The sequence below is a fragment of the Histidinibacterium aquaticum genome (genome assembly GCF_008710275.1).
Classification (GTDB): Bacteria; Pseudomonadota; Alphaproteobacteria; order Rhodobacterales; family Rhodobacteraceae; genus Oceanicola; species Oceanicola aquaticus.
Map to the genome: position 1 here is coordinate 55403 of NZ_VYQE01000001.1, position 55750 is coordinate 111152.

The window sequence follows — 55750 nt, forward strand, 5'->3', positions numbered from 1 at the left end:
GTCGAGTAGCATCCCACGAGACCGTGGCGGCCGGAGGGAACGCCGTTCCAGTGCGCACCCATCGTGTGGGCACAATCCTCGATCACCCGCACCCCCGCAGTCCGACAGATGTCCATAAGCCGATCCATGTCGCAGATGTGGCCGCGCATGTGGCTGAGGAGCAGAACCGAGGCCTGTCCGATCTTGGTCTCGAGAACGTCGAGATCGATCACGAGGTCTTCGGTCACTTCGACGTAGACGGGCACGGCGCCCACCGCCGCGATGGCGCCGGGCACGGGCGCGAGGGTGAACGCGTTGGTCAGGACCGGGTCGCCCGGCCCCACGCCGATCGCCCGCAGCGCAGTGGTCATGGCCGCGCCGCCGGAGGCGAGCGCCAGGCAGTAGCGTGCCCCGACCGCCTCGGCGAAGTCCCGCTCCAGCAGCGCCGTCTCCCCGGGGTCTCCCGGGACCGTGTTGTACCGGTGAAGCCGGCCGCTGCGCATGACCTCCACCGCGGCGGCGATTCCCTCTTCGGGGATCGGTTCCTGCTGCGTGAAACTGCCGGTGAAGCGCTCTGTCATGGCGACTTGATGGGGGTGGCTGGCCGCGCGGTCAATGGCAGCGCCTAGAGCGCGAGCGCCTCGACCGTTCCCGGAAGCTCGTCGAAATGAGCGATGGTGGCTTCCGGCAGAAGGGCGTTCACGCGATCTCCGGAGGGGCCGAAGGCGACGAGGATCGAAGGCACGCCCGCGGCCGCGGCGGTCTTGCGATCGGTCTCGGTATCGCCGACGAGGCAACTCCGGCCGGGGTCGCCCCCCAACCTCCGAACGCAGTCCGAAAAGGGACGCGGGTCCGGTTTGCGGACGGGAAGCGTGTCCGCACCGACGAGAGCCCCGAAGGCGTCGCGAATTCCGAGCGCGTCGAGGAGGTCGATAGCGAGGCCCTCCGGCTTGTTGGTGCAGATCCCCACGGCGTAGCCCTGCCCCTTCAGTCGCTCGACGGCGTCCATCGCCCCCGGATAGAGCTGCGTCTCGACACAGATCGCCTCTCCGTAGGCATCAAGGAGACGTGGATACTGGCGGTCGATCTCCTCCTCGCCATGCGAACCGGTCCGTTCGAATCCCAGCGTCAGCATCGCCCGACCGCCCCGGAACGCGGTTTCCGCATCGGCGTGCGGGTCGAGCACGTCCCCGAGACCGAGGTCCCGGAAACAGCTGTTCGCCGCGGCGATGAGATCGCGGCTGGTATCGGCGAGAGTGCCGTCGAGATCGAAGATGACGCTGCGCATGGCGGGGCTGTAATCCGTGGACAAAGATTGTGAAAGGGCGGGCGCTTGCTACCGGGAAGGCGTCCGGTAGAAGAAGCGCGATTAACCAAAGGGGCAAACATGGGCACGTCACTGATCCTGCTCGCGGCAGGGAAAGGCACAAGGATGAACTCCGACCTGCCCAAGGTGCTTCACGAAGTTGCGGGAGCCCCCCTGCTCGCCCATGCCCTGAGGTCCGGCCAGGCCCTTGATCCCGAACGGATCGTCGTGGTCGCTGGGCACGGGTCCGAAAGCGTCCGCGTGTCCGTCGAGGACTGGGCCCCCGAGGCGACCGTCGTCGTCCAGGAAGAGCAGCTCGGGACGGGCCATGCCGTGGCGCAGGCGCGCGACGCGCTGCGCGGCGCCGAGGGCGATGCCGTGGTCCTCTACGGCGACACGCCCTTCATCAGACCCGAAACACTGCAGGCCATGGCCGAGGCGCGAGCGACACACGACATCGTCGTACTCGGGTTCGAGGCGCGCGATCCCGGCCGCTACGGACGCCTTGTCACAGAGGGCGACGACCTAATCCGGATCGTGGAATTCAAGGATGCCTCGGAGGAGGAACGCGCCCTAAACCTCTGTAATTCCGGCCTTCTCTGCGCCAAGGCAGATCTGCTGCTGGAACTGGTCGGCGAGCTTTCGAACGAGAATGCCTCCGGTGAATACTACCTGACCGACGTCCCGGCCCTGGCCCGAGAGCGCGGCCTGAGCGCGACGGTCGTCCGGTGCGACGAGGCGGAGACCATGGGTGTGAACAGCCGCGCCGATCTCGCCGCCGCCGAAGTCGCCTATCAGGACCGCGCCCGGCAGGACGCGCTCGAGACGGGCGTCACCCTGACCGATCCCGCGACGGTTCATCTGGCCTTCGACACCGTGATCGGGCGCGACACCGTGATCGAGCCCAACGTGGTCTTCGGCCCCGGCGTGACGGTCGAGTCCGGCGCTCGAATCCGGGCCTTCTCCCATCTCGAAGGTTGCCACGTCAGCCGCGGCGCCGTCATCGGCCCCTATGCACGACTTCGTCCCGGCGCCGAACTCGGAGAAGATGTGCGCGTTGGCAATTTCGTGGAGGTGAAGAACGCCGTGATCGGGGAAGGCGCGAAGGTCCCTCACCTGAGCTACATCGGCGACGCGGACATCGGTCGGAGATCGAACATCGGTGCAGGATCCATCACCTGCAACTACGACGGCGTCTTCAAGCACCGGACACGTGTCGGAGAGGGCGTGTTCGTCGGCTCCAACACGATGCTCGTCGCCCCTGTTACGCTCGGGGACCAGAGCATGACCGCGTCGGGCTCCGTCATCACCCGCGACGTCGCCCCCGGCGACCTCGCCATCGCGCGGGCGCGGCAGGACGCCAAGCCCGGCTTCGCTCAGCGCTTTTTCGAACGCCTGCGGGCGAAGAAAGCCAGCCAGAAAGGATAGAGAGATGTGCGGAATCGTCGGTATCCTCGGAGGCCATGAGGCCGCACCGCGGCTGGTGGAGGCCCTGAGCCGCCTGGAATATCGCGGCTACGACAGCGCGGGGATCGCCACCCTGCACGAGGGCCGGCTCGATCGCCGCCGCGCCGTCGGCAAGCTGGTCAATCTCTCCGACCGACTGGTCCACGAACCGCTCTACGGGCGCGCCGGGATCGGCCACACCCGCTGGGCCACCCACGGCGCCCCGACCGAGCGCAACGCGCACCCGCACCGTGCCGGACGCGTCGCCGTCGTTCACAACGGAATCATCGAGAATTTCAGGGAGTTGCGCGACGAACTTCAGGCCGCGGGCATCGCGCACGAGACCGAGACCGACACTGAGACGGTCGCCCTGCTCGCCGAGCGCTACCTGAACGAGGGCCTCTCCCCCCGCGATGCCGCCGAGCAGACCATCGCGCGGCTCGAGGGTGCCTACGCCCTCTGTTTCCTCTTCGAGGGCGAAGATGACCTCCTCGTTGCGGCGAGGAAAGGCTCGCCCCTGGCGATCGGCCACGGCGACGGCGAGGTCTTCGTCGGCTCCGACGCCATCGCGCTGGCCCCCATGACCGACCGGATCACCTATCTCGACGAGGGCGACCACGCCATCATCTCGCGCACCTCGGTCGAAATCCGGGACGAGGCCGGGCAGATCGCGAACCGTCCGGTCAAGATCGTGCATCTCGACGCGGCCAAGATCGACAAAGGCGGCTACAAGCACTTCATGGCCAAGGAGATCGCCGAGCAGCCGAATGTCATCACCGACACGCTCGATGCCTACCTGACGGAGACCGGGATCGCCCTGCCCCCGCCCGGCCTCGATCTCCGCAAGGTCGATCGGCTGACTCTGGTGGCCTGCGGCACGGCCTTCTACGCCTGCATGACGGCGAAGTACTGGTTCGAGACACTCGCCCGGCTCCCGGTCGACGTCGATGTCGCCTCCGAGTTCCGCTACCGCGAACCGCCCGTCTCCCCGGAGAGCGTGGCCCTCTTCGTCTCGCAGTCCGGGGAGACCGCCGACACGCTCGCCGCCCTGCGCTATTGCTCGGGCAAGGCCGCCTCCATCGGCGCCGTCGTCAACGTCGTCGAGAGCTCGATCGCGCGGGAGAGCGACCACGTGCTGCCGCTCTATGCCGGGCCCGAGATCGGCGTCGCCTCGACCAAGGCCTTCTCCTGCCAGCTGACCGTCCTCCTGATCCTGGCGCTGAAAGCGGCGCATGATCGCGGACATCTGTCCGACGAGGGGCTCGCGGAGAAGATCGCGCAGCTCCGCACGCTGCCCGGCCTGATGAACCAGGCGCTGACCATCGAGGAGCCTGCCTCGGCGCTCTCCCGTCGCCTCTCCGAAGCACGGGACGTGCTCTTCCTCGGGCGCGGCCAGATGTTCCCGCTCGCCCATGAGGGCGCCCTGAAGATGAAGGAAATCAGCTACATCCACGCCGAAGCTTACGCGTCGGGCGAGCTGAAGCACGGCCCCATCGCCCTCGTCGACGAGCATGTCCCGGTGATCGTCATGGCCCCGCGGGACCACCTCTACGACAAGACCGTCAGCAACATGCAGGAGGTCATGGCGCGCGGCGGCAAGGTGCTCCTAATCTCGGACAAGTCTGGCATCCGGCAGGCCGGCGACGGGCTCTGGGCCTCGCTGACCCTGCCCGAGATCGATCCCCTGCTTGCGCCGATCCTCTACGCGATCCCGGCGCAATTGCTCGCCTATCATACAGCCGTCGCGAAGGGGACCGATGTCGACCAGCCCCGCAATCTCGCGAAGTCCGTGACGGTCGAGTGATCAGGACCGGAAGACGGTCAGCTCCACGATCTCGGTGAGCGGTGCGCCGATCAGGCGCATCGCGGCCAGGCTGATCTGGCTTCCCGATCCCGCCTCGCCGCCCGAGGGGCGCAGCTCGATGTTGACCGACTCGCCCTGGTACTCGACCCGCCCCATGACCGTTTCCTGCACGAGAGGCGTCTTGAGCCAGATGCCCGGATCGGAGGCCGACCCCAGGGTGGCGAGCGTCGTCCCGAGACCGGCCCCTTCCGAGGCCGGCGCCGCGAGCGCCTCCGCCCGGTCCTCTTCGCTCGTGGTGTCGAAGTCCTCGACGGTCGTCGCGGCCGCCGGCGGAGGCGGCGGCGGATCGGGATCCAGCGTCTCGGGCTCGGCCGACGCCGAGGGCCCCTCGGTGGGCGCCGACATCGCCGTGGGCTGGAGGCTTTCTTGCAAGGAAGGGCTCTCGCAGGCGGCGAACGTCAGGGGGCCAAGAAGCAGGAGATATCTCATGCGGCCGAGGCTAGGCCCGCGACGCCTGTGGCGCAAGCGCTTGCGCCAAACCCCGCCCAACCATAGATTCAAGACATGAACGCGCCCCTCGTCGATCCCTTCCAGCGGGCCATCCGCTATCTTCGGCTTTCGGTCACCGATCGCTGCGACTTCCGCTGCGTGTACTGCATGTCCGAGAACATGACCTTCCTGCCGAAGAAGGAACTGCTCACGCTCGAGGAGCTCGACCGGCTGTGTTCGGCCTTCGTCCGGCTGGGCGTGGAGAAGCTCCGGATCACCGGGGGAGAGCCGCTGGTGCGCCGGGACATCATGACCTTCTTCCAGGGGATGTCGCGTCACCTCGAGAGCGGCGCCCTCCGCGAGCTCACCCTCACGACGAACGGCTCCCAGCTCGAGCGGTTCGCGGGGGCCCTCGCCGCAGCGGGCGTGCGGCGCGTCAACGTCTCGCTCGATACGCTGGACGAGGAGAAATTCGCCCGCGTCACACGCTGGGGCCGCCTGCCACAGGTGCTCCGGGGGCTCGACGCCGCCCAGGCCGCGGGCCTCCGGGTCAAGCTGAATGCCGTTGCGCTGAAAGGGTTCAACGAGGACGAGCTGCTCACCCTGACCGAGTACTGCGCCGAGCGCGGCATGGACCTGACCTGGATCGAGGTCATGCCGATGGGCGACATCGGCAACGAGGACCGGCTCGGACAATACTGGTCCCTGCGCGACCTGCGCGCGGATCTCGCCCGGCACTACACGGTGACCGACCTGCCCGACGACACCGGCGGCCCGGCCCGCTACGTCCGGCTGGAGGAAACTGGCCAGCGCATCGGCTTCATCACGCCGCTCAGCCACAACTTCTGCGAAAGCTGCAACCGCGTGCGCGTGACCTGCACCGGCGAGATCTACACCTGCCTGGGTCAGGAAGGGAAATCCGACCTGCGCGCGCCCCTCCGCGGGTCCGAGGGCGACGGCCCGCTCGAGGAGGCGATCCGCGCGGCCATCGCGCTCAAGCCCAAGGGGCACGACTTCGATTATTCCCGTCAGTCGGTCGACGGGCGCGTCTCGCGCCACATGAGCCACACCGGCGGCTGATCCCCCCGACTCTTCTGGGCGAAAATATCCCGGGGAGTCCGCGGCGCAGCCGCGGACGGGGCAGAGCCCCGCGCCGCCCGGGCATCGCCGGAGGCGATCCCGGGCAAACAACGAGCGGCCCGAAGGGCCGCACCGCATGCCTCAGAAGGGAACGTCGTCCGCCTGTGCGGCCGGGACGACGAAGCGCGCGACGACCTTCTTCGCGCCGGCCTTGTCGAACTCGATCTCGAGCTTGTCGCCTTCCAGCCCCATGACCTCGCCGTAGCCGAACTTCTGGTGAAAGACGCGATCCCCGACCGAGTAGGCCGAGACAGCCTCGAGGTCGATCGTCATGGTCCGGCTCTCCTTCGGCTGCGCCATGGGCCGCTGCTGCGCCCTGGACTGCATCCGTTTCCAGCCGGGAGAGTTGTAGACATCCGCCCGCGAGGCCTTCTCGTGCAGGTTCGAGCCCGCCATCCCCTGCAGCACAGGTGAGGCCGCGGCCATCCCTGCCGCGCCGTAGCCGCCGCCGTAGAGGCCGGGCGGGGTCAGGACCTCCACATGCGCCTCCGGGAGTTCGTCGATGAACCGCGAGGGCAGCGCGGACTGCCACTGCCCGTAGACCCGCCGGTTCGCGGCAAAGGAGATGGTGCAGAGCATTTCCGCCCGGGTGATCCCGACGTAGGCCAGCCGCCGCTCTTCCTCGAGTCCCTTGAGGCCGCTCTCGTCCATCGACCGCTGCGAGGGAAAGAGCCCGTCCTCCCACCCCGGGAGGAAGACCGCCGGGAACTCCAGGCCCTTCGCCGCGTGCAGCGTCATGATCGAGACCTTCGCGCCTTGCTCCTCGCTGCCATTGTCCATGATGAGCGCCACGTGCTCGAGGAAGCCCTGCAGGTTCTCGAATTCTTCGAGCGCCTTCACGAGCTCCTTGAGGTTCTCAAGCCGCCCGGGCGCCTCCGGCGTCTTGTCGTTCTGCCACATGGCCGTGTAGCCGGACTCGTCGAGGATCATCTCCGCGAGCTCGACGTGGGTATCTGCCTCGGCGGTCACCTGCCCGTGCCAGCGGTCCAGGGACTGGACCAGGATGCCGAGCTCCTTGAGACCCTTCCCCTTCAGAAGCCCGTTCTCCACGCAGAGCCGCGCGCCCTCCACGAGGCTCACGCCATTGTCGCGGGCCGCGCGCTGGATGGTCTGGATCGCCTTGTCGCCGAGGCCCCGCTTGGGCGTGTTCACGATCCGCTCGAACGCGAGATCGTCGTCCGGCGAGACGGCGAGCCGGAAGTAGGCCATGGCGTCGCGAATCTCCATCCGCTCGTAGAAGCGCGGACCGCCGATGACGCGGTACGGCAACCCGATGGTCAGGAACCGGTCCTCGAAGGCGCGCATCTGGTGCGATGCGCGCACGAGGATCGCCATGTCGTCCAGGCTCATCGGATCGAGGCCGCGGGTGCCACCCTGCATCGCCTCGATCTCCTCGCCGATCCAGCGGGCCTCCTCCTCGCCGTCCCAATGGCCGATGAGCCGGACCTTCTCGCCGTCCTCGCCCGCCGTGTAGAGCGTCTTGCCCAGCCGTCCCTTGTTGGCGGCGATCACCCCGCTGGCAGCGGCGAGGATATGGCCGGTCGAGCGGTAGTTCTGTTCCAGGCGGACGACCACCGCCCCGGGAAAATCCTTCTCGAATCGGAGGATGTTGCCCACCTCGGCGCCGCGCCAGCCGTAGATCGACTGGTCGTCGTCGCCCACGCAGCAGATGTTCTTGTGCCCAGCCAGAAGCCGCAGCCAGAGGTACTGGGCGACGTTGGTATCCTGGTACTCGTCGACGAGGATGTACTTGAACCAGCGCTGGTAGCGGGCGAGCACGTCCTCGTATTTCTGAAAGATGGTGACCATGTGCAGCAGCAAGTCGCCGAAATCCACGGCGTTCAGCTCTCGCAGGCGGGCCTGGTACTCGGCGTAGAGGCCTTGCGCGCGCCCGTCGAAGGCCGAGGCCTCCGCCGCCGGGACCTTGTCCGGCGTCCAGGCGCGGTTCTTCCAGTTGTCGATGATCCCCGAGAGCATCCGGGGCGGCCAGCGTTTCTCGTCGATGTTCGCGGCGACGATCAGCTGCTTGAGCAGACGCTGCTGATCGTCGGTGTCGAGAATCGTGAAGTTGGACTTCAGCCCGACCAGCTCCGCATGTCGGCGCAGGAGCTTCACGCAGATCGCGTGGAAGGTGCCGAGCCAGGGCATCCCCTCGACCGTCTGCCCGAGCATGCGTCCGATCCTGGACTTCATCTCGCGCGCGGCCTTGTTGGTGAAGGTCACCGAGAGAATCTCGTCCGGGCGCGCCTTGCCCTGCGCCAGCAGGTGCACGATCCGCGCGGTCAGGGCCTTGGTCTTGCCGGTCCCCGCGCCCGCCAGCATCAGGACCGGCCCCTCCAGTGTCTCCGCCGCCTCGCGCTGAGCCGGGTTGAGATCGTCGAGGTAAGGGGTCGGACGTGCGGCCGCGGCCCGCTGGGAAAGCGGAACGGCGCCCTCGAAGGCGTCTTCTTCGCTGAAACTGCTCATGCAGGGACAGTACCGGAAAGCCGTCCCCGAGGAAAGCGCCCGTTCCCGGTCTGTTCGCTCAGCTCTCCGTTAGATCGAAGCGCTCTCCACCGTTTCGTCGAAGCCTTCCAGAAAGCCGATCAAATCCCGAATGACCGCGTCCCTGTCCGGCCCACCCGGCCCATCCAGCCCGACGACCTCGGTGAGTCGCTGCACCTCCCGGGCGAGCGCCGGCGACAGATCCTCCGGCGTGGCGTATCCCATGCCCCAGCCGTCGAAGACGCGTGTGGCGGCCGGCACGGCGTCGACCATGGCTACCTCCCAATGGCGCCAGTCCGCGAGAATTCGGTTGAACCGGCCGAGGACTGCCGGCTTCGGCCCCTCCAGAACCTGGAAGAAACGGCCGGCGTGATAGATCAGCAGCCCCCCGACGCCGAGCGGAGTGTTGTTGCGACGCGAGCTGCTCAGGATGTCGTCCAGGTGATCGATCCCGAACCTCGGATGCGCGAGGCTCACGTAAATGAGACGGTAGATCATGACCGGTACTTCGTTCTGACAAACCACGGCGCGAGTATTGCATCTCCGGTCTAATCGTCCGGTTAATTCCGCGGTGTGTCCTTTCACATCGCGCCCTGCTCCGACGCCGAGGTGAGACCGAGATCCCACAGCACTGCAGTGCTTCCCGGAGAGGCAGATGCCCGAAAACTGGCCGGTCCCAGCCCTGTCAGGCACCGGCGAACCGTTTACCTCCGCCGCGACGGGCCCTAAGACTTTCTGCACATGCGAAGACAAGGAGGCCGCCGGATGCCCGACTTCAAGAAGATCCTCGTCGCGAACCGCGGAGAGATCGCGATCCGCGTCATGCGGGCGGCCAACGAGATGGGCAAGCGGACGGTCGCGGTCTACGCGGAGGAGGACAAGCTCAGCCTTCACCGGTTCAAGTCCGACGAGGCCTACCGGATCGGCGAGGGCCTCGGCCCCGTGCAGGCCTACCTTTCCATCGAGGAGATCATTCGCGTCGCCAAGGAATGCGGCGCCGACGCGATCCACCCCGGCTACGGCCTGCTGAGCGAGAACCCCGCCTTCGTCGATGCCTGCGTCGAGGCCGGCATCACCTTCATCGGCCCGCGGGCCGAGACCATGCGCCAGCTCGGCGACAAGGCGAGCGCTCGCCGCGTGGCGATCGAGGCCGGCGTCCCGGTCATTCCCGCGACCGAGGTTCTCGGCGACGACATGAAGGCCATCCGCAAGGAGGCCGAGGAAATCGGCTACCCTCTGATGCTCAAGGCCTCCTGGGGCGGCGGCGGACGCGGCATGCGGCCGATCAACTCCGAGAAGGAGCTCGAGGAGAAGGTCCGGGAGGGCCGGCGCGAGGCGGAAGCCGCCTTTGGCAACGGCGAGGGCTATCTCGAGAAGATGATCACCCGCGCCCGGCACGTCGAGGTCCAGATCCTCGGCGACAAGGAGGGCAATATCTACCACCTCTGGGAGCGCGACTGTTCGGTCCAGCGCCGAAACCAGAAGGTCGTGGAGAGGGCCCCTGCCCCCTACCTCTCGAGCGCCCAGCGCGAGCAGCTCTGCAACCTTGGCCGCAAGATCTGCGCGCACGTGAACTACGAGTGCGCCGGCACGGTCGAGTTCCTGATGGATATGGACACCGGCGAGTTCTACTTCATCGAGGTGAACCCCCGTGTGCAGGTCGAACACACCGTCACCGAAGAGGTGACAGGCATCGACATCGTCCGGGCGCAGATCCTCATCGCCGAGGGCAAGAGCCTGGTCGAGGCCACCGGCTGCGCCTCGCAGTATGACGTGAGCCTAGAGGGCCACGCGCTGCAATGCCGCGTGACGACCGAAGACCCGATGAACAACTTCATCCCCGACTACGGGCGAATTCAGACCTATCGCTCGGCGACGGGCATGGGGATTCGCCTCGACGGGGGCACGGCCTATTCCGGCGCCGTCATCACCCGCTACTACGACTCGCTGCTGACCAAGGTCACCGCCTGGGCGCCGACGCCAGAGGCCGCGATCCGCCGGATGGACCGCGCCCTGCGCGAGTTCCGGATCCGCGGGATCAGCACGAACATCGACTTCGTCGTGAACCTGCTGCAGCACCCGACCTTCCTGAACAACGAATACACCACCAAGTTCATCGACACGACGCCCGAGCTCTTCGACTTCAAGGGCCGCAAGGACCGGGCCACCAAGATCCTCACCTACATCGCCGACATCACGGTGAACGGGCATCCAGAAACGGAAGGCCGCGTAAGACCGCCCGCGGACATCAAGGAACCCGTCGCCCCGCGCCCCGACGGCAAGGAGCCGCCCGCCGGTACCCGGCAGATCCTCGAGCGAGAGGGTCCGAAGGGCGTCGCCGACTGGATGCTCGACCAGAAGAAGCTGCTGATCACGGACACGACCATGCGCGACGGTCACCAGTCCTTGCTGGCGACGCGGATGCGTTCGATCGACATGGTGCGGGTCGCCCCGGCCTACGCGAGCTCCATGTCCGACCTCTTTTCGGTCGAATGCTGGGGCGGCGCGACTTTCGACGTGGCCTACCGCTTCCTGCAGGAATGCCCCTGGCAGCGCCTGCGCGACATCCGCGCAAAGATGCCCAATATCCTGACGCAGATGCTGCTCCGCGCCTCGAACGGCGTGGGCTACACGAACTACCCCGACAACGTCGTGGAGTACTTCGTCAAGCAGGCGGCCGAGTCGGGCGTCGACGTCTTCCGCGTCTTCGACAGCCTGAACTGGGTCGAGAACATGCGCGTCGCGATGGACGCCGTGATCGAGAGCGGCAAGATCTGCGAAGGCACGATCTGCTACACCGGCGACCTCTTCGACCCGGACCGGTCCAAGTACCACCTGCAGTACTACGTCGACATGGCCCGCCAGCTCGAGGCTGCGGGGGCCCATGTCCTCGGCCTCAAGGACATGGCCGGGCTGCTCAAGCCTGCGCAGGCGACCGCCCTCGTCTCGGCGCTGAAGCAGGAGGTGAGCCTGCCGATCCACTTCCACACCCACGACACCTCGGGCGCCGCGATCTCGACGATCATGGCCGCACAGGCCGCGGGCGTGGATTGCGTGGACGCCGCGATGGACGCCCTTTCCGGCAACACCAGCCAGCCGACGCTGGGCTCCATCGTCGAGGCGCTGCGCTTCCAGGAGCGGGACACGGGGCTCGACATCGCCGCGATCCGCGAGATCAGCAACTACTGGGAGCAGGTCCGCGGCCATTATACCGCCTTCGAGAGCGGCCTGCAGGCACCCGCCTCCGAGGTCTACCTGCACGAGATGCCGGGCGGCCAGTTCACCAACCTTAAGGCCCAGGCCCGCAGCATGGGACTCGAGGAGAAGTGGCACGAGGTGGCCAAGACCTATGCCGACGTGAACATGATGTTCGGCGATATCGTGAAGGTGACGCCCTCTTCCAAGGTGGTCGGCGACATGGCCCTGATGATGGTCAGCCAGGGCCTGACCCGCGCCGACGTGGAGGATCCGAACCGCGACATCTCGTTCCCGGACTCGGTCATCGACATGATGAAGGGCAACTTGGGCCATCCGCCCGGCGGCTGGCCGGAGGGCATCCAGAAGAAGATCCTGAAGGGCGAGAAGCCGCTGAAGGACCGGCCCGGCAAGCACCTCAAGCCCGAGGACATCGAGGGCGCCCGGGCCAGGGCGGCGGAGGAGACCGGCGTCGAGATCGACGACGAGGATCTCGGCGGCTACCTCATGTATCCCAAGGTCTTCACCGACTACGCCAAGCGCCACGAGACCTACGGGCCGGTTCGCACCCTGCCCACCTCGACCTTCTTCTACGGCATGGAGCCGGGCGACGAGATCTCGGCCGAGATCGATCCCGGCAAGACGCTGGAAATCCGCCTGTCGGCCCTCGGCGAAACCAACGAGGAGGGCGAGGTCCGCGTCTTCTTCGAGCTCAACGGCCAGCCCCGGACAATCCGCGTGCCGAACCGCAAGGTCGCCGGGACGAGCGCCCAGCGCCCGAAGGCCGATCAGGGCAACCCCGCGCACCTGGGCGCCCCGATGCCGGGGGTCGTGGCCTCCGTCGCCGTGTCTGCGGGCAGCGAGGTCAAGGAGGGCGACCTGCTCCTGACGATCGAGGCCATGAAGATGGAGACGGGCCTCCATGCGGAACGGAGCGGCAAGGTCGCCGCGGTCCACGTGTCCGCCGGCGCCCAGATCGACGCGAAGGATCTGCTGGTCGAGTTCGAGTAAAGGCCTGCGGCGTCACATCGACAGGCGCCGCTGCCCCCCGTCCCACTTGAGCCCGGACCGCGGGACGAGCTTCTCGCGGATCGCATGATCGAGCTGCCGGTCGCTGGCCAGCTTCAGCCAGGCGTGGATCGGCACGAGCGTCCAGAGCCCGAACCCGTCGACCAGCACGAAGGTGTCTTCCCGCTCGTCCCAGACCACGTTCTCCGGGTGCAGGTCCCGGACGACGACCCGCAACTCGTAGAGCCGGGAAATGAAGTCGTTGAGCTTGTCGAGGGCCGCCGCGTCGAACCGGCCGTCGCGCATCAGGGCCCCGAGCGTGGGCGCGAGACCGTCCGGTCCGTCGATCCGCTCGCAGAGCTGACCCACCCCGGAACTGGTCATCACGAGCCCGAGCGCCTCGACGAGAGGCAGCCGCCCGGCCTGCCCGCTCGCGCGGCGCCCGGTCCGGTAGACCATGTCGATCTCCTGCAGGAAGACGTCCGAAAAGTCTGGCTTGCGCAGCCGGTCGTAGCGGGACCGCGCCGCCTCGTGCTGGCGGCGCGCGAGATTGATCACCTTGATGAGCAGGCCGGAGTCCTGCGGGTGGGCGTAAATGTCCCGTACGGCTCCCCGCGCGACGGGTTCCAGTCCGGTTAGATCGATCATCGTGACACGGCTCCCTCGGCACCAAGGCCACAATGTAACAGGTCGATGACGGAACGGGTCCCCCCAGCGGGACCGCAGACGGATTTATTTCGCCCGTCTCGGTACCGGGTCGGGTTCGGCCGCGTTTGGAGGCTCAGGTGATCGCCCTTCCGATCACGCCTACGAAAACAGGCGCACCATGACCGAACTCCTGTCCGACCCCGCCGTCTGGGCCTCCTTCGCGACGCTCACGATCCTCGAGATCGTTCTCGGCGTGGACAACGTCATCTTCATCTCCATCGCCTCGTCCCGCCTGCCGGAGGCCCAGCGCCCCCGGGCGCGCATCATCGGCCTCGCGGGCGCGCTGGTGCTGCGCGTCCTCCTGCTCTTTTCCATCGCCTGGATCGTCGGGCTGAGCGCGCCCTTCGCGACGCTCTTCGGCTTCGAGGTCTCCTGGCGCGACCTCATCCTGCTCGCCGGGGGGCTGTTCCTCATCTACAAGGCCTCGACCGAGATCTTCGAGGAGGTCGAAGGCGACGCGCACGAGACCACGCCGCAGGCCGTGGCCAAGGCGACCTTCACCAGCATCATCCTGCAGATCATGCTGCTCGATCTCGTGTTTTCCATCGACAGCGTCATTACCGCGGTCGGCATCGCCGACCACATCGAGGTCATGGTGGCCGCGGTCGTCGTCGCGATCGGCGTGATGATGATCGCGGCCAATCCCATCGCGACGTTCGTGGAGGCGCATCCCTCCACGAAGATGCTCGCGCTGGCCTTTCTCGTCATGGTGGGCATGGCCCTCGTTGCCGACGGCTTCCACGTCCACGTCGAGCGCGGCTTCATCTACGCGGCGATGGTCTTCGCCGGCGCGGTGGAGGTCCTGAACCTCTGGCGGCAGAAACGGAGGGCCCGTCACGCCGAAGTCCTGCCGGAGTGATGGAGGCGGGATCCGACGCCACGGAAAGCCGAAATTTCCTCTTGCAGCCCCCCGCCGTCCTTTGTATCTCCCGCCTCACCGAACGGACGCGGGTGTAGCTCAGGGGTAGAGCATTACCTTGCCAAGGTAAGGGTCGTGAGTTCGAATCTCATCACCCGCTCCAGTTCGGCCTTTCCCAGACATTCTTGACGGGTGCGAGCTTCCAGGCTGCCGCGACCTGCCTGTCGTCAGGCCGCCGCGCTCTGGCCTTCGGTCACGAGCGCCAGCGCCTCCTCGACGACCTCCGGCCCGGCTGCCTTGGCCACGGCATTCTCGCTCAGGTGGCGACGCCAGGCCCGGGCACCGGGGAGGCCGGCAAAGAGGCCCAGCATGTGGCGGGTGATCTGGTGGAGCCGGGCGCCCTTTTCCAGCTCGCTCTCGATGTAGGGCAGCATCGCACCCACGACCTCCGCCCTGTCCCGAACCGGCCCCTCGCCGAAGATCCGCTGGTCCGCGAGCCTCAGGATGTTTCCCGGATCGTGGTAGGCGGCCCGGCCGATCATCACGCCGTCGAAGCCCTCGGCGAGGAACGCCTCCGCGGCATCGAGCGAGGTGATTCCACCGTTGATCGACAGCGACAGCTCCGGGAAGGCCTCGCGCATCTCGCTCACCAGACCGTAGTCCAGCGGCGGCACATCACGGTTTTCCTTGGGTGAAAGCCCCTGCAGCCAGGCCTTGCGCGCGTGGACGGTCACCCGCCGGACGCCGGCCTCACGAACGCGGTCCAGAAACCTCGGGAGGGCGTCGCGCGGCTCCTGATCGTCCACGCCGATCCGGCACTTCACCGTCACCTCGCGCGGCTGGGCGGCGATCATGGCCGCGCAGCACTCTGCCACCCGTTCGGGGCTCTTCATGAGGACCGCGCCGAAGGTGCCCGACTGCACCCGGTCGCTGGGGCAGCCGCAGTTGAGGTCGATCTCGTCGTAGCCCGCCTCGGCCCCCAGCCGCGCGGCCTCCGCCAGTTCCTGAGGATCGGAGCCGCCGAGTTGCAGAGAGACCGGATGCTCTTCCGGCGAATGCTCGAGCAGGTGCAGCGCCCCGCCGCGGACGAGCGCGGGCGCGGTCACCATCTCGGTGTAAAGCAGCGCGTCGCGGCTCAGCTGCCGGTGAAAGTACCGGCAGTGGCGGTCGGTCCAGTCCATCATGGGTGCCACGCTCAGCCGCTGGGCCGGGTAGTCTTGACGGGTCTCGGACATGTTCGGCACTTCGCGTCTTCTCGGTCGGTGGGCTGGGGTCGCGACACACCAGATAGCGACTTCGCGCCGGAGTTTCAGCCCCAAAGGGAGTCGGAAGACCCGCGGCGGCGGTCCGGCACAGAGCACATTTCCGACCTTATTGGTCGGATACCCTTGCAGATCCCGACAAATCGACTAGGGAATAAGGGAGTCAGCGATGAGTTCACCATGTCCCGATCCGCGACTACCGGTTCCTGTCGCCTCTCCGTCGAGCAAGTCTCCTCGGGCTACGGCGGCACGACCATCGTACAGGACGTCTCGCTTGACGTTCCGGGCGGGGCGCTGACGATCCTCGTCGGTCCGAACGGCTGCGGAAAATCCACTCTTCTCAAGACGATGGCGCGCGTTCTGCCCACCTCCAGGGGCCGTATCCTGCTCGACGGGCGTCCGGTTCACGAGACGCCGACGCGCGAGGTGGCGCGGCGGCTGGCGCTCCTGCCACAAGGGCCCGTGGCCCCCGAGGGTCTTCGCGTGCGCGAGCTGGTGGCGCAGGGACGCTACCCGCACCAGTCGCTCATGCGGCAATGGTCGCGCGAGGACGCCCGGGCGGTGGAGCAGGCCATGGAGGCTGCGGACGTCGCCCAATTCGCCGACCGCCCGGTCTCGGACCTCTCCGGCGGGCAACGCCAGCGCTGCTGGATCGCCATGGTGCTGGCGCAGGAGACCGACATTATCCTTCTGGACGAGCCCACGACCTTTCTCGATCTCAAGGTACAGGTGGAGCTCTTGCAGCTTCTCCGCCGCATCGCTCACGAGGAGGGGCGCACGCTCGTCATCGTCCTGCACGAGCTCAACGTGGCTGCCGCCTTTGCCGACCTTCTCGTCATGATGAAAGGCGGGAGGCTCGTCGCGCAGGGCCCGGTCGGGACGGCCTTCACCTCCGAGGCGCTTCGGCAGGTCTTCGGCCTCGAGGCGAATGTCGTCCCGGACCCGGTGAGCGGCCGCCCGGTCTGCGTGCCCGTGGTCTCCGCCGGCTTCGCTCTCGCAGCGCAATGACCACCGGCGTTCTACCTCGGCACCGGTCCCTGGTCTGGGCCGGACCGGCGGCGGGGATCGCCCTGCTGCTCCTGGCCTTCGGCTGGCACATCTCCGTGGGCGCCAAGACGATCCCGCTGCCGACGGTGGCGGAGGCCCTTGTCGCCTACGATTCCTCCGTCTTCGACCACGTGGTGATCGTCGACCTCCGCCTGCCGCGGGCGGTCTTCGCCGTCCTGGTCGGAGCGGCGCTCTCCGTCGCGGGCGCGCTGATGCAGGGCGTGACGCGGAACCCGCTGGCCGAACCGGGCCTCCTCGGGCTGCTCATCGGCGCCTCCTTCGCGGTGGTGATCGTCGTCGGCGTCTTCGACCTCGCCTCGCCTGCCCTGATGCCGCTGGTGGCGGCGCTGGGTGCACTCGTCGCCGCGGTCGCCGTCTGGGGCATCGCCACCGCGGCGCCCGGCGGCGCAACGCCGCTCACGCTGGTTCTGGCGGGCGCCGCCGTCACCGCCTTCCTCGGGGCGCTGGTCACCGTGGCGAACCTGCTGGACGAGCAGACCTTCGAGGAACTCCGCGTCTGGCTGACCGGCTCGCTCGCGGGCCGCCGGATCGAGGTCATGTGGTGGGCCCTGCCCTGGCTCGCCTCGGGCCTCGCGGTGGCTCTCGCCACGGCCCGGCAGGTCACGGCGCTCGCCATGGGCGAGGAGACCGCCGTGGGCCTCGGCATGAACGTCGGCCGGCTCAAGGCGCTGGTGCTCTTCGCCGTCATCGCGCTCACGGCTTCGGCGGTCGCCATCGCCGGGCCGATGGGGTTCGTCGGCTTGGTCGTGCCCCACGCGGTGCGGCTCTTCGTCGGGCAGGACTACCGGCTGGTCGTGCCGTGGTCGGCCATCGCGGGCGCGGGATACCTGCTGCTGGTCGACATTGCCGCCCGCATGGCCCTGGCGCCGGTCGAGATTTCGACGGGCCTCGTCACCGCGCTCCTCGGCGCGCCGATCTTCGTCTGGCTGGTGAGGGCGCGGCTGTGAGCGCGGGGACCCTCACGCGGCTCGACGGGCCGATCACCTTCACGCTTCCGGTCCGGGCGCTCGCCCTGCTGGGGGTGATGACCGCTAGCGTCATCTTGCTCCTGGTCCTGAGCCTGATGACGGGCAGCTACCCCCTCGACGTCCCCGGCGTGCTCTCGACTCTCTTCGGCGCGGCGCCCTCGGAGACGGCGGAGACCGTCGTCTGGCAGTTCCGCTTTCCACGCACCCTCGCGGCCTTCTGCGCGGGCGCGCTGCTGGCTCTCTCCGGCGCGACGCTCCAAAACGTCACCCGAAACCCGCTGGCTGACCCCTCGCTCGTGGGCGTGAGCCAGGGCGCGGGCCTCGCGGTCGTCGCCGCGATCGTCGCGTTTCCGGAGCTGCCGCAGGTGCTGCGCCCCGCCCTCGCCTTCGCCGGGGCTCTCGCCGTGGCCGCGTTGATCCAGTGGATCGCGATGCGCCGAACGAGCGGCGCCACGATGCGCTTCATCCTGACCGGCATCGGCGTGGCAGCCTTCATATCGGCGGCGACCTCGGCGCTGCTGACCTACGGCCAGCTCGACCGGGCCATGTCCGCGCTGGGCTGGCTCGCGGGATCGGTCCACGCCGCCGGGTGGAGCGATGTGGCGGTCCTTGCCCTGGCGCTCGCGGCGCTTGTCCCGGCGCTCTTCGCCGCCTCGCGGCCCATGGCGGCGATGCGGCTCGGGCCCGAGATGGCTGCGGGCCTCGGCGTGCGGGTGGTCCGGGCGCGCGTCGCGCTCATCACGCTCGCCGTGGCGCTCGCGGCCGCGGCGGTGGCGATGGTGGGGCCGCTTGGCTTCGTGGGCCTTGTCGCGCCGCACATGGCGCACCGCCTGGCCCGGTCCGGCGTGGGCCTGCATCTCGCGCATTCGGCGATGACCGGCGCGGTGCTCGTCGGTGCCGCCGACCTCGCCGGACGGGCCCTCTTTGCCCCGGTGCAGATCCCCGCGGGGCTCGTCACCGCCGTCATCGGCGTCCCTGTCTTCGTCTGGCTGATCCTGCGGACGCAGGGGCGCAGTCAGCTCTAGGCCCTAGGCCGAACCGGAGGTCCGGCGTCTCGAGACCCCCTCCCGCAGGGCGGCGACGATGCTCGACAGGCAGAACATGACGGCCACGACGCAGACGATGGTCGGACCGGTGGGCGTGTCGAAACTGTAAGAGAGCCTCAGCCCGCCCCATGCCGCGGCGACGCCGACGACGGAGGCAAGCCCGGCCATGATCTCCGGCGTGCGGGAGAACGGCCTCGCGGTGGCTGCCGGAATGATCAGGAGCGCCGTGATGAGCAGCACGCCGACCACCTTGATCGCCACGGCGACCACGATGGCGAGCGACAGGGTCAGCACAAGCTGCTCGCGCCGCGGGTCGATGCCGGCGGCCCGGGCGAGGTCGGGATTGAGGGTCGAGACCAGAAGGGCCGACCAGCGCCAGCCCACCAGCGCCAGAACCAGCGCGGCCCCGCCCCAGATCACGGCGAGATCGCCGCGAGAGACGGCGAGAATGTCGCCGAAGAGGTAAGCCATGATGTCGATCCGCACGTTCGTGAGGAACGACACGGCCACGAGGCCGAAGGCCAGCGCGGAATGCGCCATGACGCCCAGCAGCGTGTCCATCGCGTAGCCGCGTCCCGAGAGCAGGGCGACGACCGTGGCCATGACGAGCGCGACGACCATGGCCCCGGCGAAGACGGGAAGGGAGAGCGCGAGCGACAGGGCGACCCCGAGGATCGCCGCATGGGCGGTCGCGTCCCCGAAATAGGCCATCCTCCGCCAGACCACGAAGCACCCCAGGGGGGCCGCCGCGAGCGCGGTCCCGACCCCGGCGAGCGTGGCCCGGACCATGAAGTCGTCAAGCATCGGCCGCGGCCTTTCGGGTCTGCTCGGTTGGCCCGTCGTGCGAATGACCGTGGGCGGGACCGTGGTGATGGTCGTGGTGGTGCCGGTAGAGCGCGAGCGCGCCCTTCGTGCCCTCTCCGAAGAGCGCCCGGTAGACCGGCGCTTCTGCCACGACCTCCGGGGTGCCCTCGCAGCAGATGTGGCCGTTGAGGCAGATCACCCGGTCCGAGGCGCTCATCACCACGTGCAGATCGTGGCTGACCATCAGCACGGCACAGCCGGTTTCCTTCCGGACCTCCTCGATCCGGCGGTAGAAGGCGGCCGCCCCGGGCTGATCCAGCCCGGCCGTCGCCTCGTCGAGGATCAGCAGGTCCGGGCTCTCGAGGATCGCCCGGGCCAGCAGGACCCGCTGGAACTGTCCGCCGGAGAGCGCCGACATTTGCAGCCGCCCGACGCCGGGCACGCCCGCGTGGTCCAGCGCCACTTGCGCCGTCTCGCGGGAGACGCGGCGCGGCAGACCGAGGAAGCGCCGGACCGTCATCGGCAAGGTCGCGTCGAGCGAGAGCTTCTGCGGCACGTAGCCCACCCGAAGGCCCGGCGCGCGCCGGACGCTGCCTGTACTCGGGCGAACCCCGCCGATCAGCGCATGCAGCAGCGTCGACTTGCCAGAGCCGTTGGGCCCGACCACCGTCACGATCTCTCCCCGGTCGATCCGGAAATCGACGGAGTCCAGCACCCTGTTGGCCCCGAAGCTCACGCTGAGGCCCTTCATCTCGACCAGTGGCGTCAAGCCGTCACCCCTTGCGTACAATCCGGGCAGAGCCCCTCGGCCTCGCGCACGGTGCGCTCGATCACGAAACCCGCCGCGGCGGCAGCGCGGGACAGCTCCCCCGCCCCCGGGTCGATCTCGGCCTCAACGACACGCTCGCAGGAGCGGCAGATCAGGAAGGCCGGCGCGTGCTGTTCGGAGAGGTGCGTGCAGGCGATGAAGGCGTTGCGCCGCTCGATACGGTGGGCGAAGCCGTGCGACACAAGGAAATCGAGCGCGCGGTAGGCGATGGGCGGCTGCGATCCCAGCCCCTCCTCGCGCAGCCGGTCGAGCACCTCGTAGGCCCCCATCGCCCGATGCCCTTCCAGCAGGATCTCGAGCACGCGGCGGCGCACCTTGGTGAACTGCAGCTTGTTCTCGGCGCAGTGCCGCTCGGCCGCGGCGACGCCGTCGGCGATGCAGCTGTGGTGATCGTGGGGCTCGAAGGCGTGGCTGGTCATGGCGCGTCCGGTCGATCCAGGTCTTGCCCTGTTATAATATTGCATGTAGTTCTGCTCGTCGACTGTTACATAATCACAGGAACTCGACATGTCCATCCGCCTGGCCGCCTCCCCGATCCTCGCAGGCCTCCTTGCCTCCACCGCCGCCCTGGCGGAGGTGCCGAGCGTCGCCACGGACATTCCGCCGGTCCACTCGCTCGTGGCGCGCGTGATGGGCGACCTGGGAGACCCCGGCCTCATCGTGCAGCCCGGCTCCTCGCCGCACGGCTATTCCATGCGGCCCTCGGAAGCCCGCAGCGTGCAGGATGCCGAGGCGATCTTCTGGATCGGCCCGGAGCTGACGCCCTGGATGGACGAGGCTCTCAAGACGCTCGCGCCCGAAGCCGAAGTGATCGAGCTGCTCGAGGTGGACGGCACGCAGGCTCTCGAGTTCCGGGAGGGCGCCACCTTCGCGGACCACGATCACGCGGATCACGAGGACGACCACGACGCCGAGGAGGCAGGCGGGGAAGACGCGCACGAGGGAGAAGAAGATCACGGGCACGAGGGGATCGACCCCCACGCCTGGCTCGACCCGGAGAACGGCAAGGTCTGGCTCGACAGCATCGCCACGACGCTGGGCGAGCTCGACCCGGAAAACGCGGCGACCTACGAGGCGAACGCCGAGAGCGGCAAGGTGGAGATCGACGCGGCGGCGGCCCAGGCGCGCGAGCTGCTCGCCCCGCTCTCGGACCTCCAGTTCGTCGTTTTCCACGACGCGTACCACTACTACGAGTCCCGCTTCGACCTCTCCGCCGCGGGCGCCATCGAGCTGAGCGACGCCACCGACCCCTCCCCCGCCCGCATCGAGGACGTCCGCGACACTGTCCGCGAGCTCGGCGTTTCCTGCGTCTTCTCGGAGCCCCAGTTCAACCAGAGCCTCATCGGCACCGTGACGGAAGGCACCGAGGCACGGCGCGGAATCATCGACCCCCTGGGAACCGAGATCGCACTGGGCGTCGACTTCTATCCCGAACTGATCGTGAAGATCGCCGAGGAAATCGCCTCCTGCGCGGAGTGATGGCGCCGGCACCGTCTTGCGGCAAGAAGCGGCAAGACGATGCCGTCGCGGCGAGCGATGGGCGGGCGAAAGTCGGTCCGGGCGGCAACGATGCCCTTTCCGGTCAAACCGCGTATATCAATTTCCCCCGATGATTGCAGAGCCGTGTGCCATGAGCTCATTAAGCCTACATCCGACCGGGAACTTCAGCGAGATGGTCAGAGCCCTGGCCACAAAGGCAATCTTGACTAAAGGTAAACTTCGACATATCAAAAGATGGCTGCCCAGAATTACCGGGCTGCTCGAAAGCATTAAATTCTTATTACTACCAGAATAGTCTAACTACAGTTCCGGGGGGCGTCCTAGTTTGCCACTAGGGCGAATGTAGAAATGACGCATAGTCCTACTCTGTTGTTCATCGGGGATTCGTTCTTTTTCACACCAAGGTTGCTTCAAGGCGTCCGGTCAGAGCTTCCCGGACTCGAGGCTGTGCTGGTCGGGGACCTGTCCGACGCCATGCTCAAGGTCGAAGAGCAGGGCGCGTCCTCGATCGCGGCGGTCATCTTCCAGAGCTCGCTCACGAGGGGGCTGCTGTCGGATGGCGAGCGCTTAGCGCTGCTTGTCGACCGTCTCCCAGTTGCCTTCTGCTACGGAAAGATGAGCGAAGCCCGCTACGTCATGGCCGAACTGCTCCGCCAGAAACGGCTGAGGGACGTATCGATCATCCCGCTCTCCATCCCTGTCGACGTCTGGATCGCGACGCTTCGCAGCATGCTCTGCGGCAGCATGTTCCTGCCCTCGGAATTGGCTGCGGAGGCGGCGGCGATGCCTTTCGCCGAGGCCCGCCGGGGCCGCGTGCTGGAAACCACGGCGACGCCTCCCGCCGCGGAGGGGCAGCGGCCGTCAGAGCGCAATCCCGGACAGGCTGTGCTGGACAAGCTGACGGCGCGGGAGAGCGAAGTCCTGACGCTCGTCTCGCGCGGCCTCAACAACAAGCTCGTGGCGCGCGAACTTGGCCTCTCGGAGCATACGATCAAGCTGCACATGCACCACATCCTGCGAAAACTCGGCGTATCGAACCGGACGGGCGCGAGCATGTGGTACTTCGCGCAGTCCAAGTAGCGCCGCGGTTCGGGCTTTCCCTCCGACCGTGTTCGCGGGCCCAGGAAACGCGGGGCGTCGGCCGGATCGGCGACTGGCAATGAACCCCGGCCAGGGCCCCGCGACCCGAACGCTGTTGCACTCTTGCCATCCTGCCCGAATTTTGATCCCTGCCCTCCGAAACTTTCCGCCAAGGATGTTCGTTGCTCGGCTCGTACGCCGGACTCGGCTTGGAGGTCGGATCGGCATTTCTAGCCTCGTGGGACCCCAAAACCTCATATGACTGCGCACTCCGATGACCAGCCGAGCGCCGCGCTCCGGCGTTATTTCGACCGCACGACCGTACCCCTCGCCCTATCGGGAACGGAGGGCGACGTTCCGCTGATGCTCGTAAACGACGGCTTCTGCAGCCTGACGGGCTACGACGCAGAGGACGTGGCCGGGCGGAACTGCCGCCTGCTGCAGGGCCCGGAGACCACGCCGGAGTCCAAGCAGCAGCTGCACGACTTCATCCATGACGACAGCGTCCTGTCCGGCCGCTTCGAGGTCCTGAACTACCGCAAGGACGGAAGCACCTTCGTGAACCTCGTCTTCATGACGCGGCTGCGCGACAAGACGAACGCCACCCGCTTCATTCTGGCCTCCCAGTTCGATATGACTCGCGCGCGCCGGTCCCACCTGCAGGCCAACGACACGGAGCTCTCCCGGAACATGGCCGACATGCAGGCGACGGCGCACGAATTCGGGCTTGCCATGGCCGGATCGGCAGAACTCATCTCCGACTCCATCGCCACGATCGCGAGGCTGTCGATGGACGAGGAAGATTGATGAACGATGAAAGCGACCGGCCCGCCGAGCGGCGGGCCGCGGCGGACGAAGTGGACGCCTCCCGGCTGTGCATCGTCGGCATCGGGGCCTCTGCGGGCGGGCTCGAGGCGATCAGCGACATGCTGGCCATGGCCGACCCCGACAGCAATCTCGCCTATGTGGTGATCCAGCACCTAGACCCCGATCACGAAAGCCTGCTGGCCGAGATCCTCAGCCGCAAGACCAGGCTCGAGGTTCACCAGTCGGCGGGCGGCGAGACCGTGGAACGCGGCCGTGTCTACATCATCCCGCCGGGCCACGGCATGACGATCGTGGACGGACGGCTCCGGCTGACGGAGTTCGCCCAGCCCCGCGGCCTGCGGCGCCCCGTCGACGACTTCTTCGAGAGCCTCGCGGAGGACCAGGGCCGCTACGCCGCTTGCGTCATCCTCTCAGGCACCGGCGCGGACGGCAGCGCGGGCCTGCGGGCGATCAAGGAGAACGAGGGGCTCTGCATCATCCAGGACCCGGCCTCCGCGCGCTACGACGGCATGCCCCAAGCGGCGCAGGCCACCGGCCTGGTGGATTTCATCCGCTCACCGACCGAGATCTTCGACTGCCTGCAGCGCTACTACTCGCACATGATCATGACCGAGACGGACTCCGACCTGCAGGAGGCCGTCCGGGACAACATCAGCGAGATCTGCTCGGTCCTCATGTCGAGCTCCGGGCACGATTTCAGCGACTACAAGAAGACGACACTCGTCCGCCGCATCGAGCGCCGGATCAAGGTGCTCAACCTGCAGGACGCCGGCGACTACCTCGACCGGATCAGGGCGGATCCGGAGGAGGCCAACATCCTCTTCCGTGAACTGCTGATCAACGTCACCCGGTTCTTCCGCGACCCCGAGCAGTTCCAGATGCTGCGGCAGAAGGTGATCGCTCCCATCGTCCGCAGAAAGACGGACGAGCCGCTCCGGGTCTGGGTGGCCGGCTGCTCCAGCGGCGAGGAAGCCTACACGCTCGCCATGATCATCGCCGACGAGCTGAAGGCGCAGAAGAAGACGCTGGACGTCTCCATCTTCGCCACGGACATCGACGAGCAGATGCTCCAGAACGCGCGGGAGGCGATCTACCCGATGTCCGCCCTCGTGGACGTTCCCGAGGAGCTGCGCGAAACCTACACGATCGCCCGCGAGGGGCATTTCCAGATTCCCGCCCGCATCCGGGACATGGTCCGGTTCTCGGCCCACAACGTCACCCGCGATCCACCGTTCTCCAGCGTCGACCTGATCTCCTGCCGGAACCTGCTGATCTACTTCGACGACCGGCTTCAGAAGGCCACCCTGCCCACCTTCCAGTACGCTCTACGGCCCGACGGCTACCTGTTCCTCGGACCCTCGGAGACCATCGGGCGGTTCGATAACCTCTTCACTGCGATCGACGACCGCTCGCGCATCTTCCAGCGCACCAAGCAGAAAGTGGAGTATCCCAAGCATCTCCGGACGAGAAAGATCGATCCGCGGGACACGCAGTCTGGTGTGAGCGTCTCGCGGGGCCGCGTCCAGTCGAACACCATGCCGGGCAACGTCGCCGAGCGTGTCCTGAACACCTACGCGCCGCCCACCGTCCACGTCAGCCGGGACGGCGAGGTGCTGGCCTCTTCGGGATCGCTGGGGCGCTATCTCAAGCTCTCGCTCGGCCGGGCCGAAAGCGACTACGTCCAGTCGGTCGCCCTCCCCGGCGTGAGGGAGGCCGTGTCCAGCATCCTGCGCGAGCCACTCCGGCTCGGCCGGCGCCGCAAGATCACGGGCCTGAGGGCCCGGAGCGAATTCGGCACCCAGGAATTCGACCTCATCGTAGACGCCATGGCCGACGGCACGGTTCTCCTCGTCTTCCTCGAACGCGCGAAGTTCGAGGCCATCGAGGACGACGACATCGACGAGTTCGAGCCGAGCGACAGCCACGTCCAGAACCTCGAACACGAGCTACAGCAGACCCAGTCCCGGCTCTACACGACCGTGGAAGAGCTCGAGACGGCGAACGAGGAGCTCAAGAGCTCCAACGAAGAGATGATGTCGATGAACGAGGAGCTCCAGTCGGCGAACGAGGAGCTCTCGACGGTCAACGACGAACTGAAGTCCAAGGTCGACCAGCTGACCCGCGCCAATGCGGACCTGTCGAACTTCTTCGCCTCGACCGACCTGCCGCTGGTGGTGGTCGATTCCGAGATGCAGATCAGGAACTACACGGAAGCGGTGGTCGACATCTATCCCTTCCGCGGCGCCGACAAGGGACGGCCGCTGAAGCAGGTCACCTCATCTCTCGAGCAGGACAAGAAGGTGCTGGACGCGGTGTGCGAGGTCATGGAGAGCGGCGAGGTCCGCCAGCTCGACGTCAACGACCGCGCCTCCGAAGGGGCCAGGAACTGGTCCCTTCTCATCACGCCCTACCGCACCAGCGAGGACAAGGTCGACGGCGCCACCCTCGTCTTCACCGACCTGACCGAGGCCACCCGTCTCAAGACCGCGCTGGACATCGAGGGCGAACGCCTCAAGCTCGCCCTCAGGGTCTCGGAGCTCGGCGTCTGGGAGTACGATCCCGAGACCCGTGAAATCCGCGTGGACGACACGGCCGGGCGGCACCTCGACGCCGATCCGGAGCGCCACGGCATCCTGCCCATTTCCTTCATCTCGGACCGCTTGAGCCGGTCGGAGACGGCGACCATCGACGAGGCCTACCGGGCCTCCGCCGAGCAGGGGGAACTCTTCGAGTTCGTCTTTTCGGTGACCGACCGGAGGGGCGCCGAGCGTCACCTCCAGGCCGTAGGCCGCCACGTCACGACACAGGGCGAAACGACCATGCTCGGCGTGCTCTTCGACGTGACCAAGGCCAACGAGGCCGCGCAGATCCGCGAGCTCATGCTCCGCGAAATGAACCACAGGGTGAAGAACCTGTTCTCGATCATCTCCGGCATGCTTCGAGTCGTCGGCCGTCACGCCGAGACCGCGCGCGAGGTCGTCGAGGGCATGGAGGACCGCATCGAGGCCCTCGCCCGGTCCCACGACCTGACCCAGAAAAAGGAAGGCAGCCGCGCCGTTCTCCTCGAGGAGACCGTTCGCGCCGCGCTGGAACCCTACGCCGGACACGCCCGGACCCTAGTGTCCGGCCCGCGGATCACCGTGGCGGACACGGAGCTCACGTCACTGGCCCTCGTGCTCCACGAATGGGCCACGAACACCTCGAAGTACGGCGTGCTCGGACCGCTGAGCGGACGCCTTGAGGTGACCTGGAAACCACAGGATGACGGATCGGTGAAACTCGAATGGAACGAGTTCTACGATGAGCGGTTTGAACCGTCAGAAGAACGGGCCGGCTTCGGAGCGACCCTCGTACGGATCGCCGCATCGCAGCTCAACGGCGCCGTGAGTGTTGATCAGACGTCCGAGTTCAGAAAAGCGGTGCTGGAATATGGCAAAGGACATGACTTTCATGGATGACGGACGTCGCAAGACCGTTCTGATCTGCGAGGACGAGGCGATCGTCGCGATGGACCTGGGGTTCATCTTCGAGGACCTCGGCTTCGACGTGATCGGCACCTTTGCCACCGTCAAGTCTTCGCTGCAGGCCATCGAGGAGGGCCGCATCCCGGACATCGCCCTGCTCGACGTACGGCTCGCCGACGGGAACGTCTTTCCCGTGGCCGACGCCCTCGCCGACCACGATGTCAGCCTGATCTTCCACTCGGGCCATGCCGGCCTGCAGGAGATCAGCCGCGAGTACCCCGACGCCTCCTGCTGTCCCAAGCCCACCACGGCCCGCACCATCGAGGGCTGCGTGGAAAGCCTTGGCATGCTGACCCGGACCGCCTGAGCCGACCTCCGAACAATCGGAAGACGGGCGCCCTGCCCTCTTGGATGCGGCGCGCGAACCTGCTCCGCCGCGGCCGGGACGGCGGGCGCCGTCCGCGCCCTGCCGCGCTCGATCACGGTCGGAGCGATGTGGGATCAGCGAGGTGACGGGCCCGGCGCCGCGGTCGCCGGGACGAGGTCCGACAGCGCCGCCGCACGGTCACTCTCGGAAGTCATCGTAGTCGTAGGCCCCCAGGGTGCCCGCGCCGTCGAAGACGAAGAAATCGACCGTCTCCGAGGCGTGCTCGGTTTCGTCATCCTGGCTCTCGTCCTCCTCGACGAAGATTTCGAACGCCGTGTCAGTGCTGCCCCTGCCGCGCGCCCAGGCGGTGTTTCCACCGGCGAAGCTGGACAACGCGGCGATCACGTTCACTCCGCCGTCCACGCGGGCCCCGAGGCCGACCGAGCCGCCCGAATGCGTGACGCCCGAGCCGCGGCCGGAGAGCCAGCTGATATTGCCGGACCGGCCGCTGCCCGCTTCGATAGCCACCCAACCGAGCCTTTCGGCCGTGTGGCCGCCGTCGTTGAGCGCCTCTTCCTCCTGCATCGTCAATTCGAAACCGGTCGCATCTGCGTCGCGCTGCCGGGTCGTGACGAAATCGGGACCGTTGGAGGTCTGCACCTGGCTGAGAATGACGGGCGTGCCGTCGAAGGCCGCGTCGAACTGGACCGTCTTGAACCCCTGAGGTGAAAGCAGGTTGCTGTCCAGGACGCCGGCCTCGATGAAAGTGCCGTCCGGCAGGATCCAGGTCCCCGCCTCGACCACGAGGTAGTTCACCCTCTCGTCGGCATGGGTCCCGTCGAGGTAGTTCGGCTCCTGCAAGCGCAGGGTCAGGTCGTTGCCGCTCGCCTCCGTCACCCGCACGTTCACCGGTTGCCCACCCCGCTCGGTGGCCACGAAGGCGATCACGACGGGGGTCTCGTAGCTCTGCTGCAGCGTCACTGTCTGTTCGTTGTGGTCCAGCGTCAGGGTGCCGGTTTCGGCGAAGCTGCGGATGGGCGCCGCGGAGATGGTCTCCTCGCCGAGGAGGTCGTCGAGACCGCCCGCGAGGCTTGCCATCGCGATGACGTCCCGGCTGGCCCCGAGCTGCTCGAGACAGGGAACGGCGGCGCGAAGCGCGTCCTGGGTCTCGCCGCGCTCGATCAGGTCGACGATCTGGATCACTCTCTCGTAGGAGGTGCAGGTCGTGCGGCCTGCCTGTTGTTCGCCCTGCGTCATTGCCTGCAGTTCAGGGCGCGGCTGCTCGGGGAGCGGAGCACCCGCGCGGCGTTGCCCTTCCCCAACGGCGGCCAGCCGGCGCGGCCGCTGCGGCGGGATCGGCGAGATTCTCGGTGCCAGCATACTCGCCGAGCTCGCTGAGGCGGCCTGCGTGCCCGGCTCGACGAGGCGTCCTTCGTAGATCACGTCGGGAAGGTCGGTGATCACCGTGATGGGGGTCCCCGGCGCGGCGCGCAACGACCGGTCCTTCGTGACGGGCGACGCTCCGGAGTCCTGGGCGACGGCGGCCAGCGGCAAGAGGGCGAGCGCCGCGGCGCACAACGGTTTCAGGCTCATGTCGGCTCCTCGTGGTCCAGGCTGTGGTCCTGCTCTCTGAAACGCGCCTCATGCAGCACCGGTCCCGGCTAAACACTCTCCGCCGACTGATATCGAATAGCAGTCGCCCGGGCCGCTCGAACCGGCAGTTTCACGCTCCCGAGCCCGGCGCGACCATGTGCTGATGCCATGCGCGGCCGCGCCACGGCCGAACATCCGCCTTTCTCCGACCCGGCAAAGGTTCCGCGGTTAAAGGGGCCGGGCCTCCGACGTGCCGGCTCGACAGGGGGGCGACCGCCTACCCGTGGGTGGGCTTCGGAACACGCGGGGCGGGGCCCGGCGACGGGGTCGGTGGGACGGCCCTCGCACGGGAGGGCGCGTTTGCGCGTTCTCGGGTCTCGTTCAGGCGGTGACGCTCGGCCTCGATCTGCGCCTTGCCCGCCTCGAGTTCAGCTTTGTCGCGGTCGCAATCGGGGTCGTCCAGCGCTTCGGCAAAACTGTCGATGATCGCCGCCTCGCACCGGTCCAGGGCCTCGACGAGCATGCGGTCCGTGCCATCGAGCATCGCGCCGATCCGGCCGAGGAACTCGCGCCCCTTCTCCATCGCGTCGAAGGTACGGACTTCGCCGCCCGCCTCCTCGACCCGCCCCGAAAGCTCCTTGGCGATCGCGTCGTGGGTTTGCGCCTGCTCTCTGAAGGTCGCCGCAGTCGCGGAAGACCGTGTCTGCTTGCCGGCCTTGCGGTAGAAGTCGGCCCCGGTGGTCAGTTTGCTTATTATCTCGTTCAGGTGGTTCAATCGCTGTGACATCTGTCTTCGATCCGCTCTGGTTAAAGAGCGAAAACAGGTGACGCATACTGCCAGTTCCGGGCCCTCCGGGAGCGGTCGGCAGGATCATGCCAGCCGCATCACGGCGTCGAAGCCCGAAAGTTCGATAATCTGGATGAGGCTCTGTCGCGGGGCTAGTGGCGGAGAGGAAGGGATTCGAACCCTCGAGACGGTTTCCCGCCTACACACTTTCCAGGCGTGCGCCTTCGACCACTCGGCCACCTCTCCGCCGCGCGGTCTAGACGATGTTCGGAGGGGGATGCAAGGGGGCCCGACGCGATCAGTCGGAGCGGCCTTTCGGCCGCGCTGTCTGCGCCGGGTCACCGGCTGCGCCGGAGCCCCGGCAGCGGGGGGCTGTCCGCCCCCGCCGCGCTGCCGCGCGACTCCCCCGAGGATATTTCGCCCCAGAAGAGAGAGGCGCCCATGAGAAAGCGCCGCGAGGGTTCCCGCGGCGCTTTCCTTTCAACATCAACAACTTGGCGGTGCGTCCAAATTTGGACGCCCTGCCCGATCAGAAACCGGCCTTGATCAGCTCGAAGGTCTCCGACTGCTTTTCGCGCAACTCCTGGCTCATCGGCAGCTGGGCGAGGACCGGCACGTCGATATCCTCGAGACCCGCGGCCTCCAGCTCTTCCTGGCTGATCTCCTCGGTCAGCGCGGCCTGGTTCGAGGTGCCGAAGCCGGCCTCGAGCAGCGGCATCGCGCTGGAGGGATCGAGAAGCGCGTTGATGTAGTCGTAGGCCTTCTCCTCCGATCCCGGCGCGTCGGTCATGTTGACGTAGCCGCAAAGCCAGAGCGAGGAGCCTTCTTCGGGCTCGCGCTCGAAGGCGATCGGCCGGTCTTCCTCGACCATGGTCGGATAGGTCTCGTTCCAGGCCCAGCTCACCAGCACCTCGCCGGTGGAGAGCAGCTGCGAGAGCTCCGCGGGGTCGGTCCAGTAGGTGCGCAGGTTCGGATGGATCTCGCGCAGCCAGTCGGAGGCCGCCTGGAATTCCTCGTCCGTGGCGTCCTGCCAGTTGGTCACGCCGGTGGCGAGATAGGCGAGCGCATAGGCGTCGTCGACGTTGTCCGGGATCGTCAGGCGGCCCGCGTAGGCCGGGTTCTTGAAGACCTCGAGCGTCGAGACGTCCTCTTCCGGCACCTCGTCGGGATTGTAGGCGATGGCGGTCGAGCCGAAATCCGTCGGGATGAAGTAGGCCTCGGCATCGCCGGAGGCCACGTCCTCGCCGGTCAGGTCGGAATTGAGGTCCGAGAAGGCCTCGATCTGGGAGGTGTCCCAGGGCTCGATGATCCCGCTCTCGACCCACTTGGTCACGGAGCCCGCGCAGATATGCGTCACGTCGGCCTGGAAGCCCGAGACGAGCTTCTGGAAGGCCTCTTCCTCGTCCCCGAAGAACGAGAAGGCCGGGCTCTCGCCGTAGGTCTCGACGTAGGTCTGGTGGTAGGCGGGGTCCTCGAACCCCGGGTAGTCGAAGACCAGCAGATCGCTGTCCTGCGCGGCGGCGGCGCCGGCGAGCGCGATCCCGGCGGCGGAGCCGAGAAGCAGCTGTTTGGTCATAAGTCGTCTCTCCCTAGTGGACGTTTTGAGGGAAACGCTAACACGGGTCCGCGCGTCCGCAAGGGGCGAATGGCTTGCGCCCCGCGGCCGCGGCGGCCAGTCTCGCCATGGCGGCGCGGACGCCCGAAAAAGCGCCGCCGGTGCAACGCAGCGAGGGACACGGCGATGATTTCGCCCGACTACTGCCGCCTCATGGCGCGCTACAACGCCTGGCAGAACGACGGCCTGCGCGGGCTCGTGACGGAGATGCCGCGCGAGGTCTACGAAGCCGACCGGGGCGCTTTCTTCGGCTCGATCCGCGCGACGCTGAACCACCTGCTCTGGGCGGACCGCGTCTGGATGAGCCGGATCGGCGATCTGGATCCGCCGGGCGGCGGGATCGCGGAGAGCGTCGAGATCACGCGCAATGCCGCCGACTGGGTGGCAGAGCGCTACCGTGTCGACGGGCGCATCCGGGTCTGGGCCGACCGCCTGCGGGCGGTGGACCTCGCCGGCCCGCTCACATGGTGGTCGGGGGCCTCGGGCCGCGAGGTGACCAAGCCGCGCGCCCTCTGCATCGCCCACATGTTCAATCACCAGACCCATCACCGCGGCCAGGTCCACGCCATGCTCACGCAGGCTGGACTTCAGCCCCCACCGACCGACCTCTTTCTCATGCCGCAGGAGGCATGACGCGGTCCGGACCCCAGGAAGGAGACACCCGATGTTCAAGGCGCTGGTCGTCGAGAAGGACGAGAACGGCAAAACCCATGCCGGCGTGCAGGAGCTGCCCGACGACCGTCTGCCCGAGGGCGAGGTCACGGTGCGGGTCGCCTACTCCACCCTCAACTACAAGGACGGCCTCTGCATCGGGCCCGGCGGCGGACTGGTGAAGGACTACCCCCACATCCCCGGCATCGACTTCGCCGGGACCGTCGAGCAGTCGGACGACGAGCGCTACAAACCCGGCGACGAGGTGATCCTCACCGGCTGGCACGTGGGCGAGCGTCACTGGGGCGGCTACGCCGAGAAGGCGCGGGTCAAGGCGGACTGGCTCGTGCCGATGCCGGACGGGCTGACGGCACGCCAGGCGATGGCCGTGGGCACCGCCGGCTTCACCGCCATGCTCTCGGTGATCGCGCTGGAGGAGCACGGGCTGAAGCCGGGCACCGGACCGGTGCTCGTCACAGGCGCCTCGGGCGGCGTCGGCTCGGTCGCGACGGCGCTGCTGGCCGAACTCGGTCACGAGGTGGCCGCGGTAACCGGCCGGCCGGAGAACGCGGGATATCTCAAGGACCTGGGCGCCACGCAGATCGTGGACCGGTCCGAGATCGCCGAGGCGGTCAAGCGCCCTCTGGAGAGCGAGACCTGGGCCGGCTGCATCGATGCGGTTGGCGGCGAGATGCTGGCGCGGGTGCTCGGGCAGTTGAAGTACGGCGGCTCCCTCGCCGCCGTCGGGCTCGCTGCGGGCCCGCAGTTCCCGGGCAACGTCGTCCCCTTCCTGCTGCGCGGCGTGAACCTGCTCGGGATCGACAGCGTCACGCGCCCCTACGCGGATCGGGTCGAGGCCTGGCAGAGGATCGCGCTCGACCTGCCGATGGAAAAGCTCGAGGCCATGGTCGAACCTGCGACGCTCGAAGATCTGCCGGAGCTCGGCGCCTCGATCCTCAAGGGCGGCGTCAAGGGCCGCGTGCTGGTCGAGGTCCAGCCGGACTGACCCCCGGGGCACCTTTTCGCCCCCGACGGGTTCCAAGGAGCCTCACACTGCTGTTACCATTGCTCTACTCAGAGGCCCCGGACGGCTGTCCGAGGGCCCCGATCTTCTGAAATTGAGGGGGTAGTTCAATGTTTTCCAAGATAATGGTCCCGGTCGATCTCGCGCATGTGGACAAGCTCGGGCGCGCTCTGTCGGTCGCAGGGACCCTCGCCAAGGAGAACGGCGCCGAGGTCGTCTACGTCGGCGTAACCGGATCGCATCCGTCCTCGGTGGCTCACACCCCCGAGGAATTCACCAAGAAGCTCGAGGCCTTCGCCGCCGAACAGGGCGCGGCCCACGGGCAGAAGACCTCCTCGTTCTCGGTGCACAGCAACGACCCCGCCGCCGACCTCGACCACAAGCTTTCGGAGGCGGCGGAAGAGACCGGCGCGGACCTCGTCGTGATGGCGACGCATGTGCCCCAGGCCGGTGATTTCCTCGGACCGAACCACGGCTCCGCTCTGGCGCGCCACTCGCACATCTCGGTCTTCCTGGTCCGTGGCGGCTGACACCGAAACCGGGACTTCGCGACGTTCGCGGAGAGGACGATTTCAAGCCCCTGGGGCGCAGGTTTTGCGTTTCCCGCCGAGGGGTGGCATGACTCCGCCGATCGGCGCCCTAGTTAACTCGGCGTCGAGTAGCTCACCGATACCAAATCAAAACCGAAGGGAGCGTCAATGAGCGACCAAACCAACGATCAGTTGGACATCCCGTCACCATCGGGTGAGGTCAACACGATCGACACAGATTACGAGGTCGGCCAGGACAACTTGCAAGGCAAAGTTGGTCCCGTCCTCTTCGACATTCACAACCCCGTCTTCCTGGTGTCGTCGCTGACGATCCTCGTTTTCGTGGTCTGCACGCTGCTCTTCCAGGAGACGGCGAGCGCGGCCTTCGACTGGATTTTCACCTTCGTCACCACGACCTTTGACTGGTTCTTTCTGAGTGCCGCGAACATCTTCGTTATTTTCTGTCTGGTTCTCATTTTCACGCCCATGGGCAAGGTCCGCCTCGGCGGCACGGACGCGAAGCCGGACTTCGGCTACATGTCCTGGTTCGCCATGCTCTTCGCCGCCGGCATGGGCATCGGCCTGATGTTCTTCGGCGTTCTCGAGCCGGTCTACCACATGCAGGTCAGCCAGCCGCTGGGCCTTCAGGGTCCGATCGGCGAGGACGGCAGCATCGACCAGAGCCTGGTCGAGAGCGCACGCAACCACGGTCTCGCCGCGACCATCTTCCACTGGGCCCTGCACCCCTGGTCGATCTACGCGGTCGTGGCTCTCAGCCTCGCGCTCTTCACCTACAACAAGCAGCTTCCGCTCTCGATCCGGTCGGCCTTCCATCCCCTCTTGGGTGACCGCGTCTGGGGCTGGCCGGGGCACGTGATCGACACGATCGCGGTCTTCGCCACGCTGTTCGGCCTTGCCACCTCGCTGGGTCTGGGTGCGGAACAGGCCAACGCGGGTCTGAACTATGTCTACGGCATCGAGCAGTCCCGGATGACCCAGGTCATCATCATCGCCTGTGTCACCGCCGTGGCGCTGGGCTCGGTGCTGCGCGGCGTCGACGGCGGCGTAAAGGTGCTGTCGAACGTCAACATGTTCTTCGCCGCCGTGCTCCTGGCCTTCGTCTTCTTCGTCGGGCCCAGCCTGACGATCCTGGGCGATGCCTGGGCCGGCCTGAGGACCTATGCGACGGACGTCTTCGCCCTCTCCAACCCGGTGGGCCGCGAGGACGACAGCTTCCGCCAGGGCTGGACCTCGTTCTACTGGGCCTGGTGGATCAGCTGGTCACCCTTCGTCGGCATGTTCATCGCCCGCGTCAGCCGCGGCCGGACGGTGCGGGAGTTCATCACCTGCGTGATCCTCATCCCGTCGCTCGTCTCGGTCTTCTGGATGGCGACCTTCGGCGGCACGGCCATCGAACAGGTCGTGACCAACCCCGAGGCCTCTGGCGTGAAGGAGAACGTGATCGACAGCTACAACGACTCGATTGCGCTCTTCGCGATGCTGGGCGAGCTGCCGCTGACGGCGATCACCTCCACGCTGGCCATCGTGCTCGTGCTGGTGTTCTTCGTCACCTCCTCGGACTCCGGGTCGCTGGTGATCGACACCATCACCGCCGGCGGCAAGACCGAGGCGCCGACCTCCCAGCGTATCTTCTGGGCGGTCATCGAGGGGGTCGTGGCGATCGCGCTTCTCCTCGGCGGCGGCCTCACGGCCTTGCAGGCCATGGTGAACGCGACGGGGCTCTTCTTCACGATCGTCCTGCTCTTCCTGTGCTGGGCGATCTGGGTCGGTCTCAGGAGCGAACAGAAGGGCACCTGAGCCCGCCTCAAACCTTCGAGACGATGAAGGGCGGCGCCACCCGGCGCCGCCCTTTCTCTTTTGCCGCAGGAGCCTTGTCTCGCGCCGCCCCGTCCTAGCTTTGCCGCCATGACCGACAGCCCGATCCTTCTGTGGTTCCGCCGCGACCTGCGCCTCTCGGACCACCCTGCCCTCACCGAAGCCGCCGAGAGCGGCCGCCCCGTCATCCCCGTCTTCCTCCTCGACGAGGTCCTCGAGGATCACGGCGCGGCCCCGAAATGGCGGATGGGCCTCGCCGTCGAACGTTTCGCGGAGCGTCTGTCGGAGAAAGGCGCGCGCCTGATCCTGCGGCGCGGCCGGGCGCTCGAAACCCTCCGCGACCTCGTGGAGGAAACCGGCGCGGGCGCCGTCTGGTGGACCCGCCTCTACGATCCCCTCGCCCGAGACCGCGACGAGCGGGTGAAGGCCGGGCTCAAGGATGACGGAGTCGACGCGAGATCCTTCCACGGCCACGTCCTCTTCGAGCCCTGGACCGTCGAGACCAAGACCGGCGGCTACTACAAGGTCTACACGCCCATGTGGCGGGCCGTCCGCGATCGGGACCCGGGCCGCGCCCTGCCCGCCCCCAAGGAGTGGCGCCATCCCGGGACATGGCCCGACAGCGACCGGCTGGAAGACTGGAAGCTCGGCGCCGCCATGAACCGCGGCGCGGCCGTTGTCGCGAACCACGTCACCGTGGGCGAGGACGCCGCCTCGCACCGCCTCGGCGCCTTCATGGCCCACAAGATTGACCATTACGGCGAGGCCCGCGACATCCCCGGCACCGACGGCACCTCCGGCCTCTCCGAGAACCTGACCTACGGCGAGATCGGCCCCCGCTCCTGCTGGGAGGCCGGCCGCCGCGCCATCGAGGAGGGCAAGAAGGGCGCCGAGACCTTCCTGCAGGAACTGGTCTGGAGGGAATTCGCCTACCACCTCGTCTACCACACGCCGCGTCTCATGACCGGCAACTGGAAAGAGGACTGGGACGCCTTCCCCTGGAACGAGGACGAGCGGAAGGCCGAGGTGAAGGCCTGGAAGAGGGGCCGCACGGGCATGGAGCTGGTCGACGCCGCGATGCGCGAGATGCACGTCACCGGCACCATGCACAACCGCGGCCGGATGATCGTGGCCTCCTATCTTACCAAGCACCTGATGACCCACTGGAAGATCGGCTGCCGCTGGTTCGAGGAGCACCTGATCGACTGGGATCCGGCCTCGAACTCGCTCGGCTGGCAGTGGTCGGCGGGCTCGGGCCCGGACGCCACGCCCTACTTCCGCGTCTTCAACCCGGAAACCCAGGTGGACCGCTTCGACAAGGACGGCACCTACCGTCGCGCCTGGATCGCCGAGAACCGGGGCAACCCGGCCAAGACCGCCCTGGCCTTCTTCGACTGCATTCCGCGCAGTTGGAACATGTCGCCCGAGGACGACTACCCGGAACCCGTCGTCGGCGCGAAGGAGGGCCGGCAGCGGGCGCTCGACGCCTACGAGAACCGCCCCTTCTAGAAACGACGAAGGCCGGGCTGCGGGCCCGGCCTTCCGATCCATCGATCCTCTGCGGGTACTACTGCACCAGCCGCGAGCGGGCGGGCACCGGCTCTCCGCTGTTCCGCCAGGTCGGCGGAATGGTCGCCAGCTCGTAGTGGCTGTCCAACTCGAAGCTGCAGGGGTTGCCGTTGATGCTCAGGTCGCCGCCGAGCGGCGTGGAGCTGTCCTGCCCCTGCACGCCGGTCTCGAAGTAGACGTTCCGGGCTTTCATGTTGCCGCCGGGGTTCCAGCTGGGCGATGCCGCCACGACACCGTTGGTCGAAACGCCGTTGTTGCTCCAGCCGCCCATCTGCAGGCTCTCGAGCCCGAAGAGATAGACCGAGAAGTAGTCCTTCTTGCACTGGGTGCCCTTCTCGCCCCAGGTCACGTCGCCGGCGAGGCCGACCTGGCGGCCGAAGATGAACACGTCCTCGAAGTGCAGCTTCCGCCCGCCGCCGGTTCCGAAGTAACCGTTCACGATGAAGGCCACGTTGGTCGCGTCCACGTTGCCGGAGAACTGGGCGCCGCCGTTGACGACATAGATCGTCCCTTCCTCGAGGTCCTGTTCGCGCACGGTCCACCAGCCCTCCATGACGACGACCTTGGCCGGGCCGTTGTCGTAGAGGAAATCGGGGAGCAGCGCGCCCTGGTAGGTCTCGGGAGGGTTGCCGTTGTTGTAGAGCGTAGCCCACAGATCGGCGTGCATCTCCTGCAGATGCGGCAGGATCGTCGGCTGCAGGTCCCGGCCCATCCGCAGATGCTCGACCGGGATTTCGCTCGGCCCGTAATGGTTGATCGTCACGTCGCTCTCGTTCAGCGCCGAGAAGGTGACTTCCATGTCGTAGTGATCGCCGCCCCCGGTGAGCACGCCGGTCTGGCCGTGGATGCAGACCCCCTTGTTCAGGTGGTTGCCGCCGCCTGTGTCGACGCGGCCGTAGGAGATGACCGTCATCATCTCGCACTCGGGCCCCACCGGCTCGTTGGTCTCGGGGTCCTTCGCTCCGGCGGAGGGCTCGTCGATGACGAGGGTCTGTGCGCCCATCTCCCAGCTGTTGATGCCCACGAACTTGAGCAGGAAGGTCGGCACCGCGTCATTGCCGGCCTTGGTCAGGTCGGCGGAGACCCGGACGGCGTTCACCACCTCCGGGTCGCTGCTGAGCGTGAAGGTGCCGGCAGCCTGGTCCCAGCTGCCGAACTCGACGTCACTGGCATTGACGATGCCCGAGCGACCCAGGTTCTCCTCGGCCACCTCGAGCGCCAGGCTGCGGGCGGAGTCGAAGTCCTCCAGCTTCGTGCCCGCAGCGAGCGCGGCGGCATCCGTCGCGACCTGCAGCCGGGTCTGCGACTGCCAGGCATGGGCCTGGTCGAGCGCGAGGCCCGCGAGCGCCAGGGCGGCGACGGTGAAGAAGAGGCTGCTGATCGTTGCGGCCCCGTCCTCTTCTTTTCTGAAGCGGGTCAGGAAAGTGCTGAAGGGCATTGAGTTCAAACCTCTCGTCATCCTAGCTCCCTGCCCCCGAACCGGAGGCGATCGAGGAAGGAGCCTCGACATACATGGTGACCGCCGCGGTCAGGTTGCCGCTGGCCAGATAGCCGGAAAATGCCGTGATCGAGCTGAACGGCGCGCTGACCGCCGTGGTGACGAAGCCGTCGGCCATCGTCACGCTCGCGTCGAAACCGGTGTAGCGGGAAAAGCCCTGCTCCACGAGCGTCTCGGCCTCCGAGGCGGTCTTCGCCCCGACCGCGACCAGCCGCGAGGTGTCGCGGGCGGCCACGTAGAACTGGCTGCGCTGCTGGAAGAGCATCGTGGCATCCACCGTCAGCGTCATGATGAGCAGCCAGACGGGAAGCCAGAGAACGTATTCCAGGGTCACCGACCCCTCTTCCCGCCGCATACGGCGCCAGAGGCGGCTCAAGGCCGGAAGAACGTGCTGGACTCGGGACATGACAGCTTCCCTAAGGTTGGCATCGCCAGTAACTGCCGCTGAATTCAGGCAGAATTGGGACGGGCCTTGGGCCTTTGAACGACGGAAACCATGAGATCGAAGGGGGTTGAGCGCGCCCGGGCGCCGCCCTATATCTGGGATGTCCCGCAAGGGACTATGGACATAAACGCGCACGTAATAAGCGGATCGGACCCGGGGGCAGTACCCGGCGGCTCCACCAAAACACCCGGTCGTTGGCGGGTCATGGGGCCGAACTAGGATCGACGAACGTGTAAAGGTGTGGCTTTGTCCCGGTGAGGTACCACCGTTATCGGTCCGTAAAGCATAATTGCCAACGACAATCGTGCTCCGATCGCCGTTGCTGCCTAAGCAGTAACGAGATCGAAATCTTAAGCCCTTGCGCCTAGCAGCGTAAGGCGGGGTTCGCAGGCACCTGGCAACAGAAGCCTGCACTTTCCCCCTATCCGCAGCGCCCAAGGCGGTTCGAACCGCCGTCTTGAACGCCCGTCCACGGACGTTGCCCAAGCGCGTTCGAACGCGCTTGCCCAAGGGCCTTTGAAGGCCCTTGCCGCGCTTGCCAGCCCGCGCGCCGCGCGACAGTCTGGCCTCATGCACCGGCTCGCACTCTGCCTCGCCCTGCTGCCCCTGCCCGCCCGGGCCTGCGAGACGGCTCTCCTGCTGCTCGTGGACGTCTCCAACTCCATCGACGTGGCCGAGTACCGCCTCCAGGTCGATGGTCTGGCCGACGCGCTGGCCGATCCCGAGATCTCCGAGGAGCTGGTTCGCGGCCGCTCTGCCCTCGCGGTCGTGCAGTGGTCGGGCGCCGACAAGCAGGAGCTCACGATCCCTTGGCGGCAGATGTTCAGCCCGCTCGACGTCCGCGGCCTCTCGAACGAGACCCGGACCATGCCCCGCGCCTTCGTCCTCTCCGACACCGCGCCCGCAGAGGCGCTCGCCTTCGCGCTCGACCAGTTCGCGACGGCGCCGGACTGCAAGCGGCGGATCATCGACGTCTCGGGCGACGGCACGCCCAACGCGGGCTCCGACATCCGCCCCCTGCCGCGCCGGGCCGAGCGCATGGGCGTCACCATCAACGGCATCGCGATAGAGGGCATGGGTCTCGCCATCACCGGCTTCTTCCGGCGCTTCGTCATCACCCGGGACGGCTTCGTGATGACCGCGCGGGGCTACCGCGACTACCCGCGCGCCATCCGCGAGAAGATCCTTCGCGAGGTCTCGCGGGTCTTCGGCTGACCTGTGACACTTCCATGACAACGCCGATTGCCGCTGGACGCCGCCATCCTCCCTGTCGGAAGCAGGGGCCATGACCTTCGCCGCGCTCTTCACCGTCTTCGGACGCATCGGCTGCCTCTCGTTCGGCGGCCCCGCCGCGCAGATCGCGCTGATGCACCGCGAGCTGGTCGAGGAGCGACCCTGGCTGACCGAGGACCAGTTCCTTCGCGCGCTCTCCTTCTGCATGCTACTGCCCGGCCCCGAGGCCATGCAGCTCGCCACCTATGCGGGCTGGCGGCTGAAGGGCATTCCCGGCGGCCTGCTGGCGGGCGGGCTCTTCGTCCTGCCGGGGGCCATGGTCATCGCCGCGCTCGCCGCGGCCTACGTGGCCTACGGCGATGTCCCCGCCGTCGAGGCGGCCTTCCTCGGCATCAAGGCGGCCGTGGTCGTGATCGTCCTGCAGGCGATCCAACGACTCGCCTCCAAGGCGCTGAAGACGCGCGACGCGGTGGCTCTCGCCGTCCTCGCCTTCATTGCCCTCTTCGCCTTCGACCTGCCGTTCCCATTGGTCGTCGCGCTCGCCGCCGCCTGGGGTGCGCTCCGCGCGAGCGGCGAAAGAGGCAGCGCCCCGCCGCGCTTCGACGCGGCCCGTCTCGCACTGGTCCTGCTGGTCGGCGGCGCGCTCTGGGCCGCTCCCGTGGCCCTCGCCGCGCTCGCGGGACAGGAGCTGCTCGTTCAGCTCGGCGTCTTCTTCTCCAAGCTCGCCGTCGTCACCTTCGGCGGCGCCTACGCCGTCCTCGCCTACATGACGCAGGAGGTCGTCTCGGGCTACGGGTGGCTCACGACCGAGCAGATGATCGACGCGCTGGGACTGGCGGAAACCACTCCGGGCCCACTGATCCTCGTCACGCAGTTCGTCGGACAACTGACCGGTGCGCTGCAGGGCGGGCCGGGTCTCGCGACGCTCGCTGCGCTGATGACGCTCTGGGTGACCTTCGTGCCCTGCTTCATCTGGATCTTCGCCGGCGCCCCGCTGATCGACTGGCTGGAGCACCAGCCGCGGATCTCGGGCGCCCTCTCGGCGGTGACCGCGGCCGTCGTCGGCGTCATCGCGAACCTCTCGGTCTGGTTCGCGGCGCATGTCCTCTTCGCCGAGGTCGGCCTCCTCTCGGCGGGCCCCCTGTCCGTGATCGCCCCCGACCCGCGCAGCTTCGACCCCGCGGCCCTCGCCCTGGTCCTTCTCGCCGCGGCCCTCCTGCTCTGGTGGCGCTGGCCGCTCCTCGCCGTGATCGGCAGCCTCGCGCTGGCCGGTCTCGCGGTCGGAGCGACGGGGGTCGCGTGACCCCCTTTCCCTCGCTTCCGAATCTCGTATGCTTCAATCATCAGTCGGAAGGAGCAGCCTCCGTGAGTCAGTCCATCGACTACGGCAACCTGATGCATCGCGCGATGCGCGGCCTCATTCGTGAGGTCCTGGAAAGCGTGCGCGACGAAGGTCTGCCGGGGCAGCATCATTTCTTCATCACTTTCGACACGATGCACCCCGACGTGGAGATCGCCGACTGGCTCTCAGACCGCTACCCGGACGAGATGACCATCGTCATCCAGCACTGGTTCGACAATCTAGAGGTCACCTCCGAGGGCTTCTCGATCACGCTCAACTTCGGCGATAGCCCGGAGCCGCTCTACATCCCCTACGATTCCATCCGCACCTTCGTGGACCCGTCCGTCGAGTTCGGCCTGCGCTTCGAGACGCAGGAAGAGGACGACGACGAGGAGGACGACGAAGAAGCGCCGATGGAAGAGATGGCCGAGGACGACGGCGAGGCGGAGAAGCCCAAGGAGGCCGAGGTCGTCAGCCTCGACCGCTTCCGCAAGTAGCGCCCTCCCCCGGCCCGTCAGCGCAAACAGCTCGATTCACGGCATTCCGCCCGTTGCGGCACCCGCCCGGCGGGTCTATCCGGTGTGCGAAGGTATACCAGGGAGAGGACGCATGACCGCCACCCGCACCGAGACCGACAGCTTCGGCCCGCTCGAGGTCCCCGCCGACCGTTACTGGGGCGCCCAGACGCAGCGCTCGCTCAAGAATTTCCCCATCGGATGGGAGAAACAGCCCGTGGCCATCGTCCGGGGGCTCGGCGTCATCAAGCAGGCCTGCGCCGAGGCGAACCTAGAGCGCGGCAAGCTCGACCCAAAGATCGGCGAGGCGATGATCCAGGCGGCCTCCGAGGTCGTCGAGGGCAAGCTCGACGACCACTTCCCGCTGGTGGTCTGGCAGACCGGCTCGGGCACCCAGTCCAACATGAACGCCAACGAGGTCGTCTCGAACCGCGCAATCGAGATCCTGGGCGGCGAGATGGGGTCCAAGGACCCGGTCCATCCCAACGACCACTGCAACATGGGGCAGAGCTCGAACGATACCTTCCCGACCGCCATGCATATCGCCGTGGCAATGACGGCGCATGACGTCACGCTGCCGGGCCTCGCCAAGCTGCACGCCGCGCTCGAGCAGAAGGTCGTGCAGTTCGACGGCATCATCAAGATCGGCCGCACCCACACGATGGACGCGACGCCCCTCACGCTCGCGCAGGAGTTCTCGGGCTACACCCACCAGGTCGCCATGGGGATCGAACGGGTGAAAGCCGCCCTGCCCCGGATCTACGAGCTGGCCCAGGGCGGCACTGCTGTGGGCACGGGGCTCAACACGCCGAAGGGCTGGGGCGAGACGGTCGCGGCGAACATGGCGCGGATCACCGGCCTGCCCTTCGTCACGGCACCCAACAAGTTCGAGGCCCTGGCGGCGCATGACGCGCTGGTCGAGATATCTGGCGCGCTCAAGACCGTGGCCGCCAGCCTTTTCAAGATCGCCAACGACATCCGCCTGCTGGGCTCCGGTCCGCGCTGCGGGCTGGGCGAGCTGATGCTACCGGAGAACGAGCCAGGCTCCTCCATCATGCCGGGCAAGGTGAACCCGACCCAGTGCGAGGCGCTGACGCAGGTCTGCGCGCATGTGATGGGCAACGACGCCGCCGTCGGTTTCGCGGGGTCACAAGGGCACTTCGAGCTCAACGTCTACAAGCCGATGATGGCCTACAACGTGCTGCAGTCCATGCAGCTTTTGGGCGATGCCGCGACGGCCTTCACCGACAACTGCGTCGCGGGAATCCGCGCCAACGAGGAGCGGATCGCCAAGATCATGGGCGAGAGCCTGATGCTCGTGACCGCGCTCGCGCCTGAGATCGGCTACGACAACGCGACCACGGTGGCGAAGACGGCGCACAAGAACGGCACGACCCTGCGGGAAGAGGCGGTGAATCTCGGCTTCGTGACGGCCGAGCGCTTCGACGAGGTCGTGCGGCCCGAGCAGATGATCGGGCCGAAGTAACCTCTCCGGCGGTTTTGTTAATCATTCCAGGGCCCTGATGTTTCGCGCGCGAAACATCAGGGCCCTACCCTTTGCGGCTTCAGGAGATCTCGCAGCCGCGCCCGGAGAGCTGGCCGATGGCGGCGCTCGACCCGCCGAGCGGCACCTCGGTCAGCGGTCCGCCGCGGTAGAGACCGAGGTCGAGCACCTGGCCCGCCCGCAGTTCGGCCAGCAACCCGAAGACCGCGTCCAGCGAGTCGAAATCCATCATGCAGACCGAGGCGTTGCACTGCGTGGTGAAGAGCAGGTGCTCGGGCCTGTCGTCCACCGAGGCGACGAAGGCGGGCTCCATCCCCTGCGGCGGAGTGTAGCCCTCCAGCAGCACGGCCGGGTAGCCGCCGTTGCCGCATTCGACCACGAGGCTGTAACCCGCCGTCCCCGGCCCGATCGCCCGGCCTGCGGGCATGGGACCGGGATCGTAGCGCCATTGGGCAGCGGCGGGTGCGGCGAGACAGGCGAGCGCGAGAGCGTAGCGGACGACGGACATGACAAACCTCCGGGTACTGAACATGCCCCGGAGGCTGCCCGGCGAAGCTACTCTGCGTCAACCTTCGGTGCAGGCGAGCTCCGAGAGGGCATCGTCGGAGCCGCGAAGCGAAATGGTCTGGAGCACCTCGTCCTCCGAGACCACGGCACGCAGTCCGGCGCGGAGCGCATCGGTCAGGTCGGTCGCCTCCCTGCTCGCGTCCAGCGCGCAGGTCTCGCCGTCGCAGTCCGCCTCGAAGGGGCCGAAATCCGTCCCGTCCACGCTAACGGTGAACGCGCGCGGCCCGGGCGCGCCCTGCACCAGCACGCCCGCGAGATTGAAGGCCGGGGCCTCGTCCTCGCAGGAGACGCGCATCGAGAGCCCGAAGGGCCCCGGCCCGAGGGCGATGGGGTCGGCCTCGTCGGTCTCCAGCGACCAGTCCGCCGACGCGGCGGCGGGCAGGAGGAACGTGAGGGCAAGGGCGCAAATCCAGCGTGGCATGGGCGGGGGCACTCCGGTTATGGATGGGTCGTGATTTCCCGAGGACGTGTCACGATGAAGAAGGTCGTCAATCTCCGCCAGGTCCGCAAGACGCGGGACCGTGCCGAGGAGAAGCGCCGCGCGGACGAAAACGCCGTCCGTCACGGCCGGAGCAAGGCGCAACGCCTGCTGGAGACGGCGCAGGCCGAGGCCGCGAAACGGCGGCTCGACAGCCAGAAGTTCGAGGATTCCGATGGCTGACACCGCCGGGCGACCGGTGAAGCGGTCGCTCACCCTGCGGGGGCACCGGACGAGCGTGTCTCTGGAAGAGCCCTTCTGGACCGCCTTCCGGGGCATGGCTGAGGCGCGCGGTCAGACATTGAACGGACTGGCGACGGAGATCGACGAGGCACGCGGAGCGGAGGTCGGCCTGGCCTCGGCGATCCGGGTTGCGGTACTGCGCGACCTGCAGCGTCAGTCGGAGTAAAGCGCCGCGCGGACGCGGGCGAGGTCCTCGGCATCCTGCTGTTCGGCGGTCAGGCTCTTCGGCGGCAACGGCTCGTCCCGTCCGGAGGTCGAGAGGTCGGCGCTGAAGAGATCCTTGATCTCCTTCTCGTCCACGGCACGGCGCTGCGCGGAGCGCGAGGCCGGTGCGGGCGGCTCGCCGCGGGACTGGCGCACGATGTTCATGACGCTCTCGAGGGTCTTCACAAGACCCGGCGTCGGACGCGGCTTGCTTTCCATCTCGTGGGCGAGGGCCATGAAACCTTTCTCCTGTCGTAGGTCGCTCCGCGGTGCAGCACCGCGGTATTCCGCCGATATAGCATGGACCCGGTGCGGGTGAATGCCCCGGAAGCGCCGCAATCGGCGCCTTCCCTCTGCCTTAATCTGCCTCAAGGCCCTGTATTCATTGCATCTCGCGGCACTCACCCCGCCCGAAAACGGCCTGAATGTCGCGCCGCATTTCGGCCGGAATGACACGACATACTGGAGTCTGAATTTCCCGATCAGATGCAATCCGCGGGATCTGGCGGAATCGTTTCCGCCGGCCCTCGCCGCCACGCAGAATCAGGCGTCGCGCGGCGTGAGCCTGAGCCAGATGCCGTCCCTGGCCCGAACGGTGAGATGCGCGACCGGCACGGGCTCGCGTCCGTCCACCGGTTCGATCCTGAACGCCCGCACCACGAGCGCGAGCAACAGCACCCCCTCGACCATGGCGAAGCCCGCACCTGTGCAGACCCGGGGACCTGCGGAAAAGGGCATGTAGGCCTCCCGCGCGCTGCACTTGCCGCTCTCGGTCTGCCAGCGGGCCGGGTCGAAATCGTCGGGCGCCTCCCAGAGCCGCGACTGCCGGTGCAGGTGCCAGGGCGAGAGCACGACCTGCGCGCCGGGCCGCACCGGCCGCTCGCGGAAAGTCTCGTCCCGAGTCGCCTCGCGCACCATCATCGGCACCGGCGGATAGAGCCGCAGCGCCTCGCGGAAGACGTCGCGCGTGACGCGGAGCTTCGAGACGGAGCCGAAGCTGTCGCTCGCCTGCGCGCCCTCCCCGGCCACCTTCTCCTGCCACTCGGGATGGGTCGCCAGCAGGTAGAGCGCCCAGCCAAGGGCCGAGGCCGAGGTCTCGTGCCCCGCGAGGAAGAAGATCGCCACCTGGTCGACCATCTCCTCGACGCTGAAGCGCGCGCCCGTCTCGGGGTCGGTCGTGGTCATGATCTTGGTGGCGAGGTCTTCGGGCGCGCGGCCCGCCTCAATTTCGGCCAGCCGCTCGGCGGTCAGGCGCTGGATCAGGCGGCGGATGCGTTTCGCGGAAGCCCGGGTCTCGCGCCGGAAGAAACGCGGCATCCACCGGGGGCCGGGCACGAAGGCGGCGAGGTTCAGGATCGGCTGGCTGCGCTGGTAGGCACGGAACTCGTCGAAGACGGCGCGGGCCACCTCGTTCTCGATGGGGATCGAGAAGAGCGTGCGGAAGATGACGTCGGCGGCGGCGTGCGAGGTCTCCGCCTCGATCTCCAGCGGCATCCCGTCCGCCTGCGCGCCGAGTCGCGCGACGGCCGCCTGCCCCGCCGCCCACATCGCAGGATACGTGTCGCGCAGCCTGCCGCCCTCGAAGGCCGGGTCGATGATCCGCCGCTGCCGCTTCCAGGCCTCTCCGTTGGTCAGGAAGACCGAGTTGCCGAGCAGCGGCCGGAGCCCCGCCCCGATCCGGTCGGACTTCGGAAAGTCGTCGGGCCGCTCGTTCAGCACCCGCCGCAGCAGCGGGGGATCGTTCACGAGGTAGGACCGGAAGAACGGCGTCCGGAACTCCGCCATCCAGGCGCGGTAGAGCTTCTCGGGTTGCGCCGAGAGGATGTCGGCCCGGAAGAGGCGCAGGTAACGCCAGAGCGACACGCGCTCCGGCCGCGAGGCGGGCTTGGGCGGCCTCATGCGGCGCGGCTGGTGTATTTCGAGGCGGGCCGCCGGATCAGGCTCTTCGACGGCGGCCGGTCCGCGTAGCGCTCACGCAGGGTGAGCGGTCCGGCGGTGATCCGGAAATAGTCGTAGTCCTTCGGCCGATCGAAGGCGCAGAGGTACTGGAAGTGCAGCCGGAAGAACCGCCAGCGCAGCTCTTTCCACCGCTCCGGGCTGAGCGTCTGCGTGAAGGCGGCGGAGAAGACCAGCGGCCATTTCTGCCCGGTCTCGGGCGCGACGCCGGAGACCGCCACCGGATCGCAAAGCGCGAAGGCGCAGCCGTCGCCGGGGGCGGTCACGTCGACCCAGGCCAGCTCGTCCCGCGTGCAGAGGTAGGCGAGATCGGCCCGCAGCCGGTGCGCCTCGGGCAGGAACGAGACCATAGGCACCACCTGCCCCAGCGAGAGGAAGGCCAGCGCCGGACCGTTGGCGGGCACACGGCCGTCGCGGATCAGGTCGGCGAGGATCGAGACCCCGAGATGCGCGCCGGAGGAATGGCCGACGACCAGCACCTCGTCGCAGGGCTCCGTCAGGGCCTCGGCGACGCGGTCGCCGAACTCGGCCATCCGCGCCTCGAGGTCGGGCGGGTTCGCACCCTTCCAGTGCGCGGAATAGGCGTAGTCGTGCATCAGGTAGTAGGCGAAGAACTTGCCGTCCTTCTTCTTGAACCACCTCAGCAGGGTGACGGCGACCAGCGCCCAGACGCCCAGCCGAAGCGCCAGGGTGATCGCGGGCAGCTCCGCCACCTGCGAAACCGCGGCCGAGACCAGCGCCCCAGCCGCCGCGCCCAGCCCGAGGGCCACCGCGAGCTGCAGCAGCAGCATCCCCACCGGGTAGAGCGCCGCGATCACCGGGCCCTTCCGCAGCCACATGAGCCTCCGCAGCGTGCCGCTCGCGATATAGGTCCATGCACAGCGGACCAGTTGGAGATAGGTGCCGGCGATGGTCGAGGACATGGAGCCGCGCACGATGTCTGACCAGACGAGCACCTCGACGTCGGCCTCAACGGCCTCGCCCTCGATCTCCGCCGCGACGTGCCAGCCGTAGGGACCGCCGCCCGCCGCCTTGGGAGAGAGGGCGATGCGATAGCCCGAGATCTCCGCCTGGGCCGCGCCCTCCTTGCGGTAGAGCTCGCGGTAGCGGCGCGGGTGGATCGGGTCGTAGCCCGGTATGTAGAAGACGCGCCTGCGGCGCACCGGCCCGGTCATGGCCCTGTCCCTTCGGCTCCTCGCCAGAGAGGCTAGCCGATCCGATGGGCGAAAATAAGCCTGCCCTGAGGCCCCTCCGGGCCGGGGAAGGGGCTCAGCCGTGGTAGGCCTCGGCCGAGGGAGCGCGGTCGTAGACGAGGTGGAATTCGTCGAGCTGTGGCGGCGCGATGCCCGCCTCCTGCAGCTGGACATGGGCCTGTCCGCGATGGTGCACCTGGTGCTGCAAGAGATGCAGCAGAAGCGCGTCCACCCGCTCGGTCACCGGCCCCTCGGCGCGCTCGGTCTCGCGGGTGGCGGCGAGCGTCTCCTCGGTCAATCCCATGCAGAATTGGGCCAGCCGCATGTCCGCGCCCGCCTGTTGCTCTCCGAGCTCTGACGCGGTGCCCTCGATCCGCGCCTCGCGCAGGGCCCGGCCCTGTCCGCCCTCTTCGAGCGCGTCGAGGTAGTAGAGGTCGACCTCGAGGATATGGCCCATCGTGGCGGCGAGCGAGGGAAAGAAGCCCGGGCGCGGCGCGGTGAACTCGGCCTGCGGCAGCTCCAGCAGCGCGCCGTAGAGCGTGGAATTGGCCCAAGCGTTGTTCAGCGCCATCCGCAGGTAGGGATGGGCCGCGCCGCTCATCCGAGCTGCGCCAGAACGGGGAAGGTCTCCAGCAGCCAGTAGGAGAAATCCGAGAACTGGCCGGTTAGCATCATCAGCCCCACCGTCCAGAGCAAGACGCCCGAGACCCGCTCAATCCGGTCCATGTGCCGCCGCATCCAGGCCATCGCGCCCTTGAGCCGCGGGAAGAAGGCCGCGACCAGCAGGAAGGGGATGCCGAGCCCCAGGGCGTAGAAGGCGAGCAGCGCCGAGCCCCGCGCCATGTCGGCCTCGGACGCCGCGAGCCCGAGGATCGCGCCCAGGATCGGCCCCAGGCACGGCGTCCAGCCGAAGGCGAAGGCGAGGCCGAGCACGAAGGCCCCAAAGGCCGACCCGCCCCGGTCGCCCGCGTCCACGCGCGCCTCGCGGTCCATGAAGCCGATCCGGAAGACCCCGATGAAATGCAGGCCGAAGATCATGATGACCAAGCCCGCGCCGGTCACGAACCAATCCTGCACCGAGAGGAACAATCGCCCCATGGCGGAGAAGGCGAAGCCCAGGAGCAGGAAGACCGTCGACAGGCCCATCACGAAGAACAACGCCGAGAGCGTCACCCGCCGCCGCGCGCTGCGGGTGCCGTCGAGCTCGGTCACGCTAACCCCGCCCATGTAGGCGAGGTAGGGCGGCACGATCGGCAGCACGCAGGGGCTGAGGAAGGACAGCAGGCCAGCCGCCATCGCGATGAAAAGCGCGGGCAGCAGGGTCGCGTCGAGAAGGAGACTCGTGTCCATGGCTCTCTCTTAGGCGAAGGCGCGGGGCGCGTCACGGGGGCGGGCTGTCACGCCTGAGAGACCGCGCGGTCGGACCGGGCGTGACTCGAAGCCCGCAAGGCGCTAGCCAATCGCCATGAGCGAGGGCGAAGTCGAGATCGATACGCTGGGGCTGCTCTGCCCCCTGCCCGTCCTGCGCCTGCGCAAGCGGCTCCTCGGGCTCGCGCCCGGAACGCTGGTGCGCTGCCTCGCCGACGATCCCGTCGCGCTCATCGACATCCCGCATTTCTGCGCCGAGGCCGGACATACGCATCTTTCGGTCGAGGAGGACGGGGGCGTGCAGCACCACTTGATCCGGCGCGGCGAGGCCCCGAGCGACGGCTGAGGCCCCGAAGCGAAAAGGCCCCGCACTCGCGGGGCCCTCTCTTCAACTCGTGCCGGGTCTCAGCGGCCCAGCGACCACCAGCCGCGGCGCTTGGGCTTGGACGGTTCGTCGTCGCCGTTGGCTCCCACCGTTTCGCGCTCCTCGGTCTTCTCCTCGGGCGCGGCGGTCGGCTCGAGCTCGGGGGCCGGCTCGGGCTGCGGTTCCTCGGCGACCTCTGGCTCCGGCGCAGGCTCGGGCTCCGCTGCGGGTTCCGGCTGGGGCGCCTCGGCAACCTCCGGTTCCGGCGTGGGCTCGGGCTCCGGCTCGGCGGCGGGCTCGGCGGCGGCCGTAGGCTCGGGCTGAGGCTCGGGAGCCGGCTCCGCCTCGGGGGCGGGTTCGGCGGGGGTCTCTGCCGTCTCGGCGGGCTTCTTCCGGCGGGTGCGGGTCCGCTTCTTGCGCGGCGCCTCTTCGGCTTCCGCCTTGCCCTCGTCGGCCGGCTTGGCCTCGTCGGTGGCCTTGGCTTCGGTCGCCGCCTCGGCGGTATCGGCCTGCGCCTTGTCGGACTGACCGTCGGAGGCCGTCACGGCCTCGGACTGCTCCGGCTTGTCGGAGTCGCCCTGCTGTTGATCGCCGTTCTCGGAGCCGTTCTCACCACCACCGTTCGACTTGCCGCGACGGCGGCGACGGCGACGGCGCTTCTTGGGCTTCTCCTCGCCCTCGGCGGCGGCCTCCGGCTCCGGCGGCGGTTCGGGAACCGCCTCGGGCTCGATGGCCTCCTCGGGTTCGTCGGCCAGCAGGGTGCTGTCGGAGGAGATCACCGGAAGCTCGACCTCGGCTACGACGCGGGTCGCGGTCTTGAACTTCTCGAGGTGGAAGTCGGGCGAGGTCATCCCCGGATCGGCCTCGATCCGGACGGCGAGGCCGTAGCGCGCCTCGATCCCCGCGACATGCTCGCGCTTCTGGTTGATGAGGTAGTTGGCGATGGCCACCGGCGCCTTGACCAGCACCTCCTTGGAGCGGCCGCGCACGCCCTCTTCCTCGATCTGGCGCAGGATCGCGAGCGCGACGTTGTCGTCGGAGCGCAGCAGGCCCGTGCCGTGGCAGTGCGGGCAAGGCTGGGTCGTCGCCTCCAGCATGCCGGGACGGAGCCGCTGGCGGCTCATCTCCAGCAGGCCGAAGCCCGAGATCCGGCCCACCTGGATACGGGCGCGGTCGCTCTTGAGCTTTTCCTTGAGACGCTTCTCGACGCTCGCGTTGTTCTTGCGCTCGTCCATGTCGATGAAGTCGATGACGATCAGACCGGCAAGGTCGCGCAGGCGGAGCTGGCGGGCCACCTCCTCGGCGGCCTCGAGGTTGGTCTTGAGCGCGGTCTGCTCGATCGAGCCTTCCTTGGTGGCCCGGCCCGAGTTCACGTCGATGGCGACCAGCGCCTCGGTCACACCGATCACGATGTAGCCGCCGGAGGGCAGCTGGACGGTCGGGTTGAACATCGAGGTCAGGTAGCTCTCGACCTGGTGGCGGGCGAAGAGCGGCAGCGCGTCGTGGTAGTGTTTCACGTTGCGGGCGTGGGACGGCATGATCATCTTCATGAAGTCCTTGGCCACGCGATAGCCGGCCTCGCCCTCGACGATGACCTCGTCGATATCCTTGGAGTAGAGATCGCGGATCGACCGCTTGATGAGGTTGCCTTCCTCGTAGATCGGCGCGGGGGCAATGCTCTTGAGCGTGAGCTCGCGGATCTGCTCCCAGAGGCGCTGGAGGTACTCGTAGTCGCGCTTGATCTCGGTCTTGGTGCGCTGCGCGCCCGCGGTCCGGATGATGAGACCGGCGCCGAGCGGGACGTTCATCGAGGTCGCGATTTCCTTCAGCTTCTTGCGGTCGGCGGCGCTAGTGATCTTGCGGCTGATGCCACCGCCGCGGGCGGTGTTGGGCATGAGCACGCAGTAGCGGCCTGCGAGGCTGAGGTAGGTGGTGAGGGCGGCGCCCTTGTTGCCGCGCTCTTCCTTGACGACCTGGACCAGCATGATCTGCCGGACCTTGACCACTTCTTGGATCTTGTACTTGCGCGGCCGCGGTTTCCGGGTCGGGCGGACCTCGTCGGTGTCGTCGTCGGCGACGGACTCGATCTCGGACGCGCGGTCGTCGCCGCCCTTGTCCTTGGCGTAGTCCTTGGCCGCGGGCGTCTCTTCGTCGGCGCTGTCCTCGGCCGGAGCCTCGGACTCGGCGGAGCTTTCCGGTGTCTCGACCGGGGTCTCGGGGACCGTCTCCATGTGGCTGCGCGCCTCGGCGGAGTCACCGCCCTCGTCGAGGTCGATGGTCTCCATCCCCGAGGGATCGGAGGAGGTCTTGGCGTCGTCGGTGGAGGTCTCCGCCGGCTTGGAGCGCGAGCGGCGCGTGCGCTTCTTGGGCTTCTCGTCCGGCTCGTCCTCGTCCGCCTCGCTCTTGGCGAGCGCCAGTTCCTCGGCCAGCAGCGCCTCGCGGTCGGCGACCGGGATCTGGTAGTAGTCGGGGTGGATTTCCGAGAAGGCCAGGAAGCCGTGGCGGTTGCCGCCGTAATCGACGAAGGCTGCCTGGAGCGAGGGTTCGACCCTCGTGACCTTTGCTAGATAGATGTTCCCGGCGAGCTGACGCTTGGCCTGGGCTTCGAAGTCGAATTCCTCGACCTTGTTTCCGTCGACCACCACGACGCGGGTCTCTTCCGCGTGGGTGGCGTCGATGAGCATTTTCTTTCCCATGGTGTCCGTTCGCACGCCCTCCCCGGCGGCGCCCCGGGGGGCGCGGACGTGGAGGTGGCGTGTCTGATTGTGGCGTGAAGCGGTGCGCGGACGACCACGGAACCCCTCGGGGTCCTGCTCTGTTCTGGTCTCAGCGTCGCGCGCCTCATCGCGTTTCTTCTCCGGCCCCCGCGCGCAAACCGTCGGAGACCATTTGGGCCGGGGCGTGTCGCCTCCGGCAGGTCTTCAAGGCCCCTAGGGGCTTGATATTTCTGTCAAAAGCCGCGAAGCAACCTGCCTCGTCCCTGCCAGTGACAGCGAATTCGTTCGGCCGCCGGACCCTGTCACGGTAGCGATGGCCGTTCTTCTAGATAAAGGAAGCGTACGGCGAATGACAATGGTCAATCGCGGGCCGTAGGCCGCCGCCACACGCACAGCGCGAGTATCGCTGCGAAATTCGCCTGTGCCGGACGGGTGGTTGCCGTCCGGCACGACGGACCGTCAGAGGTAGTCCTGGCGCTGCAATCCGTACTTGGCCATCTTCTCGTTGAGGGTGCGCCGGGGGAGCTGGAGCTCTTCCATGACGCCGACGATCGAGCCCTTGTGGCGGCGCATGGTGTTGTCGATGAGCATGCGTTCGAAGGCCTCGACGAACTCCTTGAGCGGCTTGCCCTCGGTGGTCATCGTGGTCTCGCTCTCGGCGTTGTCGGCCATCAGCAGCGAGGCGATGGTGCCGGTGCCGCGGCGGTTCTGCAGGACCGCGCGCTCGGCCACGTTCACCAACTGGCGGACGTTGCCCGGCCAGGGCGCCTGAAGCACCTGCGCGGCCTCCTGGGCGGAAAGCTCGGGCGCGGTGCAGCCGTATTCCTCGGCGAACTGTTCCGACAGCCGGGTGAAGAGCGTGAGGATGTCCTCTCCCCGCTGGCGCAGGGGCGGAACGGTGACCCGCAGGGCGGCCAGCCGGTAGAAAAGATCGGCGCGCAGCACGTCCTCGGAGGTCTTGCCCTCGTTCTGCAGGTTGGAGACGGCGACGACGCGGGTCTCGGCCGGTGTCCCCTGCTCGTTCAGCGCGGTCAGGAGGCGGGCCTGAAGCGCGGGCGTCAGCGCCTCGATGTCCTCGAGCACCAGCGTGCCTCCGCGAGCCTCCTCGATGGCGGGGATCGGATCGTCCTGTTCGGCAGGTCCGAAAAGGCGGCGCGTCAGCGAGTCCTCGTCGAAGGCGCCGCAGGAAATCAGCACGAAGCGCTTGTTGGCCCGCGCGCCGACGGCGTGCAGCGCGTGGGCCACGAGGGTCTTGCCGGTACCCGTCTCGCCCTCGATCAGCACGTGGCCGTCGGCCTGGCCAAGGTCGAGGATGTCCTCGCGCAGCCGCTCCATCACCGGGGAGGAGCCGATCAGCTTGGACATGATCGCCGAGCCGTCCGAAAGCTCGCGCCGCAGGGCGCGGTTGTCGAGCGTCAGGCGGCGGGCGTTGGTCGCCTTCTTCGCGAGCTCGGTCATCCGGTCGGGATTGAACGGCTTTTCGAGGAAGTCGTAGGCGCCCATCCGCATGGCCTCGACCGCCATGGGGACGTCACCGTGACCGGTGATCATGATCACCGGAAGAGTGCTGTCCACGCCCTTGAGTTTCCTCAGGAATTGCATTCCGTCCATGCCCGGCATCTTGATGTCGGAGACGACGATGCCCGGGTAGTCCGGCCCGAGGCCCTTCAGGGCGTCCTCGGCACTTGCGAAGGTCTCGGTGTCGTATCCCGACAGCGCCAGCCACTGGCTGATCGACTGCCGCATGTCTTTTTCGTCGTCGATGATGGCGATCTTCATAGCCTGGGCCAATGGCCTCACCTCACTCCGCTGCATCCAGTTCCGCGTCGCGGTCGGTCCAGACAGGAAGCTGAACCTCGAAGACCGCGCCGCCGGCCGCGGCGTTGCGCGCCGTCAGCCGTCCTCCGAAATCACCGACGATCCCCGAGGAGATCGCCAGGCCCAAGCCGACCCCGTCGCCGGGCTGCTTGGTAGTATAGAAAGGCTCGAACAGGGCATCGAGGTCCTCGATACCCGGACCATTGTCACGAACAGTGAGCCGCACGGTCTCTCCCGCGGCGAGCAGGACGTCGATCTGAGGCTCCTCAGCGGACTTGGTGGCATCAACGGCGTTGCGCAAGAGATTGATGATAACCTGTTCCAGCCGGAGACGGTCGCCGAAGATCAGGACAGGTTCGCCCGGAAGCGTCTTGGTGATCGCAACCTCCTGCGTCTTGAGCTGCGGTTCCATCATGCTGAGAGCGGCCTCGACGGCGGCGCGGGCATCGACCGGCTCGAACTCCTGCCGGCCCTTGCGGGCATAGGATTTGAGCTGCCGGGTGATCGCCCCCATCCGCTCGATCAGGTCGTCGATCCGCTGGAACGAGGCCGCCGCCTCGTCGGTGCGTTTGCGCGAGAGCAGCAGCTTGGCGCCGGCCAGATAGGTCTTCATCGCGGCGAGCGGCTGGTTCAGCTCGTGGCTGACGGCGGCCGACATCTCGCCCAGCGCCGCGAGCTTGGAGCTCTGGGCGAGCGTCTGCTCGGCCACCTCGAGGTTCTTCTCGACCTTCTCGCGCTCCGCGATTTCCCTTTGCAAACGCTGGTTTAGCTGCCGAAGCTCGTGCGACTCGCGCTGGAAGAACAGGACCCGGCTCGCCGCCTTGCGGTTCAGCAGCCAGAAGACGCCTGCGAGAAGGATGGCAAAGCCCATGATCTCGAGCGCGAGGACGCCGTTCACCCGTTCCCGGACGCTGGCGTAGGTGGTAAAGGTCACCATCCGCCAGCCGCGGAAGGGGACGCGCGTCTCGACGCGCATTACCGCCTCGCCGCGCAGGTAGGCGTCAATCGGCAGTGCGGTCCAGTCCTGGGTCATGCGGATCGCGCGCTCGATGGCCGAAGGGGCCGA

General features: G+C 67.7%; 50 protein-coding genes, 2 tRNA genes and 1 other RNA gene (2 of these 53 cut by a window edge). 27 read left to right on the forward strand and 26 right to left on the reverse strand.

Annotated features, from left to right (window positions below; all coding sequences use genetic code 11):
• Positions 1-560, reverse strand: partial view of a DegT/DnrJ/EryC1/StrS family aminotransferase gene (locus F3S47_RS00280; protein WP_150443227.1) — the 5' portion only. It extends 646 nt beyond the left edge of the window; 560 of the gene's 1206 nt are visible here — the first part of the coding sequence; the start codon lies at positions 558-560; its stop codon lies off the left edge, out of view.
• 44 nt (positions 561-604) lie between these two features.
• Positions 605-1267, reverse strand: coding sequence for an HAD-IA family hydrolase (locus tag F3S47_RS00285; protein WP_150443229.1), 663 nt, complete (start codon positions 1265-1267; stop codon positions 605-607).
• 99 nt (positions 1268-1366) lie between these two features.
• Between F3S47_RS00285 and glmU the strand changes: the two genes are divergently transcribed.
• Both glmU and glmS read left to right on the forward strand, forming a co-directional pair.
• Positions 1367-2713, forward strand: coding sequence for a bifunctional UDP-N-acetylglucosamine diphosphorylase/glucosamine-1-phosphate N-acetyltransferase GlmU (gene glmU / locus F3S47_RS00290; protein ID WP_150443230.1), 1347 nt, complete (start codon positions 1367-1369; stop codon positions 2711-2713).
• Positions 2714-2717: 4 nt separating this feature from the next.
• Positions 2718-4535, forward strand: coding sequence for a glutamine--fructose-6-phosphate transaminase (isomerizing) (gene glmS / locus F3S47_RS00295; RefSeq protein WP_150443232.1), 1818 nt, complete (start codon positions 2718-2720; stop codon positions 4533-4535).
• Here the strand turns inward: glmS and F3S47_RS00300 are convergent, their stop codons facing one another.
• Positions 4536-4967, reverse strand: a complete 432-nt coding sequence (locus tag F3S47_RS00300; RefSeq protein WP_223877666.1) for a D-galactarate dehydratase — start codon at positions 4965-4967, stop codon at positions 4536-4538.
• 132 nt (positions 4968-5099) lie between these two features.
• On the opposite strand from F3S47_RS00300, the gene moaA reads away from it, so the two are divergent.
• Positions 5100-6104, forward strand: coding sequence for a GTP 3',8-cyclase MoaA (gene moaA, locus F3S47_RS00305; protein ID WP_150443235.1), 1005 nt, complete (start codon positions 5100-5102; stop codon positions 6102-6104).
• A gap of 141 nt (positions 6105-6245) precedes the next feature.
• Here the strand turns inward: moaA and F3S47_RS00310 are convergent, their stop codons facing one another.
• Both F3S47_RS00310 and F3S47_RS00315 read right to left on the reverse strand, forming a co-directional pair.
• Positions 6246-8630, reverse strand: a complete 2385-nt coding sequence (locus F3S47_RS00310) for an ATP-dependent helicase (protein WP_150443236.1) — start codon at positions 8628-8630, stop codon at positions 6246-6248.
• Positions 8631-8699: 69 nt separating this feature from the next.
• Entirely contained in the window at positions 8700-9146 is a 447-nt protein-coding gene (locus tag F3S47_RS00315) for a BLUF domain-containing protein (RefSeq protein WP_150443237.1), read from the reverse strand.
• A 267-nt stretch (positions 9147-9413) separates the two neighbouring features.
• Here F3S47_RS00315 and F3S47_RS00320 point away from each other — a divergent pair, with 267 nt between their 5' ends.
• A complete protein-coding gene (locus tag F3S47_RS00320) occupies positions 9414-12854 on the forward strand; it encodes a pyruvate carboxylase (protein ID WP_150443238.1) in 3441 nt (1146 codons plus the stop codon).
• A gap of 12 nt (positions 12855-12866) precedes the next feature.
• Here F3S47_RS00320 and F3S47_RS00325 read toward each other — a convergent pair whose 3' ends face one another.
• Positions 12867-13499 (reverse strand): YrbL family protein, encoded by a 633-nt coding sequence (locus tag F3S47_RS00325; RefSeq protein WP_150443239.1) that lies wholly within the window; start codon positions 13497-13499, stop codon positions 12867-12869.
• 178 nt (positions 13500-13677) lie between these two features.
• Between F3S47_RS00325 and F3S47_RS00330 the strand changes: the two genes are divergently transcribed.
• Together F3S47_RS00330 and F3S47_RS00335 are read left to right on the forward strand one after the other, a co-directional pair.
• Positions 13678-14418 (forward strand): TerC family protein, encoded by a 741-nt coding sequence (locus tag F3S47_RS00330; RefSeq protein WP_150443240.1) that lies wholly within the window; start codon positions 13678-13680, stop codon positions 14416-14418.
• A gap of 88 nt (positions 14419-14506) precedes the next feature.
• Positions 14507-14581: transfer RNA gene (locus F3S47_RS00335), tRNA-Gly, on the forward strand.
• A gap of 64 nt (positions 14582-14645) precedes the next feature.
• Here the strand turns inward: F3S47_RS00335 and dusA are convergent.
• Positions 14646-15653, reverse strand: a complete 1008-nt coding sequence (gene dusA / locus F3S47_RS00340; protein WP_150443241.1) for a tRNA dihydrouridine(20/20a) synthase DusA — start codon at positions 15651-15653, stop codon at positions 14646-14648.
• A 207-nt stretch (positions 15654-15860) separates the two neighbouring features.
• Between dusA and F3S47_RS00345 the strand changes: the two genes are divergently transcribed.
• Genes F3S47_RS00345 through F3S47_RS00355 form a run of 3 tightly spaced genes read left to right on the forward strand, consistent with a single transcriptional unit; the run spans position 15861 to position 18741 of the window.
• Positions 15861-16688, forward strand: a complete 828-nt coding sequence (locus tag F3S47_RS00345) for an ABC transporter ATP-binding protein (protein WP_150443242.1) — start codon at positions 15861-15863, stop codon at positions 16686-16688.
• Positions 16685-17695, forward strand: a complete 1011-nt coding sequence (locus F3S47_RS00350) for a FecCD family ABC transporter permease (RefSeq protein WP_150443243.1) — start codon at positions 16685-16687, stop codon at positions 17693-17695. The genes F3S47_RS00345 and F3S47_RS00350 overlap by 4 nt, the downstream gene beginning before the upstream one ends.
• The gene (locus tag F3S47_RS00355) at positions 17692-18741 is read left to right on the forward strand and encodes a FecCD family ABC transporter permease (protein WP_223877667.1); all 1050 of its coding nucleotides are present in this window, start codon (positions 17692-17694) and stop codon (positions 18739-18741) included. The genes F3S47_RS00350 and F3S47_RS00355 overlap by 4 nt, the downstream gene beginning before the upstream one ends.
• Before the next feature lie 3 nt (positions 18742-18744).
• Here F3S47_RS00355 and F3S47_RS00360 read toward each other — a convergent pair whose 3' ends face one another.
• Genes F3S47_RS00360 through F3S47_RS00370 form a run of 3 tightly spaced genes read right to left on the reverse strand, consistent with a single transcriptional unit; the run spans position 18745 to position 20814 of the window.
• Positions 18745-19566, reverse strand: coding sequence for a metal ABC transporter permease (locus tag F3S47_RS00360; protein WP_150443244.1), 822 nt, complete (start codon positions 19564-19566; stop codon positions 18745-18747).
• Positions 19559-20317: an ATP-binding cassette domain-containing protein gene (locus F3S47_RS00365; protein ID WP_150444159.1), complete on the reverse strand. Its 759-nt coding sequence runs from the start codon at positions 20315-20317 to the stop codon at positions 19559-19561. The genes F3S47_RS00360 and F3S47_RS00365 overlap by 8 nt, the downstream gene beginning before the upstream one ends.
• Before the next feature lie 14 nt (positions 20318-20331).
• Complete coding sequence (locus F3S47_RS00370; protein WP_150443245.1) at positions 20332-20814, reverse strand: Fur family transcriptional regulator; 483 nt, start codon at positions 20812-20814, stop codon at positions 20332-20334.
• 88 nt (positions 20815-20902) lie between these two features.
• On the opposite strand from F3S47_RS00370, the gene F3S47_RS00375 reads away from it, so the two are divergent.
• The 5 genes from F3S47_RS00375 to F3S47_RS00395 all read left to right on the forward strand — a co-directional run bounded on the left by F3S47_RS00375 (position 20903) and on the right by F3S47_RS00395 (position 27634).
• Positions 20903-21874, forward strand: coding sequence for a zinc ABC transporter substrate-binding protein (locus tag F3S47_RS00375; RefSeq protein ID WP_150443246.1), 972 nt, complete (start codon positions 20903-20905; stop codon positions 21872-21874).
• A gap of 468 nt (positions 21875-22342) precedes the next feature.
• Entirely contained in the window at positions 22343-22975 is a 633-nt protein-coding gene (locus F3S47_RS19505) for a helix-turn-helix transcriptional regulator (RefSeq protein WP_223877668.1), read from the forward strand.
• Between the two features lie 258 nt (positions 22976-23233).
• On the forward strand, positions 23234-23782 hold the full coding sequence (locus F3S47_RS00385; RefSeq protein WP_150443247.1) for a PAS domain-containing protein: 549 nt from the start codon (positions 23234-23236) through the stop codon (positions 23780-23782).
• Positions 23782-27261, forward strand: a complete 3480-nt coding sequence (locus F3S47_RS00390) for a CheR family methyltransferase (RefSeq protein ID WP_150443248.1) — start codon at positions 23782-23784, stop codon at positions 27259-27261. Before F3S47_RS00385 ends, F3S47_RS00390 begins: the two co-directional genes overlap by 1 nt.
• Positions 27254-27634: a response regulator gene (locus tag F3S47_RS00395; RefSeq protein ID WP_150443249.1), complete on the forward strand. Its 381-nt coding sequence runs from the start codon at positions 27254-27256 to the stop codon at positions 27632-27634. Before F3S47_RS00390 ends, F3S47_RS00395 begins: the two co-directional genes overlap by 8 nt.
• A 198-nt stretch (positions 27635-27832) precedes the next feature.
• Here F3S47_RS00395 and F3S47_RS00400 read toward each other — a convergent pair whose 3' ends face one another.
• The 4 genes from F3S47_RS00400 to F3S47_RS00415 all read right to left on the reverse strand — a co-directional run bounded on the left by F3S47_RS00400 (position 27833) and on the right by F3S47_RS00415 (position 31590).
• Positions 27833-29227: a hypothetical protein gene (locus tag F3S47_RS00400; protein ID WP_150443250.1), complete on the reverse strand. Its 1395-nt coding sequence runs from the start codon at positions 29225-29227 to the stop codon at positions 27833-27835.
• Positions 29228-29504: 277 nt separating this feature from the next.
• Positions 29505-30014 (reverse strand): DUF2383 domain-containing protein, encoded by a 510-nt coding sequence (locus F3S47_RS00405; RefSeq protein WP_150443251.1) that lies wholly within the window; start codon positions 30012-30014, stop codon positions 29505-29507.
• 156 nt (positions 30015-30170) lie between these two features.
• A tRNA-Ser gene (locus F3S47_RS00410) sits at positions 30171-30260 on the reverse strand.
• A gap of 283 nt (positions 30261-30543) precedes the next feature.
• Positions 30544-31590: an extracellular solute-binding protein gene (locus F3S47_RS00415; RefSeq protein WP_150443252.1), complete on the reverse strand. Its 1047-nt coding sequence runs from the start codon at positions 31588-31590 to the stop codon at positions 30544-30546.
• A 165-nt stretch (positions 31591-31755) separates the two neighbouring features.
• Here F3S47_RS00415 and F3S47_RS00420 point away from each other — a divergent pair, with 165 nt between their 5' ends.
• From F3S47_RS00420 to F3S47_RS00440, 5 genes are all read left to right on the forward strand, one after another.
• Entirely contained in the window at positions 31756-32262 is a 507-nt protein-coding gene (locus tag F3S47_RS00420; protein ID WP_150443253.1) for a DinB family protein, read from the forward strand.
• Positions 32263-32293: 31 nt separating this feature from the next.
• Entirely contained in the window at positions 32294-33286 is a 993-nt protein-coding gene (gene acuI / locus F3S47_RS00425; protein ID WP_150443254.1) for an acrylyl-CoA reductase (NADPH), read from the forward strand.
• A 128-nt stretch (positions 33287-33414) separates the two neighbouring features.
• Positions 33415-33834: a universal stress protein gene (locus F3S47_RS00430; RefSeq protein ID WP_150443255.1), complete on the forward strand. Its 420-nt coding sequence runs from the start codon at positions 33415-33417 to the stop codon at positions 33832-33834.
• Positions 33835-34002: 168 nt separating this feature from the next.
• Positions 34003-35652, forward strand: a complete 1650-nt coding sequence (locus tag F3S47_RS00435) for a BCCT family transporter (protein ID WP_150443256.1) — start codon at positions 34003-34005, stop codon at positions 35650-35652.
• A gap of 108 nt (positions 35653-35760) precedes the next feature.
• On the forward strand, positions 35761-37179 hold the full coding sequence (locus tag F3S47_RS00440) for a cryptochrome/photolyase family protein (RefSeq protein WP_150443257.1): 1419 nt from the start codon (positions 35761-35763) through the stop codon (positions 37177-37179).
• Positions 37180-37237: 58 nt separating this feature from the next.
• Here F3S47_RS00440 and F3S47_RS00445 read toward each other — a convergent pair whose 3' ends face one another.
• Together F3S47_RS00445 and F3S47_RS00450 are read right to left on the reverse strand one after the other, a co-directional pair.
• Positions 37238-38677, reverse strand: coding sequence for a pilus assembly protein TadG-related protein (locus F3S47_RS00445; RefSeq protein ID WP_191090033.1), 1440 nt, complete (start codon positions 38675-38677; stop codon positions 37238-37240).
• Positions 38678-38699: 22 nt separating this feature from the next.
• Positions 38700-39143: a TadE/TadG family type IV pilus assembly protein gene (locus F3S47_RS00450; RefSeq protein WP_150443259.1), complete on the reverse strand. Its 444-nt coding sequence runs from the start codon at positions 39141-39143 to the stop codon at positions 38700-38702.
• A gap of 102 nt (positions 39144-39245) precedes the next feature.
• Here F3S47_RS00450 and ssrA point away from each other — a divergent pair.
• From ssrA to fumC, 5 genes are all read left to right on the forward strand, one after another.
• Positions 39246-39597: a transfer-messenger RNA gene (ssrA, locus tag F3S47_RS00455) on the forward strand.
• Between the two features lie 155 nt (positions 39598-39752).
• Complete coding sequence (locus F3S47_RS00460; RefSeq protein WP_150443260.1) at positions 39753-40397, forward strand: DUF1194 domain-containing protein; 645 nt, start codon at positions 39753-39755, stop codon at positions 40395-40397.
• A 70-nt stretch (positions 40398-40467) separates the two neighbouring features.
• Positions 40468-41718 carry a chromate efflux transporter gene (gene chrA, locus F3S47_RS00465; protein WP_150443261.1) on the forward strand — a complete coding sequence of 417 codons (1251 nt, stop codon included), beginning with the start codon at positions 40468-40470 and terminating at the stop codon, positions 41716-41718.
• Positions 41719-41780: 62 nt separating this feature from the next.
• Complete coding sequence (locus tag F3S47_RS00470; protein WP_150443262.1) at positions 41781-42254, forward strand: SspB family protein; 474 nt, start codon at positions 41781-41783, stop codon at positions 42252-42254.
• Positions 42255-42366: 112 nt separating this feature from the next.
• Entirely contained in the window at positions 42367-43758 is a 1392-nt protein-coding gene (gene fumC / locus F3S47_RS00475; protein WP_150443263.1) for a class II fumarate hydratase, read from the forward strand.
• Between the two features lie 79 nt (positions 43759-43837).
• On the opposite strand, the gene F3S47_RS00480 is transcribed toward fumC, so the two are convergent.
• Both F3S47_RS00480 and F3S47_RS00485 read right to left on the reverse strand, forming a co-directional pair.
• Positions 43838-44284 (reverse strand): hypothetical protein, encoded by a 447-nt coding sequence (locus F3S47_RS00480; RefSeq protein WP_150443264.1) that lies wholly within the window; start codon positions 44282-44284, stop codon positions 43838-43840.
• A gap of 57 nt (positions 44285-44341) precedes the next feature.
• Positions 44342-44764, reverse strand: a complete 423-nt coding sequence (locus F3S47_RS00485; protein ID WP_150443265.1) for a hypothetical protein — start codon at positions 44762-44764, stop codon at positions 44342-44344.
• Positions 44765-44818: 54 nt separating this feature from the next.
• Between F3S47_RS00485 and F3S47_RS00490 the strand changes: the two genes are divergently transcribed.
• Together F3S47_RS00490 and F3S47_RS00495 are read left to right on the forward strand one after the other, a co-directional pair.
• Complete coding sequence (locus tag F3S47_RS00490; RefSeq protein ID WP_150443266.1) at positions 44819-45004, forward strand: DUF4169 family protein; 186 nt, start codon at positions 44819-44821, stop codon at positions 45002-45004.
• Complete coding sequence (locus tag F3S47_RS00495) at positions 44997-45230, forward strand: ribbon-helix-helix domain-containing protein (RefSeq protein ID WP_150443267.1); 234 nt, start codon at positions 44997-44999, stop codon at positions 45228-45230. Before F3S47_RS00490 ends, F3S47_RS00495 begins: the two co-directional genes overlap by 8 nt.
• Here F3S47_RS00495 and F3S47_RS00500 read toward each other — a convergent pair.
• From F3S47_RS00500 to F3S47_RS00520, 5 genes are all read right to left on the reverse strand, one after another.
• Positions 45218-45505: a hypothetical protein gene (locus F3S47_RS00500; RefSeq protein WP_150443268.1), complete on the reverse strand. Its 288-nt coding sequence runs from the start codon at positions 45503-45505 to the stop codon at positions 45218-45220. The genes F3S47_RS00495 and F3S47_RS00500 overlap by 13 nt on opposite strands.
• Before the next feature lie 306 nt (positions 45506-45811).
• Positions 45812-47167, reverse strand: a complete 1356-nt coding sequence (locus F3S47_RS00505) for a cytochrome P450 (protein ID WP_150443269.1) — start codon at positions 47165-47167, stop codon at positions 45812-45814.
• The gene (locus tag F3S47_RS00510) at positions 47164-48399 is read right to left on the reverse strand and encodes a hypothetical protein (RefSeq protein ID WP_150443270.1); all 1236 of its coding nucleotides are present in this window, start codon (positions 48397-48399) and stop codon (positions 47164-47166) included. Before F3S47_RS00510 ends, F3S47_RS00505 begins: the two co-directional genes overlap by 4 nt.
• A gap of 94 nt (positions 48400-48493) precedes the next feature.
• Positions 48494-49018, reverse strand: coding sequence for a DinB family protein (locus F3S47_RS00515; protein ID WP_150443271.1), 525 nt, complete (start codon positions 49016-49018; stop codon positions 48494-48496).
• Positions 49015-49767 carry a cytochrome c biogenesis CcdA family protein gene (locus F3S47_RS00520; RefSeq protein ID WP_150443272.1) on the reverse strand — a complete coding sequence of 251 codons (753 nt, stop codon included), beginning with the start codon at positions 49765-49767 and terminating at the stop codon, positions 49015-49017. Before F3S47_RS00520 ends, F3S47_RS00515 begins: the two co-directional genes overlap by 4 nt.
• 115 nt (positions 49768-49882) lie before the next feature.
• Between F3S47_RS00520 and F3S47_RS00525 the strand changes: the two genes are divergently transcribed.
• Positions 49883-50131, forward strand: a complete 249-nt coding sequence (locus F3S47_RS00525; protein WP_150443273.1) for a sulfurtransferase TusA family protein — start codon at positions 49883-49885, stop codon at positions 50129-50131.
• A gap of 59 nt (positions 50132-50190) precedes the next feature.
• On the opposite strand, the gene F3S47_RS00530 is transcribed toward F3S47_RS00525, so the two are convergent.
• The 3 genes from F3S47_RS00530 to F3S47_RS00540 all read right to left on the reverse strand — a co-directional run.
• The gene (locus F3S47_RS00530) at positions 50191-52845 is read right to left on the reverse strand and encodes an Rne/Rng family ribonuclease (RefSeq protein ID WP_191090034.1); all 2655 of its coding nucleotides are present in this window, start codon (positions 52843-52845) and stop codon (positions 50191-50193) included.
• A 480-nt stretch (positions 52846-53325) separates the two neighbouring features.
• Positions 53326-54657 carry a sigma-54-dependent transcriptional regulator gene (locus tag F3S47_RS00535; RefSeq protein WP_150443275.1) on the reverse strand — a complete coding sequence of 444 codons (1332 nt, stop codon included), beginning with the start codon at positions 54655-54657 and terminating at the stop codon, positions 53326-53328.
• Positions 54658-54667: 10 nt separating this feature from the next.
• Positions 54668-55750: the 3' portion of a sensor histidine kinase gene (locus F3S47_RS00540; RefSeq protein ID WP_191090035.1), read on the reverse strand. It continues 630 nt past the right edge of the window; 1083 of the gene's 1713 nt are visible here — the last part of the coding sequence; the start codon falls outside the window, past its right edge; its stop codon occupies positions 54668-54670.

Excerpts from the sequence above, each read along its gene's own strand:
- glmU (WP_150443230.1), top strand. The coding sequence starts at position 1,367 with ATGGGCACGTCACTGATCCTGCTCGCGGCAGGGAAAGGCACAAGGATG.
- F3S47_RS00445 (WP_191090033.1), bottom strand. The coding sequence starts at position 38,677 with ATGCCCTTCAGCACTTTCCTGACCCGCTTCAGAAAAGAAGAGGACGGG.
- fumC (WP_150443263.1), top strand. The coding sequence starts at position 42,367 with ATGACCGCCACCCGCACCGAGACCGACAGCTTCGGCCCGCTCGAGGTC.
- F3S47_RS00315 (WP_150443237.1), bottom strand. The coding sequence starts at position 9,146 with ATGATCTACCGTCTCATTTACGTGAGCCTCGCGCATCCGAGGTTCGGG.
- F3S47_RS00385 (WP_150443247.1), top strand. The coding sequence starts at position 23,234 with ATGACTGCGCACTCCGATGACCAGCCGAGCGCCGCGCTCCGGCGTTAT.
- dusA (WP_150443241.1), bottom strand. The coding sequence starts at position 15,653 with ATGTCCGAGACCCGTCAAGACTACCCGGCCCAGCGGCTGAGCGTGGCA.
- F3S47_RS00505 (WP_150443269.1), bottom strand. The coding sequence starts at position 47,167 with ATGAGGCCGCCCAAGCCCGCCTCGCGGCCGGAGCGCGTGTCGCTCTGG.
- F3S47_RS00310 (WP_150443236.1), bottom strand. The coding sequence starts at position 8,630 with ATGAGCAGTTTCAGCGAAGAAGACGCCTTCGAGGGCGCCGTTCCGCTT.
- F3S47_RS00285 (WP_150443229.1), bottom strand. The coding sequence starts at position 1,267 with ATGCGCAGCGTCATCTTCGATCTCGACGGCACTCTCGCCGATACCAGC.
- F3S47_RS00440 (WP_150443257.1), top strand. The coding sequence starts at position 35,761 with ATGACCGACAGCCCGATCCTTCTGTGGTTCCGCCGCGACCTGCGCCTC.
- F3S47_RS00460 (WP_150443260.1), top strand. The coding sequence starts at position 39,753 with ATGCACCGGCTCGCACTCTGCCTCGCCCTGCTGCCCCTGCCCGCCCGG.
- F3S47_RS00390 (WP_150443248.1), top strand. The coding sequence starts at position 23,782 with ATGAACGATGAAAGCGACCGGCCCGCCGAGCGGCGGGCCGCGGCGGAC.
- F3S47_RS00520 (WP_150443272.1), bottom strand. The coding sequence starts at position 49,767 with ATGGACACGAGTCTCCTTCTCGACGCGACCCTGCTGCCCGCGCTTTTC.
- F3S47_RS00450 (WP_150443259.1), bottom strand. The coding sequence starts at position 39,143 with ATGTCCCGAGTCCAGCACGTTCTTCCGGCCTTGAGCCGCCTCTGGCGC.
- acuI (WP_150443254.1), top strand. The coding sequence starts at position 32,294 with ATGTTCAAGGCGCTGGTCGTCGAGAAGGACGAGAACGGCAAAACCCAT.
- F3S47_RS00330 (WP_150443240.1), top strand. The coding sequence starts at position 13,678 with ATGACCGAACTCCTGTCCGACCCCGCCGTCTGGGCCTCCTTCGCGACG.
- F3S47_RS00370 (WP_150443245.1), bottom strand. The coding sequence starts at position 20,814 with ATGACCAGCCACGCCTTCGAGCCCCACGATCACCACAGCTGCATCGCC.
- F3S47_RS00480 (WP_150443264.1), bottom strand. The coding sequence starts at position 44,284 with ATGTCCGTCGTCCGCTACGCTCTCGCGCTCGCCTGTCTCGCCGCACCC.
- F3S47_RS00435 (WP_150443256.1), top strand. The coding sequence starts at position 34,003 with ATGAGCGACCAAACCAACGATCAGTTGGACATCCCGTCACCATCGGGT.
- moaA (WP_150443235.1), top strand. The coding sequence starts at position 5,100 with ATGAACGCGCCCCTCGTCGATCCCTTCCAGCGGGCCATCCGCTATCTT.
- F3S47_RS00485 (WP_150443265.1), bottom strand. The coding sequence starts at position 44,764 with ATGCCACGCTGGATTTGCGCCCTTGCCCTCACGTTCCTCCTGCCCGCC.
- F3S47_RS00495 (WP_150443267.1), top strand. The coding sequence starts at position 44,997 with ATGGCTGACACCGCCGGGCGACCGGTGAAGCGGTCGCTCACCCTGCGG.
- F3S47_RS00400 (WP_150443250.1), bottom strand. The coding sequence starts at position 29,227 with ATGAGCCTGAAACCGTTGTGCGCCGCGGCGCTCGCCCTCTTGCCGCTG.
- F3S47_RS00395 (WP_150443249.1), top strand. The coding sequence starts at position 27,254 with ATGGATGACGGACGTCGCAAGACCGTTCTGATCTGCGAGGACGAGGCG.
- F3S47_RS00490 (WP_150443266.1), top strand. The coding sequence starts at position 44,819 with ATGAAGAAGGTCGTCAATCTCCGCCAGGTCCGCAAGACGCGGGACCGT.
- F3S47_RS00375 (WP_150443246.1), top strand. The coding sequence starts at position 20,903 with ATGTCCATCCGCCTGGCCGCCTCCCCGATCCTCGCAGGCCTCCTTGCC.
- F3S47_RS00320 (WP_150443238.1), top strand. The coding sequence starts at position 9,414 with ATGCCCGACTTCAAGAAGATCCTCGTCGCGAACCGCGGAGAGATCGCG.
- F3S47_RS00325 (WP_150443239.1), bottom strand. The coding sequence starts at position 13,499 with ATGATCGATCTAACCGGACTGGAACCCGTCGCGCGGGGAGCCGTACGG.
- chrA (WP_150443261.1), top strand. The coding sequence starts at position 40,468 with ATGACCTTCGCCGCGCTCTTCACCGTCTTCGGACGCATCGGCTGCCTC.
- F3S47_RS00510 (WP_150443270.1), bottom strand. The coding sequence starts at position 48,399 with ATGACCGGGCCGGTGCGCCGCAGGCGCGTCTTCTACATACCGGGCTAC.
- F3S47_RS00405 (WP_150443251.1), bottom strand. The coding sequence starts at position 30,014 with ATGTCACAGCGATTGAACCACCTGAACGAGATAATAAGCAAACTGACC.
- F3S47_RS00365 (WP_150444159.1), bottom strand. The coding sequence starts at position 20,317 with ATGAAGGGCCTCAGCGTGAGCTTCGGGGCCAACAGGGTGCTGGACTCC.
- glmS (WP_150443232.1), top strand. The coding sequence starts at position 2,718 with ATGTGCGGAATCGTCGGTATCCTCGGAGGCCATGAGGCCGCACCGCGG.
- F3S47_RS00515 (WP_150443271.1), bottom strand. The coding sequence starts at position 49,018 with ATGAGCGGCGCGGCCCATCCCTACCTGCGGATGGCGCTGAACAACGCT.
- F3S47_RS00420 (WP_150443253.1), top strand. The coding sequence starts at position 31,756 with ATGATTTCGCCCGACTACTGCCGCCTCATGGCGCGCTACAACGCCTGG.
- F3S47_RS00345 (WP_150443242.1), top strand. The coding sequence starts at position 15,861 with ATGTCCCGATCCGCGACTACCGGTTCCTGTCGCCTCTCCGTCGAGCAA.
- F3S47_RS00430 (WP_150443255.1), top strand. The coding sequence starts at position 33,415 with ATGTTTTCCAAGATAATGGTCCCGGTCGATCTCGCGCATGTGGACAAG.
- F3S47_RS00415 (WP_150443252.1), bottom strand. The coding sequence starts at position 31,590 with ATGACCAAACAGCTGCTTCTCGGCTCCGCCGCCGGGATCGCGCTCGCC.
- F3S47_RS00350 (WP_150443243.1), top strand. The coding sequence starts at position 16,685 with ATGACCACCGGCGTTCTACCTCGGCACCGGTCCCTGGTCTGGGCCGGA.
- F3S47_RS00530 (WP_191090034.1), bottom strand. The coding sequence starts at position 52,845 with ATGGGAAAGAAAATGCTCATCGACGCCACCCACGCGGAAGAGACCCGC.
- F3S47_RS00360 (WP_150443244.1), bottom strand. The coding sequence starts at position 19,566 with ATGCTTGACGACTTCATGGTCCGGGCCACGCTCGCCGGGGTCGGGACC.
- F3S47_RS00500 (WP_150443268.1), bottom strand. The coding sequence starts at position 45,505 with ATGGCCCTCGCCCACGAGATGGAAAGCAAGCCGCGTCCGACGCCGGGT.
- F3S47_RS00525 (WP_150443273.1), top strand. The coding sequence starts at position 49,883 with ATGAGCGAGGGCGAAGTCGAGATCGATACGCTGGGGCTGCTCTGCCCC.